This window comes from Dyella sp. 2YAF14 (assembly GCF_052114725.1).
Classification (GTDB): Bacteria; Pseudomonadota; Gammaproteobacteria; order Xanthomonadales; family Rhodanobacteraceae; genus Dyella.
This window is the reverse complement of record NZ_JBFRFH010000002.1, coordinates 172,869-229,933: the sequence shown is the minus strand read 5'-3', so window position 1 is coordinate 229,933 and position 57,065 is coordinate 172,869. Positions and strand designations below refer to the sequence as shown.

Genomic DNA, 57,065 nt, shown 5'->3' with positions numbered 1-57,065 from the left:
TCCACCCTATCGTGCCGCCGGCTTGAAGCCGACGGCTGCAGTATTGCCGACATTGAGTGAAAGCTTGGCGTTGCTCAGTCCCAGTCCCGACAGTGTCGATTGGCAGGCGCCCTTGAGGCCGGACGGCAGGGGCAAGAGGCGGCTCCAATAGCGCAGGGAATAGCGATTGGCGAATGGCTTGGCTTGCACGTCCACGAAACCGGAATGCTCCAGCAATGCCTTTATTCCTGCTCGCGAGAACAGTTGCATGTGTTCGATGTCGACGATGGGCGAACGACGACCCAGCAGGCGATTGACCGGGCTTCGGAAGTCGTGGGTCACCGTGAGAAATGCACCGCCGGGTCTCAATAGCCTCAGCACCGATTCGCTGATGTCGCCCGGCTCGCGCACGTGCTCAAGCGTCATGAAGCAACAGACCAGATCGAACGATTCCGGCGCGTAGTCCTGCTCGGCGAAGATGCCCTCGCGCAGCCATGGTTTCCTATGCTCGGGTGCAGCCGCCATTGCCGCGGTCGATGGCTCAATCCCTATGACGCGTTGAAAGCCCAAGTGGGACAAGGCTTCCAGAAATACGCCCGTGCCCGTACCAATCTCCAGCGCATCGCCCTTCCCAATGCTTTCCAACACGCCGGCGAAGGCACTGATATAGCTCTTGGAGGCGTCGTTGGCTTCCTCGCTACTGTCGTAGTCCGCAGCATGGTAGGCCTCTGCGAGGGCTCCCTGCGAGGGCGGCCTGTCCACATAGGCGACGTCGCACTGAGGGCAGCGAAGCATCTGGTGGCACAAATACTCCGGCGCCTTGCGCGACGCGAAGCTGTACGCATTGAGCCGGGAGGCGTCCAGTCGCTCCTCCAGGAAGACCTGCGGTCTCTCGGGAAACTCGCGGCAAACGGGGCACGGACGGCTCTGGCGGTCGTCGAGCCGCGTGTCATTCTGGAGAGGGGAGTTCTGTTGCATGGTCATGCACCTTTTTCGGACAACGGCGGGCGCGCCGTCAGTCCTCGCGTCCGCGTTGCTGTGCGGGACCACTGGCTTGATCGGTAACCACACCATGGCGAATAAGCGCGGCACGGATCAACCGTGGCCGGCCCTTGACCTCGATCATGATCTTGCCAATGTATTCGCCGACCAATCCGAGGCCGAACAGATTCAAAGAGCCGAACATGAGCACGCTGATAAGCAGTGTGGTAATGCCTCGCGGCGCAATGTCCGGCCATATGATGCGCAAGACCGCCACCGTAAGGGCCGCGAGGATCGAGAGCGCCAGCAGAACCAGGCCCGTCGTCGTCAGCAGTGTCAATGGCACATTGCTGAATGAGAAGATGCCCTTTTTCGCCCAGTCTATGTTTTTGGACAACGTGTTGGTGGTGCGCCCAAACATGCGCTCGGGTCTCACGTAGTCGACGCCCGTCTGCCTGAAGCCGACATAGGCACGCAGACCGCGCATGAACAGGTCGCGCTCCGTGCATGCCAACAGCCATTTGACGACCTTGCGATCGATCAGGGAGAAATCGCCTGCATCCAGCGGGATCTTGACGTAACTGAAGGCGGCGAAGACGCGATAGAAGGCCTTGTAGAGCACTCCCCAACGCCATGGCATTTCGCGCTGAACGCGACGCCCATAGACAACGTCGTAGCCCTTTTCCCATTCGGCGTAGAACGACTCGATGAGTTCGGGCGGGTCTTGCAGGTCGCCGTCCAGTAGCACGACGGCATCCTTTGAGGCGAGTTCCATGCCACTGCGAAATGCCATCTGCGAACCGAAGTTGCGCGAATGGGTGATGCCGATAACGTGCGGGTCTGTTTCTGAAAGTACCCGGATCTGCTCAGCACTGGCGTCCGGACTGCCATCGTTGACGAAGATAATCTCGTAGTCGATGCCCAGCTTGACGAAGGTGTCGGTCAAACGGCGATGCATGAAGGGGATGGCAGGTTCGTCCTTGTAGCAGGCGATGATGGCCGAGACCGAGCGGCGTCTGCCTTGGGTGGCCTGCTTGGATCGTGCCTGCAGCTCCTCGTCGGTTAGGCTGCGAACCCAACGAGCGGTATCGACCAGGCCATCTTCGAGCGATGTTTCCGCGCGCCAGCCTATCAACTGTTCGGCCTTTGCGGGGTTTGAATACCAGTCGGAGAGGTCCCACGTGCGGCCTTCCATGGTTCCAAACGACGGCAATGCCTCGATCGAGAAGAGCTTGCGCGTGGTCTGGGCAAGGCCCTCGATGGTGACTTTCTTCCCAGTGCCGATATTCAAACTCTCACCGTACAGCGACGGGTTCATCTTCGCGGCGGCGAGCACAAAAGCGGCACAGACGTCGTTCACGTGAACGAAATCGCGCGATGTACGAGCGTCGACGAAGGGAGGCAACTCCCCCGAGATCGCCTTGCGCAGGAGGTTGGGAATGAGCCGAGAGCTGTCTTCAAGCGGCCCGTAAACAGAATACAGACGTAGGTTCACGCACGGGAATGCCTGCATTTTTCCCATGTATTTCAGGTATTCGGATACGGCCGCCTTGGACACGGCGTAATGGCTGTTCGGCGAGCGAGGTCCATCCTCTTCCGGCGCAGCGCTATGCGTACCGTATTCGGACGACGTGCCTGCGTGCACAAACGCGGCGATGGACCGGGTCGACAGCAACTCCACCAGCAAAGCGATGGAATTGAAATTCGTCTGATAAATGAGTTGCTGATTCTGTTCGAAAGAATAGGCGCCGTATGCGACGCAGTCGAAAACCGTGCGTGGCGTCGTGCGATCGATCAAATGTCGAACCGCTGCAGGATCCACCAGATTGGCGGCAACGATATTGCCGTCGGGCACGTTCTCCAGGCGCCAGTTCTTCTCGCGCTGCACGACGGCGTAGACGTCCGATCGCACGGCTCGGATAGCATGGAAAAGATTCGCGCCGACGAATCCGGTTGCCCCTGTGACAATGATGGGGCCAGCGAGTGCGCGGATATGCTGGGTCAGGTCGGTCATGAGCGCTGCTGGAAGGTGTCGATGGCGTTGATGAGGCTCTGGGGATCCAGCCCGGATTGCTTGCGCAAGTAAGCCTGGGAGCCGTAGCGGGGGTAGTGGTGTGCACGTGCGCATAGATGCCGTATGCGAGCGTTGGTGCCTTCGCGGAGCAGATGCAGTGCAAACTCTGCCGCGAAACTTCCGCGCTCCACGTGCTCTTCGGCAATGCAGACCGCGCGATGCCCGTCAATCTGCTTCATCAGGACAGAAGGCGGCAGATTCAGCGACAGCGGCAGCTCGGACAATGCCCAGAGATTTGGGCGTAGTGGCTCGGCCATCTGTTCGAGCGCCTCGATATAGGTACCGGCGAGCGGACCGACGGCGATGATGGGAATGCCGCCACCCTTAGTCAGCTGTCGCCAAGGCGCATAGGCGGGTACTTCGAAACCGCTCGGTGGTTCGCCGCGCCCAAGCCTGATGTACGTGGCCAGGCGACTTTGGCCAGCGCGTTCGATCACCTCGCCGACATCCTGATCGAAAACAGGAATGAGGGCCTGGATGTTGGGGAGGGTCAAGAGCACGCCATAATCCTCGATGGCATGGTGTGTGGGACCCATGACGCCGTAACCGTACCCGCCACCGTTGCCGATCAGGCGCACTGGCAGGCCATGGAAAGCGATGTCATTGCGGATTTGCTCGAACGGTCGTGCATAGCAGAACGGTGCAATGCTGTAGACCCAGGCATCGAGTCCCTGCCGCGCGAGCGCGGCGGACACCGAGATCATATTTTGCTCGGCCACGCCCGCGTTGATGAAGCGTCGCCCCAATGCCTGCTGCAAGGGCTCCAGCGCCATGAATCCCAGGTCTCCGGTCAGGAAAACCATGTCGGGCCGTTCGGCGCGTCTGACGAGGGCATCGCATAGTTGCTTTCTCATCGCTGCGTCAGATCCTCAAGAGCCTGGCGGTAAGTCTCTTCATTGAGCGGGAGGTAATGCCACTCCATGCGGTTCTCCATGAAGGACACGCCTTTTCCCTTGGTGGTCTCAAGCACAATGACTTTTGGCTTCGTAACCGATACATCCAGAGCACGGCGAATCGCCTCCAGATCGTGGCCATCAATGATCTGGAGGGCCACGTCAAAGCCAGCGAGTCGTTCCCACAGGGGCGCCATCGAAGCAACTTCGATCGTCGAGCCGAAACCCTGCAGCCGATTGTGATCAACGATGATCGTCAGGTTCGCTAGCGCGTGATGGCAGGCGAAGATGAGCGCCTCCCAGGTCGATCCCTCCTGCCACTCGCCGTCGGAGGTGAGGCAGAACACATGGCCACTTTCCCCTTTCAGCGACAGGGCAAGCGCCGTGCCGGCAGCGAGGGAGAGGCCATGGCCAAGGCTGCCGGTGGCAAACAGCACGCCATCCATACCACTGGCCGGCGGGTGTCCTGCCAGCAGCGTTCCGTCTTTGTGGAAGGTCTCGAGGGTCTCGTCGTCTAGCCGGTTCGCGCTCCATAGAGCGACATACAGGGCTCCGGCAGAATGCCCCTTGGACAGGACGAAGTGATCACGCCTGTCGATCCGTTCGTTGAACAGCAAGGCCAGCACGTCGATGGCCGAGAGGTTGCCGCCGATGTGCCCGACGCCACTCTCGTAGTGCATACGAATCAATCGTTTACGAACGTCAGCTAGCCGTTTTGCATCGAGCGTGGTGTGCATGTTCATGGAGAGTTCTCTTCCCGGCGGCTGACCTGCCGAGTTGCAGCTGGCTGCCCGGTGCTCGGCGTCGATGGTATCGGCCGAACTCGCCACGGCCGTCGAAAAGGCGGCAGTGTAATGGAAGGGTCCTCCCTTCCTGCTATCAACGTGAACGATCAGGTCTGATTTCAGATGTTAACTTTTTGTCTCGACAACGTCATTCAACGGCATGAAGACGGTCGCAAGCATCGCCTCGACGCGCACGTGATCGCGACCATGCGACAAGCCATCGTTGCAGGAGAGGGCGCATGGCGGTCGGGGAAACTCGACGTGCCGACAGATGCTGCACCTTGTTGGCTACTCCACTCGTGCCTCTGGGGAGAGAAGAGTGACTCCCGGCCTATCCTCAGACCCACTTACGGCACATTCCATGGGTTCGCTTTAGGGGCATAAAGGTACCGGGGGCAGCTGCCGCATACCTGCGCTCCTTATCCCTGGGCGCGGAGGTGGCGCGCCGATGTTGGCGGACCGCACACCGTGAATCTGTTCGCACCATTCATTCGTCGCCCGATCGGCACTTCGGTGCTGGCGTTCGGCCTCGCGCTGGCCGGCTTCTGGGCGTATCTGCTGCTGGGCGTCGCAGCGCTGCCGTCACTCGAATTTCCGGGCATGGTGGTTTACACCGAATTGCCGGGCGCCAACGCGCAAACCATGGCATCGACGGTGGCTGCACCGCTGGAGCGACATCTGGGGCGCATTCCCGGCATCAAGGAGATGCATTCAGAGAGCAACGATGGCTCGACCTCGGTGCGCATCATCTTCAATTTCGGCAACAACACCGACAAGCTTGCGCGCGACGTGCAGGCGGCCATCAACGCGGCGCAGGCGGACCTGCCGGCCAATATCCCGATACCGCCGCGCTACTACAAGTTCAATACCGCCAACATCCCGGTGTTGCTGCTGTCGCTGACCTCCAATTCGTTGCCGCCGGACAGGCTTTACGACCTGGCCGACACGCTGATCAATCCGGCGCTCTCGCAGATTCCCGGCGTGGCGCAGGTGCGTGTTATCGGCGGTCGACCGAAGGCGGTACGCGTGGAACTGGACACTGGCGCGCTGGCAGCGAAGGGCCTGACCGCCAACGATGTGGCGAACGCGTTGCGCGCTGCGAATGTCACTTCACCCGAAGGCGCACTCACCGACGGCCACACGCAGATGACGGTTGCCGCCACGGATGCACTGAGCACGCCGCAGGAATTCGGCAAGCTGCTGATCGCCATCCAGAAGGGTTCGCAGGTACGCCTGTCTGACGTGGCCAAGGTGAGCACCGGCCAGCAGGATGAGTACCAGGCGGCATGGTTCAACAACCATCGCGCCGTCGCCGTGCGCATCAGCAAACGCCCGGAAGCCAATGCCGTCGCCACGGCGGATGCAGTGCGGGCGAAACTGCCGCAGATGCGCGCGTGGCTGCCGGCCGACCTGAAGATCACACCCATCTTCGACCTGACCCAGACCACCAAGTCAGCGCTGCACGAAGTGGAAGTGGCGCTGATGATCAGCGTCTTGCTGGTGGCGCTGGTGATGCTGGTGTTCCTGCGCCGGGTGGGGCCAACCCTGATCGCCATGCTGAGCGTACCGCTGTCGCTGGCGGGCGCGTTCACCGTGATGTGGATACTGGGCTTCACCCTCAATACCTTGTCGCTGGTCGCGCTGGTGCTGTGCATCGGCTTCGTGGTCGACGACGCCATCGTGGTGATCGAAAACATCGTGCGCCACATGGAACACGGCTCACCACCCTTGCAGGCCTCGCTGGATGGCGTGAAGGAAATCGGCTTCACCGTGGTCTCGATCACGCTGTCGCTGATCGCCGTCTTCGCGCCGCTGCTGTTCGGCAACAACCAGTTCACCATGCTGCTGCGCGAGTTTTCAGTCACCTTGACGGCCGCCGTGGTGATCTCTGCCGTCATCTCGCTCACGCTGACGCCTGCGCTGTGCGGCCGCTATCTCACGCTGGAAAACGCGGGCGGGCGCGTGCCCAATCGCATGGAGCGCGCGCTGGAACGGTTCGACCGCTGGCTGCATCACATCTACCAGACGGCGCTCGACTGGGCCATGCGGCACCGGCGCCTGATGCGCTGGCAGCCGCTCATCCTGCTCACGCTCACCGTGGGCATGGCGATGGCGGTGGTCAAACTCTACGGTTTCGATTTCATGCCGCAGGAAGACATCGGCATGATCCAGGGCGATGTGAAGGCGGACATCAATATCTCGCCCACGCTGATGGCCGAGCGCGCGAAGAAGGCGGCCGCCATCATGCTGGCCGACCCGGCGGTGCTGGACGTCACCACCTTCCTTGGCAGCGACAACGCCGGCGGTGCGGTGGGCAACCAGGCGACCATGTTCGTCGACCTCAAGCCGCGCGGCCATGGTGTCGGCATGCGCAACGAGTCGATCAAGGACACCATCGCGCGCCTCAACAAGAGTTACGAGAAGCTGCCCGACCTCCATGTGGCGCTCAATTCGATCGGTTTCTTCAACGACAACAACAATGCCAATCGCGGCAGCGAAAGCTTCCAGCTGATCAGCAGCGACAATGTGGACCTGCAGCCGTGGGCTTATAAAGTCACCCAGCAGATGCGCAGGCACAAGGAATTCCGCGACGTCAGCAGCGATTACGACGATGTTGACAAGCAGCAGATGCTCACCGTCGACCGCCTCACCGCGGGACGCCTGCAGCTGAGCATGGGCAATATCGATTCGGCACTGTACAACGCGTTCGGCCAGCGCCAGGTGTCGATCATCTACTCCAACATCAACCAGTACTGGGTGGTGCTGACCTCGTCCGCCGAACGCTCGCTCAGTCCCGACACGTTGCTCAATACCTATGTGCGCAGCGACAGCGGCAACATGGTGCCGCTGTCGGCCGTGGCGCATATCGAACAGGCGGTGCAGCCGTCGCTGGTCATCCACACCAACCAGCTCGAGGCGACGCAGATCTACTACAACCTCGAGCAGGGCCTGCCACGCGACAAGGCGACCGCGCTGATCGAGCAGATAGTGTCCGACGCGCGCCTGCCGCCTGGCATACAACTGGGCTACTCCGGCGACGCGCAGAATCTGCAGGAAACCAAGTCGAATGCAAACGTGCTGCTGCTCGGCTCGATCCTGGCGATGTATATCGTGCTGGGCATTTTGTACGAGAGCCTCGGCCACCCGCTGACCATTCTTTCCACCCTGCCGGCGGCGGGCGCGGGAGCCTTTCTCGCGCTGCTGGTCACCGGCACGTCGATGTCGCTGATGGCGATCATTGCGATCCTGATGCTGATCGGCATCGTGAAGAAGAACGCGATCCTGATGGTCGACTTCGCCTTGGTGGCGCAACGCGAGCACGGCATGTCACCACCGGATGCGATTCGCGAAGCGGCGCTGGTGCGCTTTCGTCCCATCACCATGACCACCCTGGTGGCGATGGGCGCGGCCCTGCCGCTTGCGGTCGGCTTTGGTATCGGCTCGGAACTGAGGCAACCGCTGGGTGTGGCGATCGTGGGTGGATTGCTGGTATCGCAGCTGCTGACCTTGCTGAGCACACCGGCGATTTACCTGTGGAACTACGACCGGAAGCTGCACAAGGAAGCCCGGCGGGCGAAGCGGGCGGCCAAGCGGAGGCTGAAGGTGCAGACGGCGGCGGGCTGAGGGGTAGGGTAGTTTCGCTGGGATCGTCGCGACCGCTCTTTTGTAGGAGCGCACTGTGCGCGGCCAGCCGACGGAGCGGTGCACCAACACGCCGCGGTCGCGCACAAGTGCGCTCCTACAAGGAAGACGCAGGCCTGTGCGGGGCGGATCAATCTTGCCGGTCGGCGCTTCTGTGGGAGCGCACCCTGTGCGCGACAAACCTACGGAGCGGTACACCGCAGCGTGGCTGTCGCGCACAGGGTGCGCTCCCACAGGCAAGCGCCAGGCCCAGGATCACGTGCCATGCTCGGGCAAGGCCAAAGCGCAGCGAGGCCCCGCCTTAAGTCCTCAGCGATTCGGGCGCGTTGCGCAGCGCTTGGAAGTATCCGCTGTGTACCCTCGGAGGTTGTCCCATCAGACGCGCCTCGAGCGTTCGGGCTTATCCCAACACGATGCTGCGGGCGTTTTAGGCCATTTTCTTTGGGTTACTTTTCTTTTGGGCCAGCAAAAGAAAAGTGACTCGAGCGGCGGCAGCCGTTCGAAACGCCCGCCGCGTAGGCGGCACCCTGGCCTCAAGGCAACAACCAAAGACTGAAGAAGCAGGATGACCAGCCTTCGCTGTTGAAAAGCGCCTCCGGCGTACGGCGGAATGACGAGCAAAAGGGCTAACGGCGGCAAGAAAACGAGCAAAAGCAAAAGCCCTGTCCGCACCACGACGACAAGCCCAAAGTCCACCTCCCCCACCAAACCCACCTCCAAAAACCCCGTCACCACTAACCCTCCCCACCCGTGCCTTCCGGCACGGACCGACTTCAGGCACATTCGCCCATGCCGCCAATGCAGGCATAAATGGCACTATGTGCGGGCTCTTTGCCTTGCTTACGTGAACGTACGCCCTCGCTGATGGTCTGCCTGGGTAACGGCGCGCGCCATAACCGGTATGGAAACCTGAGTGAATATCTTCGCCCCCCTCATCCGTCGCCCCGTGGGCACGTCGCTGCTGGCGCTTGGCCTGCTGCTTGCGGGTGCGTTCGCATATCGCCTGCTCGGCGTGGCTGCACTGCCGTCGCTGGAATTTCCCGGCGTGTATATCGTCGCCTCGATGCCGGGGGCGAGCGCGCAGACCATGGCGTCCACCGTGCTCGCGCCGCTGGAGCGCCATATCGGGCGTATCCCGGGCATCGACGACATGTACGGCAATGCATCGGAGGGTTCGGCGTCGATCCAGGTGCGCTTCACCTTTGATCGCACCGCCGACAAGGCGGCGCGCGACGTGCAGGCAGCGATCAATGCGGCCCAGGCCGATCTGCCGGCGCTGCCCAGCCCGCCGCAGTATTTCAAGTTCGACACCTCGCAGATTCCCATCCTGCTGGTCTCGCTGACCTCGACGGGGCTGCCGCAGGACAAGCTGTACGACCTCACCGATACGTTGCTGAAGCCGGCGGTGGCGCAGATTCCTGGCGTCGCGCAGGTGCAGGTATTCGGCGGCACACCGCACGCGGTGCGCGTGGAGTTGGATATCAACGCGCTGGCCGCGAAGAATCTCACCGCCAATGACGTGCGCAATGCGCTGATCGCGGCAAACGTGACGTCGCCGCAAGGCATCCTCACCGATGGCCGCACCCAGATGACGGTGACGGCCAACGATGGCCTGAGCGAGGCGTCCGATTTCGCCAACGTGCTGATCGCGTCGAGGAACGGTTCGCCTGTGCGCCTTTCCGACGTGGCCAAGGTGACCAGCGGCCAGCAGGATATCTATCAGGGCGCCTGGTTCAACGCCCAGTCGACCGTGGCGATGCAGATCAGCAAACGCCCCGAAGCGAACGCGGTGGAAACGGTGGACGAGATCCGCCGACGCCTGCCGGAGTTCCGCCAGTGGATGCCGGCGGATGTGCAGATCACCCCGATCTTCGACCTCACCACGACCACCAAGTCGGCCTTGCACGAAGTCCAGGTCGCGCTGCTGATCAGTATCGTGATGGTGGTGCTGGTGATGCTGGTGTTCCTGCGGCGCATGCGGCCCACGCTGATCGCCTCGCTGAGCGTGCCGCTCTCGCTGGCCGGCGCCTTCGTGGTGATGCTGGCGCTGGGCTATACGCTCAATACCCTGTCGCTGGTGGCGCTGGTGCTGTGCATCGGCTTCGTGGTCGACGACGCCATCGTGGTGATCGAGAACATCGTGCGCCACATGGAGAAGGGCGAAGCGCCGTTGCAGGCCGCCTTGATCGGCGTGCGCGAAATCGGCTTCACGGTGGTATCGATCACGCTGTCGCTGGTGGCGGTGTTTGCACCGCTGTTGTTCGGCAACAACATGCTGATCATGCTGCTGCGCGAGTTCTCGGTGACGCTGACGGCGGCAGTGGTGATCTCCGCCCTGGTCTCGCTGACGCTGACCCCGGCGCTGTGCGGCAAGCTGCTCAAACATGAAGAGCCCGGCGAGCGCACGCCCGGCCGCATGGAGCGGGCGCTGGAGCGCTTCGACAAGGGCCTCCACCGCGTGTACGAGCGCTCGCTGGACTGGGCCATGCATCATCGCCGCGTGATGCGCTGGCAGCCGCTGGTGCTGTTGATCGCCACCTTCGTGCTCGGCTGGGCCGTGGTGGCCACCGCGGGCGGCAACTTCATGCCCGAGGAAGACATCGGCATGCTGCAGGGCGATATCCGCGCCGACGCCAATATCTCGCCCACGCTGATGGCCACGCAGGCGCAGAAGGCCGCCGACATCATGAAGGCCGACCCAGCGGTGCTCGATGTGCTCACCACGCTGGGTGGCAACGATGGCAACGGCGCCGTGGGCAACGCGGGTACCATGTTCGTCGACCTGAAGACCAAGGGCAGCGGCCCGAACGATCGCCACGACAGCGCCAAGGTGGTGATGGAGCGTCTGTCCAAGCAGTACGACGCGTTGCCTGGCATACGCGTCTCGCTGAGCCTGGTGCAGTTCCTCGGCGGCGGCGGCAGTGGCGACAAGGGCGGCGCCTACGAATTTCAGCTGATCGGCAGCAATGGCGAAGACTTGCAGCCGTGGACGCTGAAAATGGTCCAGCAGATGCGCAAGACCAAGGAATTCCGCGACGTCGGCAGCAACTTCGACCTGGTCGGCAAGCAGCAGCAGCTGAAGGTGGACCGCAACGCTGCCGGACGTCTGGGCGTGACGATGGGCGATGTGGACACCGCGTTGCTCAACTCCTTCGGTCAGCGCCAGGTGTCGGTGATCTATTCGGACATCAACCAGTACTGGGTGGTGCTCACTTCGAGCTCGGCGACGTCGCTGAGCCCCGAAGCGCTGCTCAATGTGCGCGTGCGAAATGCGCAGGGTGAAATGATTCCGCTGTCGGCGATCTCGCGCATCGAGCCCAATATGAGCCCGACCCGCATCCGCCATCACAACCAGCTCGAAGCCTCGACCATCAACTACAACCTGGCCAAGGATGTCACCCAGGATGTAGGCACCCGGCTGGTGGAGAACGCGGGCATCATCGTGGGCCTGCCCGAAGGCGTTCGCATCGAATGGACCGGCCAGAACCAGCGACTGCAGCAGGCCAAGAGCAACGGCATGGTGCTGCTGATCGGCGCGATCATCGCCATGTACATCGTGCTGGGCATCCTCTACGAGAGCCTCGGCCATCCGCTGACGATTCTCTCCACGCTGCCAGCCGCCGGCGCCGGCGCCTTCCTGGCGATGCTGGTCACCCAGACGCAGCTCACCCTGATGGCAATCATCGCGATCCTGATGCTGATTGGCATCGTGAAGAAGAACGCGATCCTGATGGTCGACTTTGCACTCGTTGCACAACGCGAACGCGGCTTGTCGCCGCCTGACGCGATCAAGGAAGCCGCGCTCGTGCGGTTCCGCCCGATCACCATGACCACGCTGGTGGCGATGGGTGCGGCGCTGCCGCTCGCCATCGGCTTCGGCGTCGGTTCGGAAATGCGTCAGCCGCTGGGCGTCGCCATCGTGGGCGGGTTGTTGGTATCGCAGCTGTTGACGCTGCTGAGCACGCCGGCGATTTATTTGTGGAATTACGATCGCAAGATTCGCAAGGAGGCGCGCCGGGTGAAGCGGGCGGCGAAGAGGGCGTTGAAGGCGCAGACGGCGTTGGGGTGAGGCGCGTCGGCCCTATTTAGCCCCAGTTGAGCGCCATAGCCCAGTGCGTGGCTGCTTTCTGTAGGAGCGCACTGGTGCGCGACCGGCCAACGGAGCTGTACACCCACGCGCTGCGGTCGCGCACAAGTGCGCTCCTACATGGGTTTCGCTCGCTCCCGGGTCGCGTCGGAGAGGTGGGGATCGTCATTTTGTGGGAGCGCACCCTGTGCGCGACAGCCACGCTGGGGTGTACCGCTCCGTCGGTTTGTCGCGCACAGGGTCCGCTTCCACAGACAAGCAGGTCCTGCCAAGGCGAGATCAATCCTTCGGACTCGTACACGCCGCCACCCTGGCCCCCTCAACCTGCGCTACATCCTTCCCGCCAAAACTCACACTCGCCGTGTAGTGCTCCGCGGAATCAAACTTCACCCGCCCTCGCGCAGCATCCGTCAAACCCGAACACTGTAACGACCAACTGAGCGCCGTACTGCTGCGATGCTGGTCGACGCGTTCGCACTGGCCATAACCAGGCACGGGTAGCTGGGCAAATTCCACCCACGGATCCGGGCCTTCGTCCACGCAATGCCAGCTCACCTGTGGCTCGCCTTGCTTGCCGTGATCGAAGACACGCGTGGTGATCTTCCAAAGTCCCGGCATCGCCTGAAAGTCGCCGGGGTCGGCATGGCCCGGTTCGCCGATGAACGCCGCACCCAGCAACACCAGGATCGCGACGAAGCGCGACACCGCGTGACCGCGACGGCCGTCTGCGGCGGAACTTGAAGGATTCATAGTCGGCAGTACCTCCAACGCACGAAAGACCCCACCCGCTTTCGCGGGCAGGGTCCGGTCCGTGCTATTGCATCAGTCCTGTGTTTCAGCTGCTGCGTAGCCGTGGCCACGGCCATCGCTGCCGAACGAGAACATGTTCATCAAGTTGCCGATGGCCGGCGCATTGAGTGGCACATACGGATTGTTGGGCAGCGACACCGGGTTGGGCAGGTTGTCGCGACTGCGATGGGAAATGGTCTCGCGCAGGCCCCAGTTGGCTTCGACGAATTTGTCGAAGGACACATGGTCGTAGTACGTGTGCACCACGCGGCCGCCTTCGGAGTAGCGCGAGATCACCAGCATCGGGATGCGCGTGCCGTCGCCGAAGAAGTCGATCGGCTGCACATAACCCGAATCGTAATAGCCGCCGCCTTCGTCAAAGGTCACCATGATCACGGTGTCGTTCCACACCTTCGGGTTGGCCTTGGCGAGCTCGACGATCTTCTTCACGTAGCCTTCGAACAGATCCAGCTTGGACGAGGCCGGGTGGCCGTCCAGGATGCCGTCCGGCTTGGCGATGGAAACCGCCGGCAGCGTGTCGTTCTGGATGTCGTTGTAGAGATCGGTGATGTCCTGGTTGTTCGCACGCAGCTTGGGATTGGTCATGACCTGCGTGGAGTACAGGAACGGATCGCAGATATTGCAGAACGTGCCCGCTTCGCCGTTCTCCTTGCCGCTGGCATAGCCTTCGCCGTAGTACTTCCACGACACGTGATGGCGATTCAGCAACAGCGCGAGGTTGTCCTGACGCGTCGGCGGGATGGTGAACTGCTGCGCGCCCAGCGGTGCCGGCGTGCCGTCGCCGAGGTAGCCCGGGTTGTAGTTGTTCACCAGGTAATAGGCGTTCTTCTTGCAGTCGGTGCCGTGGAAAGTGCGATACGGCAGGGACTTCAGATAGTCCTTCACGACGCCCACGCCGGGCTGCGTGTCGTCCGCGCAGTTGACGTAGGAACCGCCGCTGTAGCCGTCCTGCACATACCAGTTGTTGGTGCCCGCCTGCGCGTCCGGATTCTCGATCTGGTTCGACGGCGGCGTGGCGGGGTCGCCATTGCCATCGGCGTAATAGATCAGGTCACCGAAGCCCAGCATGATGTGGTTGGCGCCCGTGCCGCCCATCACCGACTGGTGGAAGTTGTCGCTCAGCGTATAGGTGCGGGCGAGCTCGGCGAAATAGGGCGCGTCACCCTTGGCGATGTTGAGGAACTGCATCGCGGTGGAACCTTCGCCCGTGGTCTGGTCGTCGAAACCGGCCGGCTGCGTCTTGCCATTGGTGCCGGCACCGATCGTGGTTTCCACCCACGGGAACAAGTCCATGCGACAACCGCTGGGATTCTTCGCGGTGCCTGCGTGGACATCGCAGTCCATCTGCTGCCACATCTGGAAGAAGCGATGCACCGGGCTATTGGCGTAATCGTCGTAGCTGATCGATGCGTGCATATCGACGGGCGCGTTGGCCAGCTGCGACGGGAAGCGCGTGTCGACCACGTCGTTGGGCAGGCCGGTGCCGCCGGCGGCGAGTTCGCCGTACGCATCGGACGGGAGTGCCGGCTCGATGGCCTGTGCCTGCGCGGCTGAAGCAAACGGTGCCTGCGTGGGCACACCGCCGGTATTCATCAGCGGCAGCGTGGCGTACGCGGTGGTGTGCTTGGGCGCCAGCGCAAACTTGCCGGTGCTGGTCGCCTGCCACTGCCTGGCAGCGGCGACATTCGGGCCCGGCGTGCCGTCGGCATTGACGATGCCTTCGGACAGCAGGTTGTGCACGCTCTGTCCCTTCGGCGGCGTGTACGTGGCGTAGACGTGATCGAACGTGCGGTTTTCACCGATCAGCAGGATCACATGCTTGATGGGTGTATTGGTGCGATCGTCGTTGCTGTCGTCGCCGCCCGGCCGGTGCAGCACGGTGACGCCAGTGGCGGGAGCCTGACTGGTCGAAACAGCATTCTGATCGGTGGAGTTGCTCTGGGCGCTCACCACGCCGGCAAGGCCGACGGAAAGCGTACCAATGACAAACGGCAACAGCCGCTTGCGAACGTGCGTCATGGACATGACTTCGATCTCCAGCAGCTTCTGAACGAAGGCTGCGCCGGTGTTCCCCCTGATTAGCTGGCACCTGTTCGCAACCTTTGGCGGCGCCAGCCGGGGGCGAGTCTCGTCCGCACAGATGACGGACCCTTGGCGCTTTTGCGACAGGAATTTCCGGTTAGATGACAGTGGGGAGACGTCGCAAGGGCTTGCGTGTCAATGGAGGCTGCGATGGCCTGTACACGTTGGCTTGCGGGCGCTTGCCGCTGCGAGACGATTGCGCATCAGCAAGAAATTGCCTTTGCGATGGATCGATTAGATCGTGCGATGGCGCACGTTTGGACGTCTTATTGGTTTGAGATATCGCAGGATTGGGTGCTTCGCCACGTTCGAGTTGCGCCCCTGACTTGCGCGTGATCGCCGGCGCGGCGGCTTGGCTGTGGGAGCGCACCTTGTGCGCGACCGCGGCGTTTGGGTGTACCGCTCCGTAGGCTGGTCGCGCACAAGTGCGCTCCTACAGAGAGCGGCCCGGCAACCACGAGCTGCGTGGCTCTTGGCCATCTACCAGGCGTCACCCCGGCAACAACTGAAACGGCCTCATCATTTCATTGTCCTCATGCTCCAGCAGATGGCAATGCCACACATAACGCCCAGGTTCACCCTCGAACCTCGCGATGATCCGCGTCACCATCCCCGGATCCGCACGCACCGTATCCTTCCACCCCATCTCCTCGGGCCCAGGCGGTATCGCCGGCCCCGTGTACTTGAGCGTCTTGCTTTCGTTCCACGCGAAAAGATCGAACGGCCGGCGCTCCAACACCTGAAAGCGCACCAGATGCAGATGCATCGGATGCGCATCGCCGGTGAGGTTCACCATGCTCCAGATTTCGGTGGTGTTCTGCCGCGGGTCTTCGGTGATCGGAGCGGACCAATGCTTGCCGTTGAGCATCATCATCATCGGGCTGCCACCGGCATCGTCCTGTTCGCCCAGCGTCAGCACGCGATCGCGCACGGCGCTCGCCACGGCAAGGCGCTCGATCGTGCGTAGCCTGGTCGGCATCACGCCAGCGTCCCGGCGCCCCTTGTCGCGCACGCGAAACTCCATGATCGCTTCCGCCTGCTGGCGCAGCTGTACTTGCTTGCCATCCATGCCGGTGAAGTCGATCACCACATCGGCGCGTTCGGCTGGATAGAGCGTGACGCGCTGACGCGGCACAGGCGCCGCCAGCAGGCCTTGATCACTGGCGATCTGCGTAAACGTCAGCCCGCCGGACAACGACATCTCGTAGAAGCGGGTATTGGCTGCGTTGACGAGTCGCAAGCGATAGCGGCGCGGCTCGACCTCGAAGTACGGGTACAACTTGCCATTGCACAGGATGGCGTTGCCATGGCACTCGGACACCCACGGCGCATCCGGATCATCGGAAACGGGGTAATAGAGCTGTCCGTCCTTTGCGATAAGTCGGTCGCAAAGGATCAGCGGCAGATCGCATTCGCCACGGGGGAGTTGCAGTGACGACTCCGCATCGCCCCGGATGAGATACGCACCAAGCAGTCCCGCGTAGATATTGAGGCGCGTGATCCCCATCGCGTGATCGTGGTACCAGAGGGTGGCGGCATCCTGCGTGTTGGGATAGTGCGACACGCTTGCATGGCCCGGTACGAACCACTCTTCCGGATAACCATCACTTGAGGGCGGCACACGCGCACCGTGCACGTGCGTCACGGTGCGCACCTGCGGCTTGTCGCGCTCGGCGCCGTGAATAGTGTGGTCGATGGGAAGGAAATGTTTTTCGGGAAGCGCGTTGGCCCATTCAATCAACAAGGGCTCATTGCGCCGGGCCAGCAAGGTCGGCCCCGGGAACGAACCCTCGTAACCCCACATGGGCGTGGGCGGCAGATCGCGATGCAGCTGCGTCTTGAATGCGCGCATCTCCATCCGATAGAACGGCAGTTGCTTGCCTGGATAAGCGGGATGCGCCCGCTGCCCCGTCGGCTTGGCGATGGCAGGCAGCGGCAAGGGGTCCACGAAGCGCGCCAGGGTCACCGGGTTCACCAGCGGCACCTTGGGCGCGGCGAGCTGCGGCATGGCCATGCGCGCCATCTTCTCGTCGCCGATGGCGGGCGAGGACCAGGCGAGCAAGCCCAGTTCGGCAGCCGTGGCGGCGCCGACCATATCGACCATGCCGCGCAGAAACTGCCGGCGCGAGAGGTTCATGCGAGTCATCGGGACACCCTAGGCAGCCCGGATGACAGGTACGTGGCAATGTGTGAAACCTGGTTCACCCTGCGCGCATCCAAGCGCAGGGCGAGACAGATTATTCCGCTGAAGCGGGCACGCCTTGGCCGGTCGTGGGTGCCTGCTGGCCCGCCACGGCGGCTTCTTCGCCGGCTTTGTCCAGGCCGGCCTTGTCGATCGGCGTGGCCAACATGCGTGCGCGACGCCAGCCGCCCCACTTGTAGTAGCCCATCGCCATCAGCATCGAGGCCAGCGAGCCCAGCGGGAAACTCCACCAGATCGAATCGGCGCCCAGCCGCGGCGCCAGCGCCAGTGCAAACGGCGGGCGGAACAGCCACATCGAGATAAACAAAATCACCAGCGGCGGCACCACGGCGCCGGTGGAGCGCACCACGCCGAACAGCACGAAGGTCACGCCGAAGAACATGAACGACCACACCGCGATGCTGTTGAGATGCTGCGCCAGCGCCAGCGCCTCACCGTCGTTGGGCAGGAACATGCCAAGTGCGGCGTGGTTGAACAGATAGATCAGCGCAATGAGCATGCCGCTCAAGAGGAAGTTGTAGAGCACGCCCACCTTGGTGATGCGGCTTACGCGGTCCCACAGTTTTGCGCCCACGTTCTGTGCCGCCATCGACGACACCGCCGCGCCGATCGCCATGGCCGGCATCTGCACATAGGTCCACAGCTGCGTCGCTGCGCCGTACGCGGCGGTGGTCTTGGAGCCGTAGTTGTTCACCATGTGGATCATGATCATCGCGGAGCTGGAGATCACGATCATCTGCAGGCCCATCGGCAGGCCCTTGAACACCAGCGAGCGCAGGATCTCCATATCGGGCTTCAGATACCCCAGCTCGCTGCGCGTGAGGCGCAGGAAATGCTTGCGCCGGTACAGCGTGACCAGCAAGGCGACCAGCGCCACCGACTGCGCAATCAAGGTCGAAGTGGCCGAGCCGGCGATGCCCATCCGCGGGAACGGCCCTACGCCAAAGATCAGCAGCGGGTTGAGTACGATGTCCATCAGCACCGACAACGCCATGAAGAAGAACGGCGTGCGCGAATCGCCCGCGCCGCGCAGCGTCATCATCAGGAAGGCGTAGAAGTACATCGACGGCACGGCGATGAAGATGATGCGCAGGTAAGGCACCGCGAACGCCTGTGCATCGACCGGCGTATTGAGCGCGTTGAGCATCCACGGCGTGCCGAAGTAACCGGCGATGGCCACGATGATGGAGACCGAGACGAAGAACGTCACACCGGTGCCGACCACACGCTTGGCCTCGAGCATGTTGCGCGCGCCCAGGCTCTGGCCGATCAGGATGGTGCAGGCCATGCTCAGGCCGAACACCGCGCCCAGCAGCAGGAACAGGATCAGGTTCGCGTTGCTCACCGCCGTGAGCGCGGCCTCGCCCAGGTAGTGGCCGATCCACATCGCATTGACGGAGCCATTGAGCGACTGCAGCACCGTGCTGCCCAAGATGGGCAACGCGAACATCAGCAGCGTCTTGGCAATCGGTCCTTCGATAAGCAGGGGCTGCTTTGCAGCAAGAGATGACATCGAATCATTCCGCGATGGGGAGGGGAGATCAGTCGGCGACGCTGGCTTGCCATGCACGCGTGGCCAGACGCCGCACATGCTCGCGCACATCGGCGGGCCATGCATCCGTCACCTGCATGAAACGCTCGCGCTCCTTTCGCCAGAATGCGCGCGAGGCTTCTTCATAACCCGGGAGATTACCCGCCATCGCGCTCATGAAGCGATCGACCGCTTCACCCGCCAGACGGGCCGCATCGCGCTCGGCGTGGTTGCGACGCGCCTCGTCGACCAGTCGCCGCAGGCTGGCCGATGCACCGCCTGGCTGGCTGGCCAGCCAATCCCAATGGCGCGGCAACAGGGTGACCTCGCGCGCAACCACGCCTAGCTTCGGTCGACCGGGGCCGCGCGGCGCGAGTTCGGCGTCGTGAGGCGGCGAGGGGAGGCGGGCGACGACGTCGGCGATCGTCCCGCGCAGGTCGAGCTCCAGCGGGCGGCCATCGCGTTCGTCGAAGATCAGCACCGGTCCGTTGGCCCCGGCATCGACGGCCTGCTTGGTCGCCACGGCGACGTCCGCCAGCGAACCGGCGGCAATGCGGCGGTGGCCGTCGAAGGCAATGCAGGTACCGAGATCCGCCACTGTTTTGTCCGGGTATAAAAGAGAACGCGAATATTGCCCGGGTAATAAATAAAGGTCAACACCGGAGGAGAAGGCCGCCGCTGCGCGGTAAAATTTCTCCATCCCCCCGCCGCGCCGTTCCCATGGTCATCCATCCCCCGCATCGCTCGCTTCGATTGATGCTGTTCACCCTGCGCGGATCGATCATCCCGGTGATCTGGAAGCGCGTGCTGGGCATGGTGCTGCTGGCCGGGGCGGTGGTGCTGCTGGAACGACACCTGCCGCATACCGGGGTGGAGCTGGGGGCCATCCCGCTGACACTGATGGGACTGACGCTGGCGATCTTCCTGGGCTTTCGCAACACGGTGGCCTACGAACGCTGGTGGGAGGCGCGCACGCTGTGGGGTGAGTTGCTGATCGTGGTGCGCAATCTCGCCCGCCAGACGGTGAGCCTGCCCGACAGCCTCACGGCGTCGGAACGCGAACGCATGGTGCATCGACTGATTGCCTTCGCCCACGCGCTGCGTCATCAGCTACGCGGTACCGCGCCGGGCGACGAGGTGTCTCGCTGGCTGACGCCGGAGGAGGCCGCCGCGCTGGCCGGCCGGCCCAATCCGCCGAACGTGCTGCTCGCACTCATCGCTCAGGACTATGCGCAGCTGCATCGGGAGCACCGGCTCGATCCCATGCTGCTGGCCAACATCGATGCGCAGGTGACGCGCCTGTCCTATGTGCTGGGCGGTTGCGAGCGCATCCAGGGCACACCTATCCCGCTCGCCTACATCCTGCTCCTGCATCGAACGGTCTATGTGTACTGCCTGCTGCTGCCGTTCTGCCTGATCAGCAGCGTGGGCTGGGTGACACCACTGATGGTCGGCGTGCTCTCGTACACCTTCTTCGGGCTCGATGCACTGGGTGACCAGATCGAGAATCCCTTCGACCGCCTGCCCAACGACCTGGCCCTGGATGCGATGTGCCGCACGGTCGAAATCGGCCTGGGCGAATTGCTGGGTCAGCGCGACCTGCCAGCGCCGCTGCAGCCGGTGGACGGCGTCCTGCTTTAAGCCACCAGGACCGGCCGGGAGGCCCAACCCCTACCTTGGTATCGCCGTAGTTTTACGGTGTTCTCCGCGTGCGCTTCACGCCGCTTGAGACAAGCTGACCCCGTGACCGCGAAGGATGCCGGCCACTCGTGCCGCCCAGGCAACGCTGTGTTGTCTCGATTCGACCTATTTCCAGTACCGGTCGGTCCAATAAGTTATTAAACTTAGCGGTGCACAAACTCCTCCCCCAAAGTCAAAGAAGAAAGACCATGCGACATCCCCTCCTGCGCAGTGCGGTTGCGCTGGCCCTGATGGGCATTTCCGCTACGACCCTGGCCGACCCCCGTATCGAAATCAGCGGCGGCCGAAGCTACTCAGACAGTTACTGGACCAATACGGCGTGGATCGAAAGCATCTGGGGCGAACACGCCTTCGGCAACAGCCGATTCTCGTGGGCGCCAGCCGCCTCCCTGGGCTTTATCAATGGCCGCAATGTCTCCAAGTACGGCAACGCCGTTTCCGATGACGTATGGCTGCTCGGTGGCGGCGTGCGCATGCGCTACGGCAACGGCGACGACTGGTACCACCACCTGTTCTGGACCTCCGAGATCGCCGCCCAGGGCGGCCGCACGCTGGCACTCAGCAGCGGCGGCGAATTCGTCAATTCCGTCGGCTGGGAAGGCGACCACTGGACCTTCCAGATCCGCCACGTCTCCAACGCCGGCATCAAGGGCTCCAACCGCGGCGAAACGATGGCGCTGGTGGGCGTCGCGTTCAATCCTTGATGGAGTGAAACAACAACGGCCCATGACGGGCTGCTGTTGTTTGGACGTCTGAATGGATCGCCGCATCGTGTTCGATCAAGTAACACGAAACTGCTCTCTCTAACCGACTCTGCCCGCAGAGCGGAGCGCACCCTGCGCGCGACCAGCCGACCGAGCGGTGCATCCAGGCGGTGCGGTCGCGCACAAGTGCGCTCCTACAAGGGAGGACGCAGGTCCGTGGATGGCGGATCAATCTTGCCGCTCGGCTTTTTGTGGGAGCGCACCCTGTGCGCGACAAACCTACGGAGTGGTACACCGCAGCGTGGCTGTCGCGCACAGGGTGCGCTCCCACAGACAAGCGCCAGGCGCGGCAAAGGGACGGAGCGATGCCCGAAGCCAAAGCGCAGCGAGGCCCCGCTTTAAGTCCTCTGCGATTCGGGCGCGTTGCGCAGCGCTTGGAAGTATCCCCTGTGTACCCTCGGAGGTTGTCCCACAACAGCGCACCTCGAGCGTTCGGGCTTATCCCAACACGATGCTGCGGGCGTTATCAGGCCATTTTCTTTGGGTTACTTTTCTTTTGGGCCAGCAAAAGAAAAGTGACTCGAGCGGCGGCAGCCGATCGAAACGCCCGCCGCGTAGGCGGCACTCTGGCCGCAACGCGACAACCAGAAACCGAGGCTCTGGATGACCAGCCACTCGGCCGTTGAAAAGCGCGGCCAGCGCCGAGATGACGATCAAAATCAAAAAAGAGGCCGCATCACTGCGACCTCTTCCGTCATACCCAATCCACACACCCAGCGATCAATGATCCGCCCCAGGCCCCGCCTTAGCCCCAAACGGCGGCCGCGCCATCCACACCACGCCAATCAGGCAGATAAACACCCACCCCAGCATGTGGAACACCTCATTGAACGAAATCTGATACGCCTGCTGATTGATCAACTGCTCCAGCAACCCATTGCTGGCCTGCCCCGTCACACCCACGGCTTTGAGCGTCGCCTGCGCCGAGTTGTCGTACGGCGTGAAGTGTTCGGTGAGATGCGCGTGATGCACGATTGCGCGGTGATCCCAAAGGAAGGTCGTCAGCGAAGCCGAAAAGCTGGCGCCCAGCGTACGCAGGAAGGTGGCCAGGCCACCGCCCGCGGCAATCTCGTTCGGCCGCAGGTCCGATAGCAGGATGGTGGTGACCGGCATGAAGAACAGCGCCACGCCCAGACCCTGGAACAACTGCACGCCGGCGACGTGCATGAAGTCGATCTGCAGGAAGAAATTGGAGCGCATGAAGCAGGTGGCGCCCATGATCAGGAACGCGCACGAAGCCAACAGGCGCATATCGGTACGCGACGCATACTTGCCGACGATGAAGGTCAACATCACTGGCAGGATGCCCAGCGGTGCAGCGGCAAAGCCAGCCCAGGTGGACGTGTAGCCCACCGTGCGCTGAAGCCACTGTGGTATCAGCAGGCCGATCGCGAAGAATGCCGCATACGCCAGGACCAGCGCGATCGTGCCCGTGCGGAAGTTGTGGTGCCGCAGCAGCTTCAAGTTGACGATCGGTTCGTCGTCGGTGAGTTCCCAGATCAGGAAGACGGCAATCGCAATCGCCGACACGATCGCCGTGACGATGATGAAAGTCGAGTTGAACCAGTCCTCGTCGTTGCCCTTGTCCAGCACGATCTGCAGCGCACCCACGCCGATGATCAGCGTGATCAGGCCCACGTAGTCGATCTTGGGCCGCGTGGTGACATCCACGCGCCCCTTCATCTGGTTGGCGACCACCATGCTGGCGAAGATGCCGATGGGCACGTTGATGAAGAAGATCCACGGCCACGAATAATTGTCCGTGATCCAGCCACCGAGGATCGGACCCGCAATAGGCGCGACCACCGTCACCATCGCCAGCAGCGCGAGCGCCATGCCTCGTTTCGCTGGTGGATAAATGGAGATCAGCAGACTCTGCGTGATCGGGTACATCGGTCCGGCCACCGCACCCTGGATGGCGCGGAACAGGATCAGCATCGGCATGCTCTGCGCAGTGCCGCACAGGAAAGAGGCGAGCGAAAACAGCATCGTCGACCAGATGAACAGCTTCACCTCGCCGAAGCGGCGCGTGAGAAAGCCGGTCAACGGCAACGCAATAGCCGTGCTCACCGCGAACGAGGTGATCACCCAGGTGCTCTGGTTGACGCTTACGCCGAGGTTGCCGGCAATCGTCGGCAAGGACACGTTCGCGATCGTCGTGTCGAGCACCTGCATGAAGGTGGCCAACGAGAGACCGACGGTCGTCAACGCAAGGTTGCGCGGCTGGAAATTTTGGCTCATCGCACGGATAACCTGCGGTATGAAGGGTTGGCGCGCCATCCACGACTGCGACGGCGCACGCGGCTTTCTTGCCCGTCATTCCGGCGCAGGCCGGAATCCAATTGCGACACGGCGTGAAGATATCCGCACATGTCGGCACTGACGTCACTGGATTCCGGCCTGCGCCGGAATGACGAGCTTCACTACAGAGGCGGACATGGAGGCTCGTTATGCCTCCATGTCTACCGACTTACTGCTTCTGACCTTCACCCGCCATGTTCGCGTGGATGATGTCCGCGATCATGCCGTCGGCCTTGGCCAGCTGTTGCTTGTACACATCGGTGGTGAAGGCCGGCTGCGTCGGCGCCTGCTTGGCGAGCAGCGGGCCGCTGGTGTCGTGCAGGTTCACCGACACCTTGGTCGACAGGCCGATGCGCAGCGGATGCTCTTCCAGCTGCTTGGGATCGGTGAAGAACACGCGCACCGGTACGCGCTGCACGATCTTGATCCAGTTGCCGGTAGCGTTCTGCGCCGGCAGCAGCGAGAACGCACTGCCGGTGCCCACGCCCAGGCTCTCGACCTTGCCCTTGTAGGTGACCGAGCCGCCATACACGTCGGCCCGGATATCCACCGGCTGGCCGATACGCATATTGCCCAGCTGCGTTTCCTTGAAGTTGGCATCGATCCACACGCCGTGCAGCGGCACCACCGCCATCAGCGGCGTGCCCGGCGCCAGGCGCTGGCCGAGCTGCACGGAGCGCTTGGCCACGTAGCCGTCGACCGGCGCAAGCAGCGAGGTACGCACGTCATCGAGATAAGCCGCGCGCACTTTGGCAGCGGCCGTCTGGACGTCCGGATGCGATGCGACGACGGTGTCATCCACCAGCACCTTGTTGGTCTGCAATTGCTGTTGCGCGGTGGTCAGGGCGCTCTGCGCGGTGGTCAGCGCATCCATTGCGTGCGACAGCTCTTCGGCCGAGATGGCACCGGACTTGGCGAGATCGCGGCGACGGTTGTAGTCCTGCAGCGCCTTGTCCACCGCGACCTTGCGCACGGCCACTTCGGACTGGGCACCGCTCACGTTGCTGTAGAGGCCGCGCACCTTGCGAACGGTGCCGGCAAGATTGGCGCGAGCCTGCTCCAGCGCGACATCGGCATCGGCCGGATCGAGCTTCACCAGCACGTCGCCGGCATGCACCAGGTCGCCGTCGTCGGCGCCGATGGTGATGACCGTGCCGGTCACCTGCGGGGTGATCTGCACGAGGTTGCCGTTGACGTAGGCATCGTCGGTGTCTTCAAACCAACGGCCTTCGACGAAGTACCACACGCCCCAGCCGACAGCGGCAAGCACCAGCACGGCGACGAGTCCCTTCAACAGGAAACCGCGACGGCTCTTGGGGGGTTGGGCGGCTGCGGTCTCGGCCGCAAGCGGATTCTGGCTAGACATGGGGATAGCCTTTAGAGCGAATGTTCAGAGGAAGATTGGACGGCCACATCGGCCTGGCCCGCCTGCGGACGGAAACCGCCGCCGAGGGCCTGGATAAGCTGCACGGAGAGGTCGACCTGCTGCGACTGCAGGGCGGCGAGGCGCTGCTGCGCAACCAGCAACTGCTGTCGCACGATCAACGCTTCGAGATAGCTGCCCACGCCTGCCTTGAAGCGCTGCTCGGCGAGCTGCCAGGCCTGCGTGCCGGCATCCACCGCGCGCTGCTGGGCGGCGACCTGTTCCTGCGCGGACTGCACGGCGTCGTAGCCGTCGGCCACTTCGTTCACCGCGCGCACCAGCGTCTGGTTGTACTGGGCCACGGCTTCGTCGTACTGCGCATCCTTGGCGGACAGATTGGAACGCAGACGGCCACCGTCAAAAATCGGCAGGCTCAGCGAAGGACCAAACGTGTAGAAGCGCGCCGGCAACTGCAGCGGATTGATGCTGCCGAACGCCGCCACGCCGGCCATCGCGCTGAGGCTGACGTTGGGCATGAACTGGGTCTTGGCGACCTTGATCTCCTTGCCCGCCGATTCCACGCGCCAGCGCGCGGAGACGAGATCGGCGCGGTGGCCGATCAGTTCGGTCGGCACATCGGCCGGCACAGCGAGCGCTGCAGGATTGAGTGCCTGCGGACGACCGATATCGAGGCCGCGATCCGGCCCCTTGCCCAACAGCACCGCCAACGACGAACGCGCCGCATCAATGGCGCGATTGGCCGCGGCCAGCTGCTGGTCCGAGTTGGCCACTTCGGTTTCGCTCTGCTTGAGCTGCAGCTGATTGTCGAGACCGGCGGACACGCGTTGCTGGGTCAGCTGGCGCGCGGTCGTGGCGCGCTCGTGCTCGGCCTTCGCCACATCCTGCTGCGCATAGGCGTAGGACAGCTGCACATAGGCGCGCGCGACATTGGTGGAAAGCTCGATGCGTGCAGCCTGCTGTTCGATCTCAGCGGCATGCTGCTGGCCGACGGCGGCTTCCCAGGCGGCGCGCTTGCCGCCCCACAGATCCAGGTCCCAGCTGAAACTGGCGCGGGCGTCCTTGAACCAGGTGAACTTGCCGCCGCCCAGTTCCGGCGGCGCGGCGGTGAGCGGCAGACGCTGACCGATGACGTTGGCGCCGGCAGTCACGCTGGGGCCGCGCTCGGCATCGGCCGCACCGGCCTGCGCCTGCGCCTGGCGGGCGCGCGCGTCGGCCACGCTGAGGCTCGGGTTGTCCTTCAGCGCTTCGCTGATCAGCGCGCTCAGCTGGGGATCGCCCAGACCGGTCCACCAGTCGTTGGCCGGCCAGGCGGCGGGGGAGAGCGTGGCGCCGGACAGGCTGCGATCGGCCTTCAGTGACGAGGCGTCGGTCAGCGTGCCTTCCGGGTGCAGGCCGCCGCTGCTGACGCATCCCGCCAGCGCGAGTGAGAGGCCGGTGGCTGCCGCAAGGATTTGCAGACGCATGGCGTAGGTTTCCAAAAGTAGAAGCGGGTCAATTCATATCGCGGAGCGCGTTCAGCACGCGCACCAGGTAATCGCGCAACTGCTCACGCTCGGTCGGGTTCAGCGCCTTTTGGGCGGCATCCAGAACGTGTTCGTTGCATGGCGTCATCTGCCGCCACATGTCGTCTCCCGCCGGGGTCAGCTCGATGCGCAGGGCGCGGCGGTCCTGTTCATGCGGCAGGCGGCGCAGCAGGCCTTTGCCTTCGAGCTGGTCGAGCTGGCGCGTCATCGCGCCGCCGTCCAGTTCCACCGCGCGGGCCAGTTCACTGGCCGACATCGGGCCCATCAAGGCCAGGCGCTTGAGGATCAGGAACTGGGTGAAACGAAGCTCGATACCCGCAGCCTGCATCTCGGCTTCCAGCTTGCGCACGATCTCGCCGCGAACCAGCCCGACGAGTACGCCGATGCTGTCCTGGGGGTAGGAAGGGGTTTGGGAGGAGGTCATGGGAGGGCAATTTTATTGCCGGAATAATATTTGTCAAGGCAAAGATGTGTTGGTTAGATTTTGCCCGGACAAGGTCTAGCTGCCCTCAATGGGGTCCCTCCCGCAGCTCATCCTCCAGCCAGGTCCGCAGGGCCGGGTGGCGCACTTCGAACAGCTCGAACACGCCCAGCGCCCGCAGGGTCGGCAGCAGGGCGACCAGCCTCGGCTCCAGGGCTCGCCGGCTGGCCTCGGGCAGGTCGGGGTCCAGCATCTGGTGGGCACAGGCCACGAACGCCTCGAGCGGCTCGGTCTCGGCGGTGGGCATGCGTACGGCAATCATCGACATGGATCGGCTCCCTTGGACGCCGGGGCGGCGCCGCGCTGGCTGAATCAAGACGTGTATCGGCGTGCGGGCGTGACAGCTCCGGATCAAGCAGGAGCTTTGGCAGGGGCTCGACAAACCGCGACTGTCGGCACGTTCGACACCGCGAGCGGCGGCAGCGGTGGGGATCGGGCCAGCATGATTGGGCAGACGGAGTGATTACTGTTAGCGTTATTTGGTCAAAGTTTGTCGAGAATCAGCCATGGGCCATGTCAGCGAGCACGACGAGAACCGCTTCCACGAGCTCATCGAGCGCCGCGATGGGCCCTCGGTGATCGCCTACTGGACCGAGGGCGAAGCCGCCAGCGAGTACCACGACGGCACCCGCGAGTACGGCTGGCACTCCCATCTGCGCGGCCAGCTGTACTGCGTGGAAAGTGGACTGGTGCACGTGCGCACGGCCCAGGGTTCCTGGCTGCTCCCCCCGCACCGCGCCGGCTGGATGCCGCCCGGCGTGGAACACACGGTGACCCTCAGCGGCCCGATGACCGGCTGGGGCGTGTTCGTAACCCCGCCCGAATGCGGCTGTCTGCCTGCCGATCCGTGCGTGATCGGTGTGACCGAGTTGATGCGCGCGCTGGTGCGCCGCGCCAGCTCCTGGATCTGGGAAACCCAGCTGGACGAGAGCCAGGAGCGCCTGACCACCGTGCTGCTGGAAGAAATCTGCCGCGCCCAACGCGAACCCTTGCACCTGCCCATGCCGGTGGACCGCCGCGCCTTGCGCATCGCCGTGGCGCTGCTGGAAAACCCCAACGACAACCGCGGCCTCGATGAGTGGGCCGGCTGGGCCGGCCTGTCGCCACGCAGCCTCAGCCGCTTGTTCCGCAGCGAAACGGCGTTGAGCTTTGCGCAGTGGCGACAGCTGGCACGTTTGACCCACGGCCTGGAACGCTTGGCCGACGGCGAACCGGTGTCGGCGGTAGCGGATGCCTTGGGCTATGCGAGCGTGAGCGCCTTCGTGGCGATGTTCCGGCGGAGTTTTGGCCAACCGCCGGCGAGGTATTTTGCGGCGCAAGGCGCGCAGTAGCGCACTGAGTCCTCACTTTGCCGCTTGCCTGTGGGAGCGCACCCTGTGCGCGACAGCCACGCCTGGGTGTACCGCTCCGTAGGTTTGTCGCGCACAGGGTGCGCTCGCACAACGAAGCGCCCGTAGCCATCAATTGGCCACCCACACGCGCGCGAACTCTTTTGTAGGAGCGCACTTGTGCGCGACCGCAGCGTGTGGGTGCATCGCTCCGTAGGCTGGTCGCGCACAAGTGCGCTCCTACAAGAGAGCGGCCCAGCAGCGTCGGACGTTGCGTGGCTCTTGATGTGGCTCTCCGCTCTTGGCTCTCCGCTCTCGAGGTCCCCGCAACCCGCACGCGCAGCCCGGAAGGCGCGTCATCCGGGGGTGTTGAAAGGCGCTCCCGGCCAACGCCGAGATGACGAGCCAAAGAAAAAGCCGCTCCAGTTGAAGCGGCTTCTCAAGGTTGACCCCTCACCACCGTAAAGGTGGCAACGCCGCCAACCCTCTCCCCGCCGGGGAGAGGGAGCAGAGCGCGTTACTGCTTCACCGGCTTCACATACGTATTGAACAACTCATCAATCCGCCGGTACTCGTCGTACCAGGAGTCCGCATGCGTAAAGCCATGCCGCTCCATCGGATACAACGACATCCAGAAGTTGTTCTTGTGCAACTCGATGAAGCGCTGATACATGCGGATGGTGTCGCTGGTCATCACGTTGTCGTCGATCAGACCATGCTGCATCAACAGCGGATCCTGCAGCTTGTCGGCGAAATTGATCGGCGAGCTGACCTGGTACGACTCCGGATCGAGCTGGGGATCGTTGAGGATGTTGGAGGTGTATTCGTGGTTGTAGCTGGTCCAGTCCGTCACCGGACGCAGCGCAGAACCAGCCGCGAATTCGCCTGGCGCGCGCAGCAGCGACATCAGCGTCATGAAGCCGCCGTAGCTGCCGCCGTACATGCCCACACGCCTGGTGTCGACGCCGTGGTTCTTCACCAGCCACGCCTTGCCATCCAGCAGGTCTTCCAGTTCCGGATGGCCCATCTGGCGATAGATCGCCGTGCGCCACGCGCGGCCATAGCCGTCCGAAGCGCGGTAGTCCATATCGAGCACCACATAGCCCTGCTGCACCAGCAGGTTGTGGAACATCTGTTCGCGGAAGTAGTTGGAGTAGGACAGCGTGACGTTCTGCAGATAGCCCGCGCCGTGCACGAAGATCACCGCGGGACGCGAAGCGGCGGCGGCTTCATCCGCCGGGCCGTAGTACTTGGCCCAGATCGTGCCCGCGCCATGCGACGACGGAATGCCGATGATCTTCGGCTGGATCCACGCATGCGCGGTGAAGGCCGGCTTCATCGTGTTGGTGAGTTCGCGCGATGCGCCACCGTCGACGCCTTGCACGGCCAGCTGCGCCAGCGTGTACGGCGCCGAATGCAGCACGGCGAGCTGGCGACCATCGGGAGACAGCGCGAAATCGTCCATGCCCTGCACCTGCGTCAGGCGGGCGAGTTCGCCGCCGGCGCTGGGCACGCGATACACGTCATAGCTATATGGCGCGACCTGGTTGGTGCGCACGTAGAACCACTGGCCGTCCTGGCTCAGCGCGGGATGGCTCACTTCGAACTTGCCGCTGGTGAGCGCCTTGGCCTTGCCGCCGGGCGACTTGGTATAGAGCTGCGAGTAGCCGGTTTCCTCGCTGAGATACCACAGCGTGCGGCCATCCTTGAGCCAGCCGAAATCGTTGAAGTTCCAGTTGATCCAGGCGTTGTCGGTGAGGCGGTGCTGGTTGACCAGTGCGTGCTTGTCGAAGTCCACGCTGGCGATCCAGCGGTCCTTGTTGTCGATCGCGCGCAGCTGGATGGCCACGTTCTGGCCGTCGTCGCTCCACACGATGCCGCCACCGCCGCCGTCGTCGGCATTGGAGACGATGCGCACCGGGCGGATCTCCGGCGCCTTCAGCGCCTTGGCTTCATCACCCTTGCCGTCCTTCTCGAGCGCGGCCACCGTCTTGGCGCGGATGTCCTTGAGCGGGTCGTCCTTGATGCCGGGGAGACCGTCGGTCTTCAGCGGATAGAACTTGGCGGACTTCAGATCCACCAGCACCATCGACTGCGGCGCGGGATCGTTGCGGCCCACGTAGACGCGCGCTTCCTGCTGCTCGGCGTAACCCGAGTCGGTCACGTAGTGAGTGACTTCCGGACGCTTGCCTTCCTTCGCGCCCTTGGGCTTGGTCACCACCACCATCCAGCGGCCGTCCGGCGACAGTTCGGTGTCGGCCGGTTCGCCGCCTTCGCCCAGATAGATGGGCTTGGGTGCACGGCCGGGATCGGCGGCGATCAGTGCGTCGTCGTTGTCGCGCGAGGCGTCCTTGTCGGACTTGTTTTCACGCAGCGAGCGGAACAGCTCCAGCTGCATGTCCTTGAGCTGGTCGGGCTTCTTGGCCTGCGGATCGTCGACAAAGCGCAGCACGGCAGCCGGTGCGCTCACGCCGGAGGCGAGGTCGTAGACGAACCAGTTGTTGGCCTGGCGGTACTGCAGGCTGCGGCCATCGCTGGAAAAGCGCGGCGCGGATTCCGCCTCGGTCGAGCGGGTCACCTGCACATGGCGGCCGGTGGTGAGATCGACGATGAACACGTCGCCGTGCATCACATAGGCAGCGTGGCGGTGCGCCCGGTCGTAGACCGCCGGGCCTTCGGCCTGCGCCATGGCGGCGGGATCGAGCTTGGTGGCCTGGCCACCGGCGGCGTCGACGCGATACAGGTCGCGCACCTTGCTGCCGTCGCGCTTGAGCGAGTAGTACAGGCTATAGCCGTCCACGCTCCAGTAGGGCTGTTCCACCGCAGCGCCGATCCAGTCGGGATTGGCCATGATGGTTTCCAGATCCAGCTGCGCACCGGAGGACGGGGGCGACAAGGCCGCCGCGGGCAGCGTGGCAAGGGCGGCAAGGCCGGCGAACAGCGTTCGGCGCATGGATGGCTCCACAGTCAAAACGTCGGAGCATAGCCAAGCCTTCGGACTGCACAAGCGCCGATGGTCCCGTACAAACTGATCGCCTAGGCAGGTAGTCTTACCGGTTATCCCCAAGCCCATGTCGGGCTTCTGGTCGGCGCCTTGTCGGCCAACCCCGCGGGCCATGCGTTCCGTGAGGTTCTCCTGCGTGTCTTCAAGGCATGCTATCCCCCTGAAAGACCCAGCACGGCGAACAACATGCCCCTCCCTACTGTCGAGATCGAAACCGCTCCCAACCCCGGCCATAGCGTGATCTGGCTGCACGGACTGGGGGCCGACGGCAACGACTTCGCCCCGATCGTGCCGGAGCTGGTCTCGCCGGAGTGGCCGGCGTTGCGCTTCGTCTTTCCGCATGCGCCGGTGCGACCGGTGACGGTCAATGGCGGCATGCCGATGCGCGCCTGGTACGACATCGTGGGGGTCGACCTGATTTCCCGCCAGGACGAAACCGGGATGCGGGCCTCCATCGCCAGCGTCGAAGCGCTGATCGCCCGCGAGAACGAGCGCGGCGTGCCCAGCTCGCGCATCCTGCTGGCCGGCTTTTCGCAGGGCGGCGCCATCGCACTGGCGGGCGGCCTGCGCCACGCGCAGCCGCTGGCAGGCATCATCGCCCTGTCCACCTACCTGCCGTTGCAGGACTCCTTTGCCAGCGAACGCAGCCCCGCCAACGGCCACGCCTCGGTGTTCTGGGGCCACGGCACCGCCGACCCGATCGTGCCGCTGACCCGCGGCGTCAGCTCGCGCGATCTGCTGCAGTCGCTGGGCTATTCGGTCAGCTGGCACACCTATCCGATGCCGCACTCCGTGTGCGGCGAGGAAGTGGCCGACCTGCGCCAGTGGATGACGGTGCGCCTGGGCGTCTGATGGCCGCCGGCTGTCGGCGTGGGCTGGGATGACGCTCAAAGTAGCCTGACCACGCATGCGGCATACTCCTTCACATGAGGGAGTCCACCACCACGCCACCGGCACCTAGTCGCGCGGAACATCGCCCGCTGCCTGATTTCTGCAGCGGCCCGGTGATCTTCGCGCTGCTGATCATGGCCTCGGTCACGGTCACGGTGATGTGGCTGGCGCCCAACAACAGCCACGGCTGGCGCGGTTTCAGCGTGGGCATGTTGTTTGCCGACTGGCTGGCCGTAGTGATCGGCGTCGCCTTGTGCAAGCTGCGTCCGCTGTTTCTGCGCCTGCCGGGTCATGCGTCGTATGCCGCCGTATGGATGGCCATGGTGGTGATCGTGATGGCCGGCAGCGCGCTGGTGCACTGGATGGACGGCCTGCTGCAGATGAGCCTGCTGCGCGACAGCACCGGCGACTTCGTGCTCAACAACACGGTGATTGCCGCCCTGCTCGGCGCCGCGATGCTGCGCTATTTCTACTTGCTCGCGCAGTGGCAGACCCGCCTCGAGGCGGTCTCGCAGGCCCAGGTGGCGGCGTTGCAGGCGCGCATCCGTCCGCACTTCCTGTTCAACAGCATGAATACCGTGGCGGCGCTGGTGCGAGTGGATCCCGCCGCGGCCGAGCGCACGGTCGAGGATCTCTCCGAATTGTTCCGCGCCGCCCTGGGCGAACACAGCACGCGCGATGGCACGCTGGGCGAGGAACTGGGCCTGGTCGATCGCTACCTCGACATCGAGCAGCTTCGCCTGGGCGAACGCTTGCGCGTACGGCGTGAGCTGGACGATCTGCCCGATGCGTTTCCACTGCCGCGCCTGCTGCTGCAGCCGCTGGTGGAGAACGCCGTGCGTCATGGCATCCAGCCCTTGCGCGAAGGCGGCGAGGTGATCCTGCGCGGCCGCCGCGAGCGCGGCGACATCCTGATCGAAATCGACAACCCGCTGGCCAGCGAACCGGCGCCCGGCGGTCATGGCCACGGCCTGGACAACGTACGTCGCCGCGTGGCCTATCGTTATGGTCCACGCGCGCGCGTCATCGCCGGCCCCGAAGGCGGGCGTTTCATCGTGCGCCTGCAGCTGCCGGAAGCATAGAACCGAACCCATGCGCGTACTTATCGTTGACGACGAACCCCTGGCACGCGCCCGCCTCGCGGCGCTGCTGGGCGAATGCCACGACGTCGAAGTGGCCGGCAGCGTGGCCGATGGCGAGGCCGCGCTCGAAGCGCTCGGCGAGCTGCAACCGGACGTACTGCTGCTGGACATCAACATGCCCGGCATGAGCGGCACGGCACTGGCGCAGCGACTGGCAAGCAGCAAGCGTCCGCTGGTGGTGTTCTGCACCGCCTACGAAAGCCATGCCTTACACGCGTTCGACCTGGGCGCCGTGGACTATCTGCTGAAGCCGGTCCGACTCGAGCGGCTCAACGAGGCCTTGCAGCGCGCACGCCAGCGCCTGCAGCAGGCGCCGCGCGATACCGGCGGTTATCTGCACGGGCGCTTGCGCGGCGAGCAGGTGCGCGTCGCGCTCGACGACGTGGTCTGCCTGCTGGCGGAAGAGAAGTACGTGGTGGTGCAACACCGCGGTGGCCAGCTGCTGCTGGAAGAGTCGCTGCGCCAGCTGGAAGAGGCCTATCCGGACACCCTGATACGCCTGCATCGCAATTGCCTGGTGCCGGCGCAACGTCTGCTCGGCCTCAAAACACTCGCCGATGGCCGCGTGCTGGCGCGACTGGGCGGCACCGAGCTGATGCCGGAAGTGAGCCGACGCAACTTGCCGACCTTGCGCAAGCTGCTGCGCATGGGTTGAAGCGGCGAGCTCAACACCTCGCCGCTTCGCCGGTCGGTCAACGCGACGCCAGCTCGCTGTTCTCGGGGCCATCGCCCTGCGATGCATAGCCGATCAATTGCCTGATCAGCGCGCGCTCGCTGGCGGTCCAGTGCAGCGTGCTGCGGCGGGTGGCGTTGTCAGTGCCAAAGCGCACCGGATCGCTGAGCGCCGCGGCGCGATACCAGGCCACGGCCACGTCACGCTGGCCCGACGCCGTATACGTCAGCGCCATCGCCATCGGCACCCACTGCGGACGTTGCTGCGGACGCAGCGAGAGATTGCGCTGGAACGCTTCGAGCGCACACGCCGGGTCGTTGAGATTGATCATGCTCCAGCCCACCGCCCAAAGCAGGCGACGATCGTTCGGCTTGATGCGCAGCGCGCGATGGAAGTTGATCTGCGCCGCGCTCGCGCGATGCGCGCTCGCCGCCAGCCAGCCTTCGTCGGTCAGTTTGCGCACGGGCGAAAGCTGCAGCGCGCTGCCGGGATAGCCACCTTGGTTGAACGCGGACGCCTCAGGCAACCCACGTGCGGATAGATCAGGATCAGTGTATGGCCGTCCATCCGGCAACAGCACGGGTAACGCCGTCGCAGCGCTGCTGGTGACCGGTGGAACATTCGCCGCGAACGCGGCGTGGCCGACGATGATGAAAAGGACGCTGCAAACCACCCTGCGGATCTTCATGACAACACTCCTTGCTGTCCCATCCCGGGCGCAGGATAGCTGCTAGTGCGACCGGCTACCTAATGCAGCCGCGGCAATAATTACGCGACAATGGGGCCCCCGACGACGCCTCGTGCGACGCCCCCACCGAGATCACCATGACGCCAACCACGCTGCGCATCGCCACCCGCAAGAGCGCACTCGCCCTCTGGCAGGCTGAACACGTCGCGGCGGAGCTGCGTCTGATCCATCCGGGGCTGTTCGTCGACCTGGTGCCGTTGTCGACGCGAGGTGACGAGATCCTCGATCAGCCCCTGGCCACGATCGGCGGCAAGGGACTGTTCCTCAAGGAACTGGAAGTGGCCATGCTGGAAGGCCGCGCCGACCTGGCAGTGCACTCGTTGAAGGACGTGCCCTCCGAGCTGGAAGCAGGCTTTACGCTGCCGGCCATCCTGCCGCGCGCCGACGCCGCCGATGCCTTCGTGAGCAATGACTACGCCAATCTGGCCGCGCTGCCGCTGGGCGCCCGCGTGGGTACTTCCTCGCTACGCCGCCAGGCGCAGCTGCGCGCCGTGCGCCCGGACCTGACCCTGCTCGACCTGCGCGGCAACGTAGGCACGCGCCTGTCCAAGCTCGACGCAGGCCACTACGAGGCGATCCTGCTGGCCTGCGCCGGGCTGGAGCGCCTGGGCCTGGCCTCGCGCATCCGCGGGCGTCTCGCCGCTCCTGACTGGCTGCCTGCGCCGGGACAAGCCGCCATCGCGATCGAGGCACGCTCCGATCAGCCCGAGGTGCTTGCCTTGCTGGCGGCATTGGACGATGCCCAGACCCGCCTGGCCGTCACCGCCGAGCGGGCCATGAACCAGGCCCTGGGCGGCAGCTGCACGGTGCCGGTGGGTGCGTGGTGCACGGTGACCGAGCGCGGCCTGCATCTGCGCGGCATGGTGGGCGACGTGAGCAGCGGTCGCCTGCTGCAGGCCCAAGCCGAAGCGGAAGGCGATCAGGCCGAGGCGCTGGGCAAGCAGGTCGCTGAAGCGCTGTTCGCGCAAGGCGCGGCCTCCTTGCTCGGCCACTGAGTCCAAAGAAAAAGCCGCCCCGCGGACCCGTCGTCGACGGCCAGCCAGGGCGGCTTGGGCAAAGCGCGAGCGCTTAGAAGTTGTAGAGCAGATTGGTCGTCACCAGCGAATCGGTGCTCTGCGTGCCGGGCTGCACATCGCTGTTGTAGCGCAGCTGATAGCCGAGCTTGAGCGCCACCTTCTTGGTCATGCTGACCGACAGGCCGATATCGTTCTGGTAGTACTTGTTGTCCGAGCCCGCTTCGATCAGCAGGGTGTCTTCGAATGCGGTGTTGTCGGTGAGGCGGTACTTGTAGTTGACCAGACCGCGGCCGACCGCTTCGCTCACGGTGTTCTGGCGCACGCGTACCGTTTCGGTGGTGCCATCGGGCTGGGTCACCGCCTGGTCGACGTCGGCAGGGCGATAGCGCTTGTAACCGGGGCCGGCTTCGAACGACAGCTCGGTGCGCTCCGTCTTCAGCGCGATATAGCCGTAGCCGACCGAGACGATGCCCTGCCACAGGTTGGCGCCGAAATCGTCGTGCTCATAACGCGCGGCCGTCACGATGTAGCTGCGCGGATCGAGCTTGTAGCCCACCGAGGCGCCGCTGTCGTAGCGATTGGCCGTGGTGGTGAGGCGGTCGACGGTGTTGCCTTGCTGGTCCTGCACCTCGACCTCGCCCTTGGAACGCAGCCCATTGAGGAAGAAGTTGTTCTTCCACATGTCGTTTTCCTGGCTCACGCCGAGCTTGGCGTTGATGTTTTCCGAGCGGGAGTTGCCATAGGAGGACGCGAAACCGAATTCGCCCGAACCCGTCCACCCGCCGTTGTTGGCCGGATTGGATGACGCGTCGTCGGCTTGAGCGCCAAAACTGGCCAGCGCTGCGAGCAGGGCGCCCGCCATCAGGGTGCTTTTCATCTGAGATTGTTCCTTTTTCGTTAAAAATTGGCAGGCCGCCACCTTAACGGGGCGGATTGAACTGCCTGTGAACCGGGGGAGGTTTTGTTCAGCGCTGACGCGCGACGAGCCCCTCAGGGGCCGTCTGGCAAGGCTGCCAGGGCTTCATCATACAAACTTAGCTCGGTCGCCATGCCTACCGTGCAACTCACGGCCGCCACGGCGGCCAGGGCGAGCCAGCCGTCTTCGAAGCTCATCAGCAACAAGGCCACGCACGGCACCGCATACACCAGCAGCGCCGCCAGATAACGCTTGGGCTGCAATTCCAGCCGACCGCGCGGCGCCGCCACCCGCCGCAGCGTCGCCTGCCAGCGCAGGCTCTCCACCAGGCCGCGCAGCAGCGCGAGCGCCAGCAAGCCGATGATCCACGACAGCGGGTGCAAAATGGTCTCATCGGTGTTTTGGCCAGCCGTGCAAAGCCACAGCCACAGCCCCCCGCCATAAGTGGCCGACACCACCCGACTGAGCGGCAACTGCGTGGCCAGTTGCGGATCCATGCCGGGCGCCTGCCGCTGGGCATCCGCATACGCCGCCACGATGATGCTGGCGAAGCAGCACAACGCCATCGCCGCGCCCGACAAACGCGTTGCCCAGAACGCGTTGTCACCACGCGCCAGCCCTGCCACCGCCAGCACCGGCAAGCCGCAGGCGAGTGCCACCAGGGCGTCGCGCGTGGGCCGTGAGCCCCTGACGATGACCCATCCATGCCAGTGCGTCATCCAGCGCGAATGCAGGCAGGCCGCGAGCAAACCCATGGCTACCAGCGATGCACCCAGCGCCACCGGCACCAGCACGTCGCCACGACCATCGGGATACACACCCACCGCCAGCGCGAGTCCAAGCACCATCCAAAGCCCAAAGCCGTCATAGCCGCTGACGTGCAACAAGGTGGCGGCCAAGGGGCGTGGTCGCGCCCGTGCGGGGACGGTGCGGCTGCTGACGACAGCGTATGGCTGAGCTTGGTGGCGCGGCTTCATGAGCGTGGTGTCTTTTGTACGTGAAGGGGGGATCACGTGCGCGTGACCGTGGCGTGGTCTTGCTGAATCCCACCATCTGGTGGACTTGCGGGTTCCGCCAACGGTGCGCATGCTACGCGGAGGCAGCCGTCGAAAATCATTTCATGGATCGTTACGAGCGCATTCTCACCCTGCACCGATTGCTGAAGTCGGCGCACTATCCCGTGCCTCTTCCTCGTCTGATGGACGAGCTGGAGTGCTCGCGTGCCACGCTGTATCGCGACGTGGCGTTTCTGCGCGACGCGTTGGGTGCGCCCATCGAAAGCGCAGGCGGCGAGCACGCCGCGTTTCGCTATGCGGTGGGCGAAGGCGAACGATTCGAGTTGCCGGGGCTGTGGCTGACCTCGGATGAACTCGCCGCCTTGCTTGCGCTCAACGAACTGATTGGTCGCAGCGGACCGGGCGTGCTTGCCGGCGCACTCGCGCCGTTCAAGGCGCGCATCGAACACCTGCTGTCCGACCAGGGCACCGGCAAGACGCTGCCGATCGAACGCATCCGCGTCATCGCCTGGGGCGAACGCAAGCTCGACCAGCAGGTGTTCCGCGTGGTCGCCGGCGCCGTGCTCGAACGCAAGCAGCTGCGTTTCCGCTATCGCGCGCGCACGACCAATGCGGACAGTCATCGCCGCGTGTCGCCGCAACGCCTGACGCACTATCGCGACAACTGGTATCTCGATGTATGGGATCACGACCGCGAAGCGCTGCGCAGTTTCGCCGTGGATCGCATTGCCGAGCCGCAATCGCTCGAAGATCCCGCGCGCGACGTGGTCGAGCAGGAACTCAACGACGCGCTGGCCTCCAGCTACGGCATCTTTGCCGGCAAGCCCAAGGCCTGGGCCACGCTGCGTTTCTCGCAGCACGCCGCACGCTGGGTGGCCGACGAACACTGGCATTCGCAGCAGAAGGGCGAGTGGCTGTCCGACGGCCGCTATGAGCTGCAGGTGCCGTATTCCAATTCCAAGGAATTGCTGATGGACGTACTCAAGTACGGTCCGGATGCGGAAGTGGTGGCGCCCTTGTCGCTGCGCGAGGAAATGAAGATCCAGCTGCAGCTGGCACTGGGCGGCTATCAGTGAGATAAGTGGGCCAAGACGAGGGTGATGCGAGCACGCGCGTGGACGCAGCCTCTCGCCACGCACTCCTCTCCACTCACTTTTTGTCGTCTGAGCCATGAGCGCCACTGATATCGCCGATCCCTCGACGCTTCCTGCCGAAGCCAACGTCACCAGAAAACCGACCGTCGCGCTCGCACTTGGTTCCGGAGGCGCGAAAGGTCTGGCGCATATCGGCGCCATCGAGGAGATCGAAGCGCAGGGCTATCAAATCGTCGCGATTGCCGGCACCTCGATGGGCGCGCTGATCGGCGGCATCTACGCCACCGGCAAACTGGGCGTCTACCGCGACTGGGTCTGTTCGCTGGCCAAGATGGATGTGCTCAAGCTGGTCGACTGGACGCTGTCGGGCGGTGGCCTGATCAAGGGCGAGCGCATCATCGAGACCATGCGTGGGCTGATCGGCGACGTCGCCATTGAAGATCTGCCGATCGCCTTCACCGCCGTCGCCACCGACCTGGACCGCGAACGCGAAGTCTGGCTCACCCGCGGCCCGCTGTTTGATGCGATCCGTGCGTCCATCGCCATTCCGACCATTTTTCGTCCGCATACCTTGTCCGAGCGGCGCCTGATCGACGGCGGTCTGCTCAATCCCGTACCGGTGACGCCGCTGATCCGCGATCCGGCGGACTATCTGTTCGCCGTGAGCATGGACGGCCCGCCCGATGCCGGCACCCCGGACGAGGTGCGCGCGACACCCACGGCGAGCAACGACGGCTATCGGTCGCGCATCGGCGAGTTCATCGGCAAGCTCATGCCGCATGGCGCCGAGAAGGCGCGCGAACCGGGCATGCTGGAACTGCTCATGCAATCGATGGACCTGATGCAGGCCAATCTGTCGCGCCTGCGCCTGGCGGCGTACGAGCCTGATCTGTTGATCCGCATGCCGCGCAATGTGGCCACGGTGTACGAGTTCTACCGCGCCGGCGAATTGATCGAGATGGGCCGCAAACAGGCCCGTCTGGCATTGGCGAACTGGCAGCCGACACGCACCGGCGTGTTTACCGGCCGCTCCTGAGCGTTCAATGCTGGCCGTTGGCCTTTAACAGCGCATCGAGATAGCACTTCAGCGCCACCGCGTTGTTGTGCTCCTCGTCGCGCGCACCGAACAAGAGCGTGATGCGGTGACGCGATGCCTGGGTCAGCAGAGGGCGCCAATGCTCGGCCGCGGCATCGAGTTCGGTAGCGTAGCGGTGGCGGAAACCTTCCCAGCGCGCGGGATCGTGGCCAAACCATTTGCGCAGGGCGGTGGATGGCGCCAGCTCCTTGCTCCAGGCATCGAGCGCGGCGTCTTCCTTCTTCATGCCACGCGGCCATACGCGGTCCACCAGCACGCGATAGCCATCGCTCTTGGCGGGCGCCTCATAGATGCGCTTGACGGTGATACTCATGGACGGGCGGCCTCCCGAAGCACGAATCATCAGCATACGCCGATGAAGAACGCGTTGTGGGAGCGCACCCTGTGCGCGAACGCGGTGCCGGATGGCACCGCGATCATCGGCAGCGCAGTCCAACATGTGGGCCTGTCGCGCACAGGGTGCGCTCCCACACACAGGTAAGTCAGTCGCTAACTCAGATCTCTTCGACCTGGGTGACCTTGCCACGGCGCATCAGCCAGGCCACGCCACGCAGGTCGGCGATGCCTACCCACAGGCGATCGAGCATGCCGTACTTGGAGGTACCCGCCGTGCGCGGGCGATGACCCACCGGCACGCTGGTGCTCTGGAAGCCCGCACGCTTCACCAGCGCCGGCAGATAGCGGTGCATGTGGTCGAAGTAGGGCAGGCGCATGAACACGTCGCGGTCGAACAGCTTCAGGCCGCAACCGGTGTCGGGCGTCGAATCGCGCAGCATGCGCGAACGCACCGCGTTGGCGATCTTGGACGAGATGCGCTTGTTGAAGCTGTCCCGGCGCGTGGTGCGCCAACCAGCAAACAGGCGCACGTCCGGGCCACTCTGTTCGCGCTGGGCGAGCAGCTTGGGAATATCGGCCGGATCGTTCTGGCCATCACCGTCCAGGGTGGCGATCCACGGCGAACGCGCCGCGCGCACGCCATTCCACACCGCCGTGCTCTGACCGCTGCGGGTGAGGTGGCGCACGATGCGCAACTCCGGATACTTCGCCTTCTCCGCCGCCAGCACGGCCACGCTGTCGTCGCTGGAATCGTCGTCCACATAGACGACCTCGAAGTCCACCTTGCCGCGCAGGGCAGCGGCGATTTCGGCGAGCAGCGGCGGAATATTGTCGCGCTCGTTGAACACCGGCACGACGACGGACAGCTGTGGCATGGGGAGGGCCTTGGTCTTTAACAGGGGGCGCAGGGGCGCCAGGGGGCTATTCTAGTGGGTGGAGGGGCTGGCGTCAGGCGGCGGGGCGGCTCGGGGGCCTTCCGGCACTCGACCGAGCCTCGGATGAATGCTGATCGCCGCACTTAAGGCGGAGCCTCCGCCGCCGTGCCGGCTTGTCTGTGGGAGCGCACCCTGTGCGCGACTGCCGCGCTTGGGTGTACCGCTCCGTCGGCTTGTCGCGCACAGGGTGCGCTCCCACAAAGAGCGGGCCGGCAACTCTGACCGCCCCCACCGGCGTGCATCCCCTTGTAGGAGCGCACTTGTGCGAGACCGCAGCGCTAACGCTCCGTCGGCTGGTCGCGCACAAGTGCGCTCCTACAAAAAAGGACGCCCGGCTAGGCCGGGCGTTTTGTGGCTCTTGGCGCCCGGGTCCTCGCATGACGCGACGGGCTCGATGACGAGCAGAAAGACGAAGCCATTCGCCTCAGCGAATCTTCCCCAGAATCCCATCCAGCTCATCGTTGCTGTGATAGTGGATCACCAACTTGCCCTTGCCTCCGCGCCCCTGCGCCAACTCCACGCGAGTGGCAAAGCGCTCGCCCAGTTCGCGTTCCAGCGCGTCGACATTCGGATCGCGCGACGGCGTGTGCTTGGCCTTGCCCTTGGGCGCCGTCTGCGCGCGACGCGCGGCTTCTTCCAGCTCGCGCACGCTCCAGCCGTGGCGGGAGGCTTCCAGGGCGAGACCTTCGGCCATGCTTTCGGGCAGGGTGATCAGGCAGCGGGCGTGGCCCATTTCCAGCTTGCCTTCATCGAGCAGGCGCTTGATGGAGGCTGGCAGCTCAGTCATGCGCAGCAAGTTGGAAACGGATGCACGCGAGCGACCGACGGCATCGGCAGCTTGCTGGTGGGTGAGCGCGAAGTCGTCGATCAGGCGCTTGAGCGCGTCGGCTTCTTCGAGCGGCGTGAGGTCCTGGCGCTGGATGTTTTCGATCAGAGCCATGGCCGGCACGGCCACTTCCGGCACGTCCTTCACCAGCGCCGGCAGTTCCGACAGCTGCGCGCGCTGCGCGGCACGCCAGCGGCGTTCGCCGGCGATCAGCTCGTACTGGTTCTTGCCGATGGCGCGAACCACCACCGGCTGGATCAGTCCCTGCGCGCGAATCGAGGCCGCCAGTTCGTCCAGCGCCTCGTCGTTCCAATGGCGACGCGGCTGGTACTTGCCGGGCTGGATCTGCTGGATCGGCAGGTGGCGCAATTCGCCTTCCTGCTCAAGCACCGAGGGCTTGCCGGGTTCGTCATTGCCGCCGAGCAGCACATCGAGCCCGCGTCCCAGGCCTCGTTTTTTCGCAGCGGACATGCTTACTCCTGATGGATGTCGACGATGTCGTCGAGCGTCTCGTCACTCTCGTGCAGCGTCGGCGTGACCACGTCGTTGGCGTGATCGAGCGCTGCCGCCTGCTGGTTGCGATCGCGGCGGATCATCTCGCCGGCCAGGCCGATATAGGCAATGGCGCCGCGCGAGCTGCGGTCATACAGATGGATCGGCTGGCCATGGCTGGGCGCCTCGGCCAGGCGCACGTTGCGCGGAATGATCGAGCGCAGCACCTTGTCGCCGAAATGCGTGGTCAGCTGCGCTGACACTTCGTTGCCGAGGTTGTTGCGCACGTCGTACATGGTGCGCAGCAGGCCTTCGATTTCCAGCGCGGGATTGAGGCGTTGGCGCACGGCCTTCACCGTATCGAGCAGGCTGGATAGACCTTCCAGCGCGAAGTATTCGCACTGCACTGGAATCAACAGACCCGTCGCTGCCGTCAGCGCATTGAGCGTCAGCAGGTGCAGCGAGGGCGGGCAGTCGATCAGCACGATGTCGTAGCGATCGGCGATCTTCGACAGCGCGTCCTTGAGGCGGCTTTCGCGCGCAATCGCGTCCATCAGCTTCAGCTCGGCGGCGGTGAGGTCGCCGTTGCCGGGCAGCAGGTCGTAATGCGCTTCGGTCTTGACGATGGCCTGCTCGATCGGCGCCTCGTCCAGCAGCACCTCGCAGCCGTTGGGCTTGGCCACGCGCTTGTCCACGCCCGACGCCATGGTCGCGTTGCCCTGCGGATCGAGATCGACCAAGAGCACCTTGCGCTTGGCGGCAGCCAGCGCGGCGGCGAGATTGACGGCGGTGGTGGTCTTGCCGACACCACCTTTCTGGTTGGCGACAGCGATGATGCGGGCCATGGTGTCGTCGATACCGTGAACGAGTGAAAAGGGGGCTAGATTAGCAGCCTGCTCAGCCAGCGGTGCGGCCTAGTACCACAAGGTGCCGCTCGCCACCCACATCAGGCACGGCGAGCGTATGGATGGCGCGAACCTCGAAACCAGCGGGTACGCCAGGCAGTTCCTCATCCGGATGCCTGCCCTTCATGGCAAGCCAGATGCCGTCCTTGGTCAAAAGGTGACCACCCCAGGCCAGCATGTCCTCCAGGCTGGCGAAGGCGCGGGCGGTGATGCAATCGAACTGGCCTTCCACTTCTTCCACGCGCGATTGCACCGCACGCACGTTCTCAAGCTTCAGTGAGCGAATGGCCTCGCGCAGGAAGCGGACCTTCTTGCCGTTGGAATCCACCAGCAGCACCTGCAGCTCCGGGCGCGCGATCGCCAGCGGAATGCCGGGCAGGCCGGGGCCGGTGCCCAGATCGGCCAGCGTCTGGCCCTGCACATAGGGCAGGATCGCCAGCGAATCGACCAGATGGCGACTGACCATCTCCAGCGGATCGCGGATGGCGGTGAGGTTGTAGGTGGCATTCCAGCGCGCCAGCAGGGCCTGGTAATCGAGCAGACGCTCCACGGCGCCCGCCGGCAAGCTCACGCCAAGCGCGGCGATGCCGCTTTCCAGCCGGGTTTGCAGGACTTGGCGAGAGGTCATGGAAGGGCCTTGCAGGAACGGGGCACGCAAGTATCCGGGTGTGTACGACGGGACGCCAGTTGTGGGAGCGCACCCTGTGCGCGACAAACCCACGGAGCGGTACACCCAAGCGTGGCTTGTCGCGCACAGGGTGCGCTCCCACAGGAGGGGAAACGAAGGACAAAGAAAAGCCCGCCGTAGCGGGCTTCAAGGGTCTCCCCTGTGGCGGGTGCTCTGAGGCCACCTTCGCCAGGCCTGTCCGGCAGCACACCGGATCAGGCGAATTCCAGCTCCACCCGCGTGACCATCATGCCGCGCTCGCGCAGGGCGCCGTTCATGCTCTGCTTGAGGCGCGAGCCCAGGTCGCGGCGATCGGCGCTGAACGCCTCCGGCTCGTCGCGCAGCGCCGCCAGGGCGCCGCCACGGATCAGCTGGTCGGCATGATCGATCACTGCGTCGGCCCGTTCCGGCTCCAGCACCTGCCAGTACACCGTGCCACGCACGTCGTGGGCGTCGGCCAGCAGCTCTTCGAAACGCAGCACCTGGCCGCTGAGGTCGATGCGGTGCTCCACGCGGTCGATCAGCGGGAGTGACATATGGGTACCTGGCTGCAGCAGGCGGTACGGCTTGCCTCGTCGGTAGAGGCTATGCACCTGGTCGGCCGGCACGCGCTTGATCGCGGCGACGAAAGTCGCGATCAAGGCCAGGACAACGAGTGTAATCAGGGCATTCATAATAAAATACAGCGAGTTATGTGTGTTTTCTTCGCAAGAACTGTAAGTTGATAGTACAGCTACTTGCACCCGTTTAGATTAATCCTTATTTAACGACATTCCTGCGCCCGCTTACAACCCAACTTTCGAGCTAAGTTGCTGATTTTGAGAACTTGCTGGCAGGCACCGTGGACATGCATTGATCTTGCCAACCGGCTGAGCGAGGTCAGGATTTCCCTTACAAATCGTTAACGGCGGCCGACACGCGGGCTTTAGGGTCGGCTATGGGACGCCGGCTCGCTCGCCGCTTGCGCCCAGAAAAAAAGCCACCCCGGCGTACCGGGGTGGCTGTTGGGCGAGGTCTTTGGGAAACGCCAGCTCGTCAGAACTTCCCGGCGCGAAAGTCGGCGATGGCCTGATGGATTTCCTCGGGCGTATTCATCACGAACGGCCCGTAGCGGGTCACCGCTTCATTGAGCGGATGGCCCGCCACCAGCAGGACGCGTGCCGCCGTATCGCGACCGGCGATGCGCAGTTCGCCATCGCGCGACAACACTGCCAATTCGCTGCGGGCGAGTGGCTGGCCGGCAACGTCGGCGTCCTTGCCATCGAACACATAGGCAAAGCCGGCGTGGCCTTCGGGCAGCGGTATGGTCACCGACGCACCGGGCTGCACGGCGATATCCAGATAGATCGGCTGCGTAACGATTTCCGCCACCGGGCCGGTCACGCCGCCAAACTCACCGGCGATCACTTTCACTTCGACGCCTTCCGCCGGGCGCGCGACCGGGATGCGCTCCGGTCCGATGTCCTGGTAGCGCGGCGCGATCAGCTTGTCCTTCGCGGGCAGGTTCACCCACAGCTGGAAACCCCACATCAGGCCATCTTCCTGCTCGGGCATTTCCGAATGCAGGATGCCGCGGCCGGCGGTCATCCACTGCACGCTGCCCGGCACCAGATCGCCGCTGTTGCCGTGGTTGTCGTGGTGCTTCATGTGCCCGGCGAGCATATAGGTCACGGTTTCAAAGCCGCGATGCGGATGCTCGGGAAAACCGGCGATGTAATCGCCCGCCTGGTCGGAACGAAACTCGTCCAGCAACAGGAACGGGTCGAGCATGTCCAGGCCGGGCTGGCCGATGACGCGCTTGAGCTTCACACCCGCGCCGTCGGAGGTGTCGATGCCGCGGATGCGGCGAACAATGCTGCGCTCAGTCATGGCTGTCTCCAGAAAGTGGACTGCCAACATGATGGCGCTGCGGCGGCTCAAGCCCAAGACGCGTGGGTGGAACGGATTGTTTCCTTCGAGAGCGGCGAGGGGCCAGCCCCTCGCTCAATGCACCCAATGCCCGCTGCGCTGACGCGGCGGCACCGACGACGGTTCCTTTTCCTCGACCGGGCGCACGGCGGCTTCGACTTCCGCCTCGCTCACCGGATGCTCGTTCCAGTAATGATTCACCGCACCGAGCACGGCGGGCACCTGCGACAGGCACTCGTCGTATTCATCGTCGCTGAGCTTTTCGAATTCCGCGTCGGCGTTGAGGATGCCCTCGTCCACCGCCAGCGCCATCACCGGACCGAGCATTTCCATCAGCTGCGGATCGTCCGCCAGGCGCTTTTCCCATAGCCCCGCGCGCAGGTCGATGCCGCGGCTGAAACCCTCGCACCAGCCGGCAGCGGAAAGCACCGGGCCGGTTTCGGTATCCACTTCACCGAGGATGGGCTCATAGGCTTCGACCTCGAGTTCGGCGGTGATCGAATCGTTGAGCTTGGCCAGCAGCGCCAGCACGCGATTGCCTTCGTTTTCGTCGGTGAAGGGTTCGTGCAGTACTTCGGGCAGCCACTCTTCGGGCAATACCAGCGTCGGGCCCACCGCCAGCGCGGAGAGCAGGCCATGCACGCCATCGAGCAGCAGGTCGTCCTCGCCGACATGGCCGCGCAGGTATTGGTCCAGCTCGTCGAGTTCGTCGTCGCCTAGCGAACTGGGCCACTCGGTCTTGGGTGTATTCATCCGTTGCCTGTTTGTGATGCTGTGTTACTTCAGATATCCAGCTCAACCGTTACCGGCGTGTGATCGGAGGGGCGTTCCCAGGTTCGCGGCGTGCGGTCGATGGTGGCCGTTTTTGCCGCGGATTTGAGGGCGTCGCCGATCAGGATCAGGTCGATGCGCAGGCCCATGTTGCGCCGGAAGGCTGCCTGACGGTAGTCCCACCAACTGAAGTGTTCACCGGCCGGCTCGAACAAGCGGAAGCTGTCGTGCAGGCCCAGTTCGGTGATGCGCTTGAGCGCCTCGCGCTCGGGCGGCGAACACAGGATGTCTTCGCCCCAGGCGACCGGGTCGTACACGTCGCGATCGTCCGGCGCGATATTGAAATCGCCCAGCACCACCAGGTTCGGGTGACGTTCGATTTCCCGCGCCAGGAACTCGCGCATCTTGGCCAGCCAGTCGAGCTTGTAGGCGTATTTTTCATCGCCCACGGCCTTGCCGTTGACCACGTACAGATCCACCACGCGCACGCCGCCGATGGTGGCCGCAAGAATGCGCCGCTGCGGGTCGTCGAGGTTCGGGATATCGGTGACCACGTCCTCAAAGTCGCCCTTGAGGTCGGCCTTCGCCAACAAGGCCACGCCGTTGTAAGTCTTCTGGCCGGAAAACACCGCGCGGTAACCGGCCGCGGCCAATTCATCCACCGGGAACTTGTGGTCCTCCAGTTTGGTTTCCTGCAGCGCGACCACATCCGGTTGCGCATCGGCCAGCCACTGCGTGAGGTGCGGAATGCGCACCTTCAGCGAGTTCACGTTCCATGAGGCGATTTTCATGGGGGCATTGTAAGCGATGACTGGAGAGACGCCGCCGCCCTCGCGGGCGGCGGCATGCATCAAGCCAGACCGTGACTCTTCAACAACGCCTCGGGCTCGGGTGCACGGCCGCGAAATGCGATGAAACTCTCGATCGCCGGGCGGCTGGCGCCCACCGCGAGTATCTCCTGGCGGAAGCGGTCGCCGGTGGCGCGGTCGATGACGCCGTGTTCCTCGAACTCACCGAAGGCATCGGCGCTGAGCAGCTCGGCCCACAGGTAACTGTAGTAACCGGCGGCGTAGCCGCCCGCAAAGATGTGCGAGAAGGCATGCGGGAAACGCTGCCAGGCCGGCGGATGCAGTACGGCCACGTCGTGACGCACCTCTTCCAGCACTTCCAGCGTGCGTGCGCCCTGGTTCGGGTTGTATTCCAGGTGCAGGCGGAAATCGAACATGGCGAACTCGAGCTGGCGCACCAGGAACAGGCCGGCGTGGAAGTGGCGAGCCGCCAGCATGCGCTGGAACAATTCGTCCGGCAGGCGTTCGCCGGTTTCGTAGTGGCGCGCGAACAGATCGAGCGCTTCGCGGTTCCAGCCGAAGTTCTCCATGAACTGGCTGGGCAGTTCCACCGCATCCCATTCGACGCCGTCGATGCCGCCGATGGACGGCAGCGCGATTTCGGTCAGCAGGTGATGCAGGCCGTGGCCGAATTCGTGGAACAGGGTGAGCACATCGTCATGCGTGAGCAGCGCAGGGCGGCCTTCGGTGGGGGGCGCGAAATTGCAGGTGAGGAAGGCCACCGGCAGCTGCTCATTGTCACCGTCGCGGAAGCGCGCGCGGCAGACGTCCATCCACGCGCCGCCGCGTTTGCCGGTGCGAGCGTAGAGATCGACGTAGGCACCGGCAAACACCCGGCCATCGGCATCGCGCACGTCGTAGTAGCGCACGTCCGGATGCCACACATCGACATCTTCGCGAACGCTCAGCGTGATCCCATACAAACGCTGGGTGAGGCCGAACAGGCCTTCGATCACGGAAGGCAGCGGGAAGTAGGGCTTGAGCTGCTCTTCGTCGAGGTCGTACTGCTGCTGGCGCAGTTTCTCCGAGGCGTAGCCGACGTCCCAGGATTCGAGGTTGTCGAGCTTCAGTTCGTTGGTGGCGAACTCGCGCAGGCCGTTGAGTTCGTTGCGCGCGACCGGCTTGGCGCGGTTGGCGAGGTCACGCAGGAACTCCATCACCTCGGTGGGCGAAGCGGCCATCTTGGTGGCGAGTGATTCCTCGGCGGCATTGGCGAAGCCGAGCAGCTGCGCCGCTTCATAGCGCAGCGCCATGATGCGATCGATGCGGCCGCTGTTGTCGAACTTGCCGGCCTGCGGGCCCTGGTCGGACGCACGCGTCTGGTAGGCCCAGTACACGCGTTCGCGCAGGCCGCGGTTGTCCGCGTAGGTGAGCACGGCCTGGACACTGGGCTGCTTGAGCGTGACCAGATAGCCGTCGAGGTTCTGCTCCTTGGCGTACTGGCGCAGCACGGCGCGGCCGGAGTCGGGGATGCCGGCCAAGTCGCGTTCGTCGGTGATGTGTTCGTGCCAGGCATCGGTGGCGTCGAGCACGGCGTTGGAGAATTCAGTGGAGAGGCGACTCAGCTCGACGCCGATCTCGCGATAGCGGGAGCGTGCGGGTTCTTCCAGCGCCACGCCGGACAGACGGAAATCGCGCAGCGCATGTTCCACCAGCGCGCGTTGCGGGCGCGACAGGCGGGGGAAGTCCGGCGCATCGGCCAGTGCCTGCACCGCCTGGTAGAGCTCACGGTTCTGGCCCACTTCGATGGCGTGGTCGGTGAGCCTTTCCTCTGCCGGTCCATACACTTCGCGCAATGCTTCGCTGTCCGCCACGGAATGCAGGTGGCCCACCGGCGCCCAGGCGCGCGCCAGGCGCTGCTCCAGTCGCTCCTGGGTGAGCATGACGCTGTCGAAATCGTGCGGCGCGTTGGCGCCGGTCAGCGCTTCGATGCCGGCGCGGTATTCGGCCAGCAAGGTATCGATGGCAGGCGTGACATGCTCGGGGCGGATCTGCGAAAACGCCGGCAGTGCGTCGTCGGCCAGCAGCGGATTGGTGTTTTCCATGGTGTCTCCTGAACGCCCGGCCTGCCGATGGCGGGTCTGCGGACTGCCGTCAGCGTGGCGACCCGGGTGGGCGAAATCAAGCCGCCGCCGTTCCCCATCGTCACGATTTGTCACATCCGGGCCCGTACCATGCCGCGCCATGTCCAAGCCCGATTTTTCCGCCCTCCTGCGTCGAAGCGATGTGTTCGGGCACCTGGGGGAGGAGGCGCTGGCTGCGCTGCTCCCTGAACTCCAATGGTTTTCCCTGCCGGGCGGTCGCACCTTGTTCAAACAGGGCGATCCGGCCGACGCGCTCTATTTCGTCGTGCGTGGCAGCCTGGGCGTGTTTGACGGGCCCACCGAACGGGTACGCCTGGTGGCAGCGGGCGACAGCATTGGAGAGATCGCGCTGATCACCGGCGAGGGGCGGCACCATACGGCGAGGGCGCTGCGCGACAGCGAGCTGCTGCGCCTGGACCTTGCCGCCTACGAGGCGCTGATCCAACGCCATCCGCAGGCCATGCTGGGTGTGGCGCGGGTGGCCATCGGCCGACTGCAGGAACGGATGCGTGGCGACGAAAGCCCCGGCAATGCACGCACCTTTGCCTTGTTGCCGGCGAGTGCCGAGGTCCCTGCCCGCTCGCTGGCCATGCAGCTGGCGATGGAACTGGAACGCTGGGGCAGCTGCGTGGTGATCGACGCCGAACACGGCGCCGGACGCGGCAGCGACTGGTTTGCCGAGCGCGAAGCGCAGGCTCGTTTCGTGATCTATCTGGATAGTGTCGGGGATCCTTTGTGGCGCCAGCGCTGCCTGCGTCAGGCCGACGTGCTGCTGCTACCCACCCTGGCTGCGCAGCCCGCGCGTCCGTGGCCGGAGGCCGCGCCGATGGACCCGTCGCGGACTGGGCATCGTCCACGGCACCTGATTTTGCTGCATCCGGGCCGCCAGCCGGCGCTGGGTGCGGCGCAACGCTGGCGCGCGGAGTTCAGCGGCGACATCCAGCATCACCATGTCGGCGGTGGCGCCGACCTGGCGCGACTGGCGCGCGTGATCAGCGGCAACGCGCGGGGGCTGGTGCTAGCCGGTGGCGGCGCGCGCGGGGTGGCGCACCTAGGCGCGCTGCGGGCACTGTACGAAGCGGGACATACGTTCGATGCCGTGGGCGGTACCAGTATCGGCGCGATCATCGGCGCCAGCGTAGCCGCCGGCTGGGAACTGGACGCGACCATCGAGACTTTGCGCCGTGCGTTCGTGCAAGGACGTCCACTGTCCGATTGGACCGTGCCCATCGTGGCGCTCACGCGCGGTCGCCGCGCCGCCCTGATGCTGCGCCGCGCTTTCGGCGCACTCGATATCGAAGACCTGGCGCTGCCGTTTTTCTGCGTGTCCACCTGCCTTTCCGGCGGAGGCATGACGGTCCATCGCGAAGGGCCGCTGTGGCTCTGGCTGCGCGCGTCCAGCGCGATTCCCGGTGTGCTGCCGCCGGTGTTGCAACAGGGCCGTGTGTACGTGGACGGCGCCCTGGTCGACAACCTGCCCACCGACGTGATGGCGGAGGACGGCCTGTCCCACATCACCGCGATCGATATCCGCGCGGAAATCTCCCTGCTCACCACGGCCGAGGAATTTGCCACGCCGCCGTGGTGGCAGCTGTTGCTGGGCCGGCAGGAAATCCAGCGTCCGGGCCTGGTTTCCACCCTGGTGCGCGCGGCCATGGTCAACAGCGAAGGCCCCAGCGAGCACCGCCGCGACCGCGCCGACCTGCTGCTGACGCCGCCGCTGGAACACATCGGCATGCTCGACTGGAAAGATTGGGAGCGGGCGATGGAGGCGGGGTATCAGTACACAAGGAAGATGCTGGAAGAGCAGTCGTAGCGCACACCTGCTGGGAGAACACCTTGTGGGAGCGCACCCTGTGCGCGACAAGACTTACCTCAGGGTCACTGCTGGCGACGAGCAGGTAGGCATGTTGGCCGCGCACCGCTGCGCCCAGTCGCGCACAGGGTGCGCTCCCACAGGGCACTGCGCGGTACCATAGAACGATGGATCCTCTACGCAAATACAAGGGCATCTGGCCCACCCTGCATCAGCGCGTTTACGTCGACCCCGCTTCCACGATCATTGGCGCGGTCGAATTATTCGATGACGTGTCGATCTGGCCCGGCGCCGTATTGCGCGGCGACGTTAACTTCATCCGCATCGGCGCGCGCACCAACGTGCAGGATGGCGCGGTGGTGCACGTCACCCACGACGGCCCGTACTCGCCTGGCGGCGTGCCCACGATCATCGGCGAAGGCGTCACCATTGGCCATGGCGCGGTCATTCATGCCTGCACCATCGAGGACTACTGCCTGATCGGCATGCACGCCACGGTGCTAGACGGCGCGGTGGTGAAGAAGCACGGCTTCGTGGGAGCGGGCACGGTGATTCCGCCGGGCAAGGTGGTGGGTGAGGGTGAGCTGTGGGTGGGCAATCCGGCCCGTAAAGTGCGCGTGCTCAGTGATCAGCAGATCGAGCAGCTGCACTACTCGGCGGATCACTATGTGCGCATGAAAGACGATTACCTGGCCGCGCAATGACGGCGTCGCGTCGCGTGCTGTTCCTGTGCAGCCGGCATCGGCTGCGTAGTCCGACTGCGGCTGCGGTGTTTGGCGCTTGGCCGGATCTGGAAGTCGATTCGGCGGGGCTCGCGAGCGATGCGGAAACGCCGCTCTCTGCCGATCAACTCCAATGGGCAGAACTCATCGTGGTGATGGAGCAATCGCACCGCCGCAGGCTGCAATCGCGTCACGCGGCGCATCTGCGTGGCAAGCGAGTGGTGTGCCTGGATATCCCCGATCGCTACGACTTCATGCAGCCCGAACTGGTCGAGCTGCTGCTTCAAAAGGCGGGGCCGTTGTTGCGATGAGGCGATTTACAACATCGACCCATTGCTAGCCGACTGCTGCTGCGCCTGCATCGCTGCAGCGCGCGCTTCGTCCTGGCGGATCTGGATCTGGCGCTGGGCGTCGAGTTTGCCGCCCAACAGCGAAAGGATGTAGTTGGTGCTGTCGAACTCGCGCAGCAGCGAGAGTTCGCGCTGGGCGTCGTCGAGGTTGTTGTTGTTGATGGCGCGTTCCACGTCAGCCGATGCGGTCGGGAAAGCCTCGTGCAGCTCGTCGAGCGCCACTTTGTTTTGCGGATCGAGCTGCAGCACGCTGAGGTAGAACTCATAGGCGTTGCTGCCGGCAGGCGCGACCAGACGCTTCTCGCTGACGGCCGTCTTGGCCAGGTCGAGCAGGATGCCCACGCCGCTATCGTCCTTGCCCGAAGCCGAACCGTCAGTGGCGGCGGCCGTGTTGGCGCCTGAAGCCGAGCCGGCTTTCGGCCACAGATAGATACCGCCGCCCACAACGGCAAGCGCGATCAAGGATATGGCGACGATCACGCGCTGGCGTGGCGCGAGGGTAGCGAGACGAGACATGGCACCGTTGCATCGATGAAACCCGCGCACAGGCGCGCCTGCCTTCAGGCGTCCCGGCGGAACTGTGTCACATTATCGATACATCATGTCAGCGATGTGACTCACCAGACTCACCACGCGTATGGACGTCCGCACGGCCAAGCGCCTAGCTGAAATGACCGCCGGTGATGCGGCCATCCTTGTCCAGCTCGGCGTAGTAGCGGCTGTAGTTGCTGCGGTATTCCAAGGTGGTGATGGTGCCTGGCAGTACCAGCTGCACATCCGGATACGCCGCGCGAAACTGCTGCGGCGTGGGATGGGTGGCGATGAAAGCATCGAATGCCTTCATGTCGGTGACATAACCATGCACGGGCGCAGGCATGGCAGGCGTCGAAGCCTGGCACGCGCCCAGGACCAGCGCGAGCGCAAGAACGGCAGGGGCGATCAGACGCGGCATGACGACACTCCGTGAGGGGCCGTGCCGATTATGCGCTCTCGTCCCTGCGTACTCGCATTACAGACGGAACTCGATGCGCTGACGCATCTGCAACGCCACCGGTTTGCCGTCCTGGGTCCCCGGTGTGAACTGCCAGCGCGACACCGCACCGAGTGCCGCGCGGTCGAACACGTACTTGGGATCGGCATCGGCCACGGTGGCGCCGATCACCGAGCCATCCGGTTCCACGGTGAAGGTGACATCGACCCAACCCTGGCGACGCGTGCGCTTGGCATCCGGCGGATAAGCCGGTTCCACGCGATGGGTAAGCACGGGCGCGCTGGTGCCGTTTGCATCGGCCACCGCGGCAGCGGGTACGGGTGCCGGCGCGCGGGCGCGCATGGCTGACTTCGGCGCAGCCTCCACCGTGGTCGATTCGACATTCAACTGTGCAATCGCCCGTTCGCCGGGTGTCATCGCATTGCCGGGTTTGGCCGGCGCCACCGATGGCGGCGCGGTGGTCGGCGCGGGCGCAGGTGCGGCAGTGACGCTCGGCGCCAGAGGAGCTGCCGTCGGTGTCTTGATAGTGGCGGCCGGCGACGGCTCGCGGCGATTGGATTGCTGGGCCAGCTGAGCTTGCTGGGCCGCCTGCTGCGCAGCCGCCGTGCGTTGCGCCTGCAACTTGGCCTGCAACAGAGTGAGCGTGTAGTTCCGCGGATCGGCGCGCGCCAGCAGTTCGATCTGCCGCTGGGCCTCGGCATCGTCGCCTGCATCGATGGTCTGTTCGGCCGCATGCGCGGCAAACGGAAAGATTTCCCGCAACGCATCCTGCGCCACGCGATTACCCGGTTCGCGCTTGAGCACGGCCAGATAAAGCTCGAAAGCATTGCTTCCGGCGGGCGCCAGCAAGCGCTGGGCCGCGATGGCATCGCGTGCGTGCTGCAGCAACTCATCCGTGCCGATGCCTGCGCGGATCACCGGGCCGGCGGCGGCCACCACCTGCTGCGGCGATGGCTGATCAGCGTCGTCGCCGTGCTTGATCTGCCAATAGATGACGCCTCCTGCCGCCGCGATGAGCACGATGAGGATCAACAGGCTGTAGCGGGCTACACCTTGGGCACGACGACTCGACGAAGCGGGGGACATGGGCCACACATGGATGAAGGAAGCCGGCGCGCCAGCTGGGCGCGCAAGCTTAGAGGCGTCATGTTGCGGTGATGTTGCCCCGCATCAGCGGACGTGACGCAGTTCACACCTTGGCCGTGTCGGTCAGACCGTATGAACTGCGCCGTCCTTCATCAATGCCCCGGCAGCAGGCTGCTGTCCGGCGAACCATCCGGATGGGCAAACCACGATACGCGGTTGCTGCCATCGGGGCAGCCCTTGCCCGCGTTGGTGCTCGCCACGACGCCAGCCTGGGTGGTGAGCGATGCACGGTAGCAGCTGCCCAGCGTGTCGTGGAAGGCGAACGACTGCGAACTCTGTTGACCGCTATGGCTGCTCAGGTTGCCGCCGGCATCGAACACCAGGGTGTCCTGGGTATCCACCGTATTGTCGACATCGGCGCCATAGAGGGTGAGGCCGAGCAGGCGCAGCTCATCGCGCTGGCGATAGCCCTGGTGCACGGTCGAGGCCGCGCTGGTGCTGCCATCGCTCGCCAGCTGCTGGTTGTAGTCGAGCGAGAAGGGATAGTTGAAATGCGCCTGTCGCTCCGCCGTCAGGAAGTTGCCCAGGCGGCTCTGGCTGCTGCTGTCGGACCAGGTGCGCTGCGCGGTCTGCTGGCGATAGACCGTGCTGTTGATGGCGAAGGTTTGCGTGTCGTCGAAGCCGGTGTTCTGCGTCACCGTGCTGGTGACGCGTCCGTGCGAGGTGTTCGCATAGCCTTCGATCACAAAGTGGCGGTCGAGCTTGGTGGTGATGCTGCCGCTGAGGTCGCCATTGCTCGCAGTGGCGAGCGTGCTTGCGATCGTCGGCGTCGCCGGCTGGCCGACCAGCGTGTTGCGGGTGATCTTGCCGGTCACTTGTTTGGCGTGCGCATCGCGATACACCAGCAGTGTCGCCGTTGCGGCAAAGTAGCTGTTGGCGCCAGCCACCTGCACGGCCACTTCATGCGGCTTGCCGTCGCTCAGCTGGCCGGCGAACGGCGTGAGGTCGACGCGATAAGGCAGGAAGTTCAACGTCTGCACGCCCGGCGTGGGGCGCCAGAGGTAAGGATCGATGCCACCGGTATAGACCCACGGATAGACCGGCGCCACGCCGGCCGCCTGGCCGTCGATGCTGATCTGTGCCTCGCGGAAATTGCCGCCGCCGCATTCGTTGGTTTCCGAGGCATACGCGTCGGGCACGCAGGTGTACCAGAACTCGTCGCCGCTCTGGCTCTGGGTGAACACGTCCAGATACGCGCGCTCGACATTGGTCGGCAAAGTCAGCGTGCGCGCCAGCTTGTCGGTCGAGGTGTTGAGCGTCGCCGTGCTGCCCACCGGATCGCTGCCCAGCGGATACACCGCGTCGGGCACCTCCGCCGCGCGGGCGCGTACCGACGCCGGATAGAACAGCAGGCGCGCCGTGCCATGGATCACGCCGGTGTAAGTGTCGTTCACCAGGTTGCCGATGATGGCCTGCCCTTGTCCCGCGTTGCGCAGCAGGGCGGCGTAGTCGGTGAGGTCGCGCTCCACATGCCATGCGGGCGACACCGTGGCCGACGGTTCCTGGGTGGTGCCGAAGTAGAGGTTCACGCCGCCCAGCCAGAGCGTTGCGGTGCGGTCGTACTGGCGGCCGGCGGTGACCGAGAAGTCCGCCTCCAGCACTACCTTCGACCATGCGCCGGGGCACGAGGTCGGCGGCGCATAGCTATAGGGGCGGGCGTTGAAATCATCGAAGGCGACATTGCTGAACAGCGTCACCACACAGGGCTGGCCTGGCGGCCGTGGCACGGTCGGATCGGCGGTGGCCACATTGCTTGAACCCACCACCGGATCGGCGGCGGCTTGCGCGGTGAATCCCAGCGCCAGCGTTGCCGCCAGCGCAGCAGCCGCCCCAAGGCGGACCAGTCCCTCAGGCACCATGACGTTCTCCCCGTGATGTGCCCCCTGAGTCGCGCAAACTAGCACGGTCCAGCCACCCCAGACGTCTAGGCGTCCACAGTCTGCGCATGTAAGTTCTTGCGCCGCTTCAGCGAGATGAAGACGGCGTCAGTTGACGCGCGTCGCAGCCTCAAGCGCGGCCAGATAAGCCAACGCGTGGTCGCGCGAAGCGCCGCACATCGACGCTTCTGGCCGCAGGCCCGAACACACTGCGGGGCGCTCTGGCCGACCGAAGATGGCGCAGCG

47 protein-coding genes (1 of these 47 only partly in view) are annotated in these 57,065 nt (G+C 64.4%); 14 read left to right on the top strand and 33 right to left on the bottom strand.

Annotation, left to right across the window (positions count from 1 at the left end; all coding sequences use genetic code 11):
- Nucleotides 1-6 precede the first annotated feature (6 nt).
- Genes AB4Y82_RS05645 through AB4Y82_RS05630 form a run of 4 tightly spaced genes read right to left on the bottom strand, consistent with a single transcriptional unit; the run spans nucleotide 7 to nucleotide 4,670 of the window.
- Nucleotides 7-957, bottom strand: a complete 951-nt coding sequence (locus AB4Y82_RS05645) for a class I SAM-dependent methyltransferase (protein WP_441601880.1) — start codon at nucleotides 955-957, stop codon at nucleotides 7-9.
- 37 nt (nucleotides 958-994) lie between these two features.
- Complete coding sequence (locus AB4Y82_RS05640) at nucleotides 995-2,974, bottom strand: NAD-dependent epimerase/dehydratase family protein (protein WP_441601879.1); 1,980 nt, start codon at nucleotides 2,972-2,974, stop codon at nucleotides 995-997.
- On the bottom strand, nucleotides 2,971-3,837 hold the full coding sequence (locus AB4Y82_RS05635) for a hypothetical protein (RefSeq protein WP_441601878.1): 867 nt from the start codon (nucleotides 3,835-3,837) through the stop codon (nucleotides 2,971-2,973). Before AB4Y82_RS05635 ends, AB4Y82_RS05640 begins: the two co-directional genes overlap by 4 nt.
- 47 nt (nucleotides 3,838-3,884) lie before the next feature.
- Complete coding sequence (locus tag AB4Y82_RS05630) at nucleotides 3,885-4,670, bottom strand: transketolase (RefSeq protein ID WP_441601877.1); 786 nt, start codon at nucleotides 4,668-4,670, stop codon at nucleotides 3,885-3,887.
- A 510-nt stretch (nucleotides 4,671-5,180) separates the two neighbouring features.
- On the opposite strand from AB4Y82_RS05630, the gene AB4Y82_RS05625 reads away from it, so the two are divergent.
- Nucleotides 5,181-8,336, top strand: a complete 3,156-nt coding sequence (locus AB4Y82_RS05625) for an efflux RND transporter permease subunit (RefSeq protein ID WP_441601876.1) — start codon at nucleotides 5,181-5,183, stop codon at nucleotides 8,334-8,336.
- A 931-nt stretch (nucleotides 8,337-9,267) separates the two neighbouring features.
- On the top strand, nucleotides 9,268-12,423 hold the full coding sequence (locus AB4Y82_RS05620; protein ID WP_441601875.1) for an efflux RND transporter permease subunit: 3,156 nt from the start codon (nucleotides 9,268-9,270) through the stop codon (nucleotides 12,421-12,423).
- 297 nt (nucleotides 12,424-12,720) lie between these two features.
- Here AB4Y82_RS05620 and AB4Y82_RS05615 read toward each other — a convergent pair whose 3' ends face one another.
- The 5 genes from AB4Y82_RS05615 to AB4Y82_RS05595 form a co-directional block, all read right to left on the bottom strand.
- The gene (locus AB4Y82_RS05615) at nucleotides 12,721-13,191 is read right to left on the bottom strand and encodes a DUF3617 domain-containing protein (protein ID WP_441601874.1); all 471 of its coding nucleotides are present in this window, start codon (nucleotides 13,189-13,191) and stop codon (nucleotides 12,721-12,723) included.
- A gap of 72 nt (nucleotides 13,192-13,263) precedes the next feature.
- Complete coding sequence (locus AB4Y82_RS05610; protein ID WP_441611152.1) at nucleotides 13,264-15,276, bottom strand: alkaline phosphatase family protein; 2,013 nt, start codon at nucleotides 15,274-15,276, stop codon at nucleotides 13,264-13,266.
- 547 nt (nucleotides 15,277-15,823) lie between these two features.
- A complete protein-coding gene (locus AB4Y82_RS05605; RefSeq protein WP_441601872.1) occupies nucleotides 15,824-17,479 on the bottom strand; it encodes a multicopper oxidase family protein in 1,656 nt (551 codons plus the stop codon).
- Nucleotides 17,480-17,570: 91 nt separating this feature from the next.
- On the bottom strand, nucleotides 17,571-19,049 hold the full coding sequence (locus AB4Y82_RS05600) for an MATE family efflux transporter (RefSeq protein WP_441601871.1): 1,479 nt from the start codon (nucleotides 19,047-19,049) through the stop codon (nucleotides 17,571-17,573).
- A 28-nt stretch (nucleotides 19,050-19,077) separates the two neighbouring features.
- A complete protein-coding gene (locus tag AB4Y82_RS05595) occupies nucleotides 19,078-19,665 on the bottom strand; it encodes a DUF2239 family protein (protein WP_441601870.1) in 588 nt (195 codons plus the stop codon).
- Between the two features lie 122 nt (nucleotides 19,666-19,787).
- Here AB4Y82_RS05595 and AB4Y82_RS05590 point away from each other — a divergent pair, with 122 nt between their 5' ends.
- Both AB4Y82_RS05590 and AB4Y82_RS05585 read left to right on the top strand, forming a co-directional pair.
- A complete protein-coding gene (locus AB4Y82_RS05590) occupies nucleotides 19,788-20,708 on the top strand; it encodes a bestrophin family protein (RefSeq protein WP_441601869.1) in 921 nt (306 codons plus the stop codon).
- A gap of 248 nt (nucleotides 20,709-20,956) precedes the next feature.
- Nucleotides 20,957-21,472: a lipid A 3-O-deacylase gene (locus AB4Y82_RS05585; protein ID WP_441601868.1), complete on the top strand. Its 516-nt coding sequence runs from the start codon at nucleotides 20,957-20,959 to the stop codon at nucleotides 21,470-21,472.
- A 780-nt stretch (nucleotides 21,473-22,252) separates the two neighbouring features.
- Here AB4Y82_RS05585 and AB4Y82_RS05580 read toward each other — a convergent pair.
- From AB4Y82_RS05580 to AB4Y82_RS05560, 5 genes are all read right to left on the bottom strand, one after another.
- Nucleotides 22,253-23,773 carry a DHA2 family efflux MFS transporter permease subunit gene (locus tag AB4Y82_RS05580; protein ID WP_441601867.1) on the bottom strand — a complete coding sequence of 507 codons (1,521 nt, stop codon included), beginning with the start codon at nucleotides 23,771-23,773 and terminating at the stop codon, nucleotides 22,253-22,255.
- 229 nt (nucleotides 23,774-24,002) lie between these two features.
- Nucleotides 24,003-25,199 (bottom strand): HlyD family secretion protein, encoded by a 1,197-nt coding sequence (locus AB4Y82_RS05575; RefSeq protein WP_441601866.1) that lies wholly within the window; start codon nucleotides 25,197-25,199, stop codon nucleotides 24,003-24,005.
- A gap of 11 nt (nucleotides 25,200-25,210) precedes the next feature.
- A complete protein-coding gene (locus AB4Y82_RS05570; RefSeq protein ID WP_441601865.1) occupies nucleotides 25,211-26,680 on the bottom strand; it encodes an efflux transporter outer membrane subunit in 1,470 nt (489 codons plus the stop codon).
- 28 nt (nucleotides 26,681-26,708) lie between these two features.
- Nucleotides 26,709-27,164, bottom strand: a complete 456-nt coding sequence (locus AB4Y82_RS05565; protein WP_441601864.1) for a MarR family winged helix-turn-helix transcriptional regulator — start codon at nucleotides 27,162-27,164, stop codon at nucleotides 26,709-26,711.
- Between the two features lie 85 nt (nucleotides 27,165-27,249).
- The gene (locus AB4Y82_RS05560) at nucleotides 27,250-27,489 is read right to left on the bottom strand and encodes a hypothetical protein (RefSeq protein ID WP_441601863.1); all 240 of its coding nucleotides are present in this window, start codon (nucleotides 27,487-27,489) and stop codon (nucleotides 27,250-27,252) included.
- A 238-nt stretch (nucleotides 27,490-27,727) separates the two neighbouring features.
- Between AB4Y82_RS05560 and AB4Y82_RS05555 the strand changes: the two genes are divergently transcribed.
- On the top strand, nucleotides 27,728-28,552 hold the full coding sequence (locus AB4Y82_RS05555; protein ID WP_441601862.1) for an AraC family transcriptional regulator: 825 nt from the start codon (nucleotides 27,728-27,730) through the stop codon (nucleotides 28,550-28,552).
- A gap of 514 nt (nucleotides 28,553-29,066) precedes the next feature.
- Here the strand turns inward: AB4Y82_RS05555 and AB4Y82_RS05550 are convergent.
- A complete protein-coding gene (locus AB4Y82_RS05550; protein WP_441601861.1) occupies nucleotides 29,067-31,502 on the bottom strand; it encodes a S9 family peptidase in 2,436 nt (811 codons plus the stop codon).
- A gap of 237 nt (nucleotides 31,503-31,739) precedes the next feature.
- Between AB4Y82_RS05550 and AB4Y82_RS05545 the strand changes: the two genes are divergently transcribed.
- The 3 genes from AB4Y82_RS05545 (at nucleotide 31,740) to AB4Y82_RS05535 (ending at nucleotide 34,241) form a co-directional block, all read left to right on the top strand.
- The gene (locus tag AB4Y82_RS05545) at nucleotides 31,740-32,405 is read left to right on the top strand and encodes an alpha/beta hydrolase (protein WP_441601860.1); all 666 of its coding nucleotides are present in this window, start codon (nucleotides 31,740-31,742) and stop codon (nucleotides 32,403-32,405) included.
- A 74-nt stretch (nucleotides 32,406-32,479) separates the two neighbouring features.
- On the top strand, nucleotides 32,480-33,526 hold the full coding sequence (locus AB4Y82_RS05540; RefSeq protein WP_441601859.1) for a sensor histidine kinase: 1,047 nt from the start codon (nucleotides 32,480-32,482) through the stop codon (nucleotides 33,524-33,526).
- A 10-nt stretch (nucleotides 33,527-33,536) separates the two neighbouring features.
- The gene (locus tag AB4Y82_RS05535; RefSeq protein ID WP_441601858.1) at nucleotides 33,537-34,241 is read left to right on the top strand and encodes a LytR/AlgR family response regulator transcription factor; all 705 of its coding nucleotides are present in this window, start codon (nucleotides 33,537-33,539) and stop codon (nucleotides 34,239-34,241) included.
- 37 nt (nucleotides 34,242-34,278) lie between these two features.
- Here AB4Y82_RS05535 and AB4Y82_RS05530 read toward each other — a convergent pair whose 3' ends face one another.
- Nucleotides 34,279-34,947, bottom strand: coding sequence for a tetratricopeptide repeat protein (locus AB4Y82_RS05530; RefSeq protein WP_441601857.1), 669 nt, complete (start codon nucleotides 34,945-34,947; stop codon nucleotides 34,279-34,281).
- Between the two features lie 137 nt (nucleotides 34,948-35,084).
- On the opposite strand from AB4Y82_RS05530, the gene hemC reads away from it, so the two are divergent.
- On the top strand, nucleotides 35,085-36,002 hold the full coding sequence (gene hemC, locus AB4Y82_RS05525; protein ID WP_441601856.1) for a hydroxymethylbilane synthase: 918 nt from the start codon (nucleotides 35,085-35,087) through the stop codon (nucleotides 36,000-36,002).
- Nucleotides 36,003-36,075: 73 nt separating this feature from the next.
- Here hemC and AB4Y82_RS05520 read toward each other — a convergent pair whose 3' ends face one another.
- Both AB4Y82_RS05520 and AB4Y82_RS05515 read right to left on the bottom strand, forming a co-directional pair.
- Entirely contained in the window at nucleotides 36,076-36,900 is an 825-nt protein-coding gene (locus AB4Y82_RS05520; protein ID WP_441601855.1) for a DUF481 domain-containing protein, read from the bottom strand.
- Nucleotides 36,901-37,013: 113 nt separating this feature from the next.
- The gene (locus AB4Y82_RS05515; protein ID WP_441601854.1) at nucleotides 37,014-37,838 is read right to left on the bottom strand and encodes a hypothetical protein; all 825 of its coding nucleotides are present in this window, start codon (nucleotides 37,836-37,838) and stop codon (nucleotides 37,014-37,016) included.
- Nucleotides 37,839-38,059: 221 nt separating this feature from the next.
- On the opposite strand from AB4Y82_RS05515, the gene AB4Y82_RS05510 reads away from it, so the two are divergent.
- Together AB4Y82_RS05510 and AB4Y82_RS05505 are read left to right on the top strand one after the other, a co-directional pair.
- Nucleotides 38,060-39,031, top strand: a complete 972-nt coding sequence (locus AB4Y82_RS05510) for a helix-turn-helix transcriptional regulator (RefSeq protein ID WP_121883216.1) — start codon at nucleotides 38,060-38,062, stop codon at nucleotides 39,029-39,031.
- A gap of 94 nt (nucleotides 39,032-39,125) precedes the next feature.
- Entirely contained in the window at nucleotides 39,126-40,085 is a 960-nt protein-coding gene (locus AB4Y82_RS05505; RefSeq protein WP_441601853.1) for a patatin-like phospholipase family protein, read from the top strand.
- Between the two features lie 4 nt (nucleotides 40,086-40,089).
- Here the strand turns inward: AB4Y82_RS05505 and AB4Y82_RS05500 are convergent, their stop codons facing one another.
- The 10 genes from AB4Y82_RS05500 to AB4Y82_RS05455 form a co-directional block, all read right to left on the bottom strand.
- On the bottom strand, nucleotides 40,090-40,458 hold the full coding sequence (locus AB4Y82_RS05500; RefSeq protein WP_441611151.1) for a DUF488 domain-containing protein: 369 nt from the start codon (nucleotides 40,456-40,458) through the stop codon (nucleotides 40,090-40,092).
- Nucleotides 40,459-40,639: 181 nt separating this feature from the next.
- On the bottom strand, nucleotides 40,640-41,356 hold the full coding sequence (locus AB4Y82_RS05495) for a glycosyltransferase (protein WP_441601851.1): 717 nt from the start codon (nucleotides 41,354-41,356) through the stop codon (nucleotides 40,640-40,642).
- 484 nt (nucleotides 41,357-41,840) lie between these two features.
- Complete coding sequence (locus tag AB4Y82_RS05490) at nucleotides 41,841-42,713, bottom strand: ParB/RepB/Spo0J family partition protein (RefSeq protein ID WP_441601850.1); 873 nt, start codon at nucleotides 42,711-42,713, stop codon at nucleotides 41,841-41,843.
- A gap of 2 nt (nucleotides 42,714-42,715) precedes the next feature.
- The gene (locus AB4Y82_RS05485) at nucleotides 42,716-43,579 is read right to left on the bottom strand and encodes a ParA family protein (protein WP_441601849.1); all 864 of its coding nucleotides are present in this window, start codon (nucleotides 43,577-43,579) and stop codon (nucleotides 42,716-42,718) included.
- 52 nt (nucleotides 43,580-43,631) lie between these two features.
- Nucleotides 43,632-44,267 carry a 16S rRNA (guanine(527)-N(7))-methyltransferase RsmG gene (gene rsmG, locus AB4Y82_RS05480; protein ID WP_441601848.1) on the bottom strand — a complete coding sequence of 212 codons (636 nt, stop codon included), beginning with the start codon at nucleotides 44,265-44,267 and terminating at the stop codon, nucleotides 43,632-43,634.
- A 254-nt stretch (nucleotides 44,268-44,521) separates the two neighbouring features.
- Nucleotides 44,522-44,980 carry an SPFH domain-containing protein gene (locus AB4Y82_RS05475; RefSeq protein WP_441601847.1) on the bottom strand — a complete coding sequence of 153 codons (459 nt, stop codon included), beginning with the start codon at nucleotides 44,978-44,980 and terminating at the stop codon, nucleotides 44,522-44,524.
- A 361-nt stretch (nucleotides 44,981-45,341) separates the two neighbouring features.
- Nucleotides 45,342-46,175: a pirin family protein gene (locus tag AB4Y82_RS05470; RefSeq protein ID WP_441601846.1), complete on the bottom strand. Its 834-nt coding sequence runs from the start codon at nucleotides 46,173-46,175 to the stop codon at nucleotides 45,342-45,344.
- Between the two features lie 114 nt (nucleotides 46,176-46,289).
- Nucleotides 46,290-46,967: a YecA/YgfB family protein gene (locus AB4Y82_RS05465; RefSeq protein ID WP_441601845.1), complete on the bottom strand. Its 678-nt coding sequence runs from the start codon at nucleotides 46,965-46,967 to the stop codon at nucleotides 46,290-46,292.
- A gap of 29 nt (nucleotides 46,968-46,996) precedes the next feature.
- The gene (gene xth / locus AB4Y82_RS05460; protein ID WP_441601844.1) at nucleotides 46,997-47,776 is read right to left on the bottom strand and encodes an exodeoxyribonuclease III; all 780 of its coding nucleotides are present in this window, start codon (nucleotides 47,774-47,776) and stop codon (nucleotides 46,997-46,999) included.
- Nucleotides 47,777-47,835: 59 nt separating this feature from the next.
- Nucleotides 47,836-49,878 (bottom strand): M3 family metallopeptidase, encoded by a 2,043-nt coding sequence (locus AB4Y82_RS05455; protein WP_441601843.1) that lies wholly within the window; start codon nucleotides 49,876-49,878, stop codon nucleotides 47,836-47,838.
- Between the two features lie 139 nt (nucleotides 49,879-50,017).
- Here AB4Y82_RS05455 and AB4Y82_RS05450 point away from each other — a divergent pair, with 139 nt between their 5' ends.
- The 3 genes from AB4Y82_RS05450 to AB4Y82_RS05440 all read left to right on the top strand — a co-directional run bounded on the left by AB4Y82_RS05450 (nucleotide 50,018) and on the right by AB4Y82_RS05440 (nucleotide 52,766).
- Nucleotides 50,018-51,733, top strand: a complete 1,716-nt coding sequence (locus tag AB4Y82_RS05450; RefSeq protein WP_441601842.1) for a patatin-like phospholipase family protein — start codon at nucleotides 50,018-50,020, stop codon at nucleotides 51,731-51,733.
- Nucleotides 51,734-51,900: 167 nt separating this feature from the next.
- A complete protein-coding gene (locus tag AB4Y82_RS05445) occupies nucleotides 51,901-52,437 on the top strand; it encodes a gamma carbonic anhydrase family protein (protein ID WP_441601841.1) in 537 nt (178 codons plus the stop codon).
- Nucleotides 52,434-52,766: a low molecular weight protein tyrosine phosphatase family protein gene (locus AB4Y82_RS05440; protein ID WP_441601840.1), complete on the top strand. Its 333-nt coding sequence runs from the start codon at nucleotides 52,434-52,436 to the stop codon at nucleotides 52,764-52,766. The genes AB4Y82_RS05445 and AB4Y82_RS05440 overlap by 4 nt, the downstream gene beginning before the upstream one ends.
- Nucleotides 52,767-52,772: 6 nt before the next feature.
- Here the strand turns inward: AB4Y82_RS05440 and AB4Y82_RS05435 are convergent, their stop codons facing one another.
- The 5 genes from AB4Y82_RS05435 to AB4Y82_RS05415 form a co-directional block, all read right to left on the bottom strand.
- Complete coding sequence (locus AB4Y82_RS05435) at nucleotides 52,773-53,321, bottom strand: hypothetical protein (protein WP_441601839.1); 549 nt, start codon at nucleotides 53,319-53,321, stop codon at nucleotides 52,773-52,775.
- Between the two features lie 145 nt (nucleotides 53,322-53,466).
- Nucleotides 53,467-53,757 (bottom strand): hypothetical protein, encoded by a 291-nt coding sequence (locus tag AB4Y82_RS05430; protein WP_441601838.1) that lies wholly within the window; start codon nucleotides 53,755-53,757, stop codon nucleotides 53,467-53,469.
- 57 nt (nucleotides 53,758-53,814) lie between these two features.
- On the bottom strand, nucleotides 53,815-54,882 hold the full coding sequence (locus AB4Y82_RS05425; protein WP_441601837.1) for an energy transducer TonB: 1,068 nt from the start codon (nucleotides 54,880-54,882) through the stop codon (nucleotides 53,815-53,817).
- A gap of 152 nt (nucleotides 54,883-55,034) precedes the next feature.
- Entirely contained in the window at nucleotides 55,035-56,801 is a 1,767-nt protein-coding gene (locus AB4Y82_RS05420; protein ID WP_441601836.1) for a peptide-N4-asparagine amidase, read from the bottom strand.
- 126 nt (nucleotides 56,802-56,927) lie between these two features.
- A protein-coding gene (locus AB4Y82_RS05415) for a YkgJ family cysteine cluster protein (protein WP_441601835.1) crosses the window boundary here: on the bottom strand, nucleotides 56,928-57,065 show its end. 150 nt of this gene lie beyond the right edge of the window; only the last 138 of its 288 coding nucleotides appear in the window; its start codon lies off the right edge, out of view; the stop codon is at nucleotides 56,928-56,930.

Excerpts from the sequence above, each read along its gene's own strand:
- AB4Y82_RS05535 (WP_441601858.1), top strand. The coding sequence starts at position 33,537 with ATGCGCGTACTTATCGTTGACGACGAACCCCTGGCACGCGCCCGCCTC.
- AB4Y82_RS05495 (WP_441601851.1), bottom strand. The coding sequence starts at position 41,356 with ATGCCACAGCTGTCCGTCGTCGTGCCGGTGTTCAACGAGCGCGACAAT.
- AB4Y82_RS05610 (WP_441611152.1), bottom strand. The coding sequence starts at position 15,276 with ATGTCCATGACGCACGTTCGCAAGCGGCTGTTGCCGTTTGTCATTGGT.
- hemC (WP_441601856.1), top strand. The coding sequence starts at position 35,085 with ATGACGCCAACCACGCTGCGCATCGCCACCCGCAAGAGCGCACTCGCC.
- AB4Y82_RS05505 (WP_441601853.1), top strand. The coding sequence starts at position 39,126 with ATGAGCGCCACTGATATCGCCGATCCCTCGACGCTTCCTGCCGAAGCC.
- AB4Y82_RS05570 (WP_441601865.1), bottom strand. The coding sequence starts at position 26,680 with ATGCGTCTGCAAATCCTTGCGGCAGCCACCGGCCTCTCACTCGCGCTG.
- AB4Y82_RS05645 (WP_441601880.1), bottom strand. The coding sequence starts at position 957 with ATGCAACAGAACTCCCCTCTCCAGAATGACACGCGGCTCGACGACCGC.
- AB4Y82_RS05500 (WP_441611151.1), bottom strand. The coding sequence starts at position 40,458 with ATGAGTATCACCGTCAAGCGCATCTATGAGGCGCCCGCCAAGAGCGAT.
- AB4Y82_RS05530 (WP_441601857.1), bottom strand. The coding sequence starts at position 34,947 with ATGAAGATCCGCAGGGTGGTTTGCAGCGTCCTTTTCATCATCGTCGGC.
- AB4Y82_RS05555 (WP_441601862.1), top strand. The coding sequence starts at position 27,728 with ATGGGCCATGTCAGCGAGCACGACGAGAACCGCTTCCACGAGCTCATC.
- AB4Y82_RS05590 (WP_441601869.1), top strand. The coding sequence starts at position 19,788 with ATGGTCATCCATCCCCCGCATCGCTCGCTTCGATTGATGCTGTTCACC.
- AB4Y82_RS05485 (WP_441601849.1), bottom strand. The coding sequence starts at position 43,579 with ATGGCCCGCATCATCGCTGTCGCCAACCAGAAAGGTGGTGTCGGCAAG.
- AB4Y82_RS05560 (WP_441601863.1), bottom strand. The coding sequence starts at position 27,489 with ATGTCGATGATTGCCGTACGCATGCCCACCGCCGAGACCGAGCCGCTC.
- xth (WP_441601844.1), bottom strand. The coding sequence starts at position 47,776 with ATGAAAATCGCCTCATGGAACGTGAACTCGCTGAAGGTGCGCATTCCG.
- AB4Y82_RS05640 (WP_441601879.1), bottom strand. The coding sequence starts at position 2,974 with ATGACCGACCTGACCCAGCATATCCGCGCACTCGCTGGCCCCATCATT.
- AB4Y82_RS05540 (WP_441601859.1), top strand. The coding sequence starts at position 32,480 with ATGAGGGAGTCCACCACCACGCCACCGGCACCTAGTCGCGCGGAACAT.
- AB4Y82_RS05435 (WP_441601839.1), bottom strand. The coding sequence starts at position 53,321 with ATGTCTCGTCTCGCTACCCTCGCGCCACGCCAGCGCGTGATCGTCGCC.
- AB4Y82_RS05550 (WP_441601861.1), bottom strand. The coding sequence starts at position 31,502 with ATGCGCCGAACGCTGTTCGCCGGCCTTGCCGCCCTTGCCACGCTGCCC.
- AB4Y82_RS05470 (WP_441601846.1), bottom strand. The coding sequence starts at position 46,175 with ATGACTGAGCGCAGCATTGTTCGCCGCATCCGCGGCATCGACACCTCC.
- AB4Y82_RS05440 (WP_441601840.1), top strand. The coding sequence starts at position 52,434 with ATGACGGCGTCGCGTCGCGTGCTGTTCCTGTGCAGCCGGCATCGGCTG.
- AB4Y82_RS05490 (WP_441601850.1), bottom strand. The coding sequence starts at position 42,713 with ATGTCCGCTGCGAAAAAACGAGGCCTGGGACGCGGGCTCGATGTGCTG.
- rsmG (WP_441601848.1), bottom strand. The coding sequence starts at position 44,267 with ATGACCTCTCGCCAAGTCCTGCAAACCCGGCTGGAAAGCGGCATCGCC.
- AB4Y82_RS05425 (WP_441601837.1), bottom strand. The coding sequence starts at position 54,882 with ATGTCCCCCGCTTCGTCGAGTCGTCGTGCCCAAGGTGTAGCCCGCTAC.
- AB4Y82_RS05630 (WP_441601877.1), bottom strand. The coding sequence starts at position 4,670 with ATGAACATGCACACCACGCTCGATGCAAAACGGCTAGCTGACGTTCGT.
- AB4Y82_RS05520 (WP_441601855.1), bottom strand. The coding sequence starts at position 36,900 with ATGAAAAGCACCCTGATGGCGGGCGCCCTGCTCGCAGCGCTGGCCAGT.
- AB4Y82_RS05635 (WP_441601878.1), bottom strand. The coding sequence starts at position 3,837 with ATGGTTTTCCTGACCGGAGACCTGGGATTCATGGCGCTGGAGCCCTTG.
- AB4Y82_RS05545 (WP_441601860.1), top strand. The coding sequence starts at position 31,740 with ATGCCCCTCCCTACTGTCGAGATCGAAACCGCTCCCAACCCCGGCCAT.
- AB4Y82_RS05580 (WP_441601867.1), bottom strand. The coding sequence starts at position 23,773 with ATGAGCCAAAATTTCCAGCCGCGCAACCTTGCGTTGACGACCGTCGGT.
- AB4Y82_RS05575 (WP_441601866.1), bottom strand. The coding sequence starts at position 25,199 with ATGTCTAGCCAGAATCCGCTTGCGGCCGAGACCGCAGCCGCCCAACCC.
- AB4Y82_RS05445 (WP_441601841.1), top strand. The coding sequence starts at position 51,901 with ATGGATCCTCTACGCAAATACAAGGGCATCTGGCCCACCCTGCATCAG.
- AB4Y82_RS05420 (WP_441601836.1), bottom strand. The coding sequence starts at position 56,801 with ATGGTGCCTGAGGGACTGGTCCGCCTTGGGGCGGCTGCTGCGCTGGCG.
- AB4Y82_RS05585 (WP_441601868.1), top strand. The coding sequence starts at position 20,957 with ATGCGACATCCCCTCCTGCGCAGTGCGGTTGCGCTGGCCCTGATGGGC.
- AB4Y82_RS05565 (WP_441601864.1), bottom strand. The coding sequence starts at position 27,164 with ATGACCTCCTCCCAAACCCCTTCCTACCCCCAGGACAGCATCGGCGTA.
- AB4Y82_RS05450 (WP_441601842.1), top strand. The coding sequence starts at position 50,018 with ATGTCCAAGCCCGATTTTTCCGCCCTCCTGCGTCGAAGCGATGTGTTC.
- AB4Y82_RS05510 (WP_121883216.1), top strand. The coding sequence starts at position 38,060 with ATGGATCGTTACGAGCGCATTCTCACCCTGCACCGATTGCTGAAGTCG.
- AB4Y82_RS05465 (WP_441601845.1), bottom strand. The coding sequence starts at position 46,967 with ATGAATACACCCAAGACCGAGTGGCCCAGTTCGCTAGGCGACGACGAA.
- AB4Y82_RS05455 (WP_441601843.1), bottom strand. The coding sequence starts at position 49,878 with ATGGAAAACACCAATCCGCTGCTGGCCGACGACGCACTGCCGGCGTTT.
- AB4Y82_RS05615 (WP_441601874.1), bottom strand. The coding sequence starts at position 13,191 with ATGAATCCTTCAAGTTCCGCCGCAGACGGCCGTCGCGGTCACGCGGTG.
- AB4Y82_RS05600 (WP_441601871.1), bottom strand. The coding sequence starts at position 19,049 with ATGTCATCTCTTGCTGCAAAGCAGCCCCTGCTTATCGAAGGACCGATT.
- AB4Y82_RS05605 (WP_441601872.1), bottom strand. The coding sequence starts at position 17,479 with ATGACTCGCATGAACCTCTCGCGCCGGCAGTTTCTGCGCGGCATGGTC.
- AB4Y82_RS05475 (WP_441601847.1), bottom strand. The coding sequence starts at position 44,980 with ATGAATGCCCTGATTACACTCGTTGTCCTGGCCTTGATCGCGACTTTC.
- AB4Y82_RS05430 (WP_441601838.1), bottom strand. The coding sequence starts at position 53,757 with ATGCCGCGTCTGATCGCCCCTGCCGTTCTTGCGCTCGCGCTGGTCCTG.